The sequence below is a fragment of the Mesorhizobium sp. YR577 genome (assembly GCF_900116595.1).
GTDB lineage: Bacteria > Pseudomonadota > Alphaproteobacteria > Rhizobiales > Rhizobiaceae > Mesorhizobium_M.
This window is the reverse complement of the sequence record NZ_FPBI01000012.1, coordinates 1-57,671: the sequence shown is the minus strand read 5'-3', so window position 1 is coordinate 57,671 and position 57,671 is coordinate 1. Positions and strand designations below refer to the sequence as shown.

50 protein-coding genes (1 of these 50 running past the window's edge) are annotated in these 57,671 nt (G+C 62.9%); 38 read left to right on the top strand and 12 right to left on the bottom strand.

The annotated features are described in order from the left end of the window. From BM413_RS18365 to BM413_RS18310, 12 genes are all read left to right on the top strand, one after another. Positions 1-222: the 3' portion of a sensor histidine kinase gene (locus BM413_RS18365; protein WP_091915667.1), read on the top strand. Its footprint begins 1,563 nt before the window's first position; only the last 222 of its 1,785 coding nucleotides appear in the window; the start codon falls outside the window, past its left edge; the stop codon is at positions 220-222. A gap of 2 nt (positions 223-224) precedes the next feature. Continuing rightward, positions 225-671, top strand: a complete 447-nt coding sequence (locus BM413_RS18360) for an HPr kinase/phosphorylase (RefSeq protein ID WP_091915665.1) — start codon at positions 225-227, stop codon at positions 669-671. 172 nt (positions 672-843) lie between these two features. Then, positions 844-1,245 (top strand): PTS sugar transporter subunit IIA, encoded by a 402-nt coding sequence (locus tag BM413_RS18355; protein ID WP_091915663.1) that lies wholly within the window; start codon positions 844-846, stop codon positions 1,243-1,245. After that, a complete protein-coding gene (locus BM413_RS18350; protein ID WP_091915661.1) occupies positions 1,242-1,544 on the top strand; it encodes an HPr family phosphocarrier protein in 303 nt (100 codons plus the stop codon). Before BM413_RS18355 ends, BM413_RS18350 begins: the two co-directional genes overlap by 4 nt. 152 nt (positions 1,545-1,696) lie before the next feature. Further along, complete coding sequence (gene ahcY, locus BM413_RS18345; RefSeq protein WP_091915659.1) at positions 1,697-3,097, top strand: adenosylhomocysteinase; 1,401 nt, start codon at positions 1,697-1,699, stop codon at positions 3,095-3,097. Between the two features lie 201 nt (positions 3,098-3,298). Next, positions 3,299-5,866, top strand: coding sequence for a sensor histidine kinase (locus BM413_RS18340; RefSeq protein WP_091915950.1), 2,568 nt, complete (start codon positions 3,299-3,301; stop codon positions 5,864-5,866). Between the two features lie 14 nt (positions 5,867-5,880). Further along, on the top strand, positions 5,881-7,380 hold the full coding sequence (gene tsaE, locus BM413_RS18335; protein WP_091915948.1) for a tRNA (adenosine(37)-N6)-threonylcarbamoyltransferase complex ATPase subunit type 1 TsaE: 1,500 nt from the start codon (positions 5,881-5,883) through the stop codon (positions 7,378-7,380). Further along, positions 7,377-8,102 carry a nucleotidyltransferase family protein gene (locus BM413_RS18330; protein ID WP_091915657.1) on the top strand — a complete coding sequence of 242 codons (726 nt, stop codon included), beginning with the start codon at positions 7,377-7,379 and terminating at the stop codon, positions 8,100-8,102. Before tsaE ends, BM413_RS18330 begins: the two co-directional genes overlap by 4 nt. Next, positions 8,099-11,230 carry a double-strand break repair protein AddB gene (gene addB, locus BM413_RS18325; RefSeq protein WP_091915655.1) on the top strand — a complete coding sequence of 1,044 codons (3,132 nt, stop codon included), beginning with the start codon at positions 8,099-8,101 and terminating at the stop codon, positions 11,228-11,230. Before BM413_RS18330 ends, addB begins: the two co-directional genes overlap by 4 nt. Then, positions 11,227-14,751 (top strand): double-strand break repair helicase AddA, encoded by a 3,525-nt coding sequence (gene addA, locus BM413_RS18320; protein ID WP_091915653.1) that lies wholly within the window; start codon positions 11,227-11,229, stop codon positions 14,749-14,751. The genes addB and addA overlap by 4 nt, the downstream gene beginning before the upstream one ends. Positions 14,752-14,825: 74 nt before the next feature. Further along, entirely contained in the window at positions 14,826-15,149 is a 324-nt protein-coding gene (gene trxA / locus BM413_RS18315; protein ID WP_091915651.1) for a thioredoxin, read from the top strand. A gap of 137 nt (positions 15,150-15,286) precedes the next feature. Beyond that, positions 15,287-15,568 (top strand): cupin domain-containing protein, encoded by a 282-nt coding sequence (locus tag BM413_RS18310; RefSeq protein WP_091915649.1) that lies wholly within the window; start codon positions 15,287-15,289, stop codon positions 15,566-15,568. Between the two features lie 905 nt (positions 15,569-16,473). Here the strand turns inward: BM413_RS18310 and BM413_RS18305 are convergent. From BM413_RS18305 to BM413_RS18265, 9 genes are all read right to left on the bottom strand, one after another. Then, entirely contained in the window at positions 16,474-17,805 is a 1,332-nt protein-coding gene (locus BM413_RS18305) for a bifunctional folylpolyglutamate synthase/dihydrofolate synthase (protein ID WP_091915647.1), read from the bottom strand. 62 nt (positions 17,806-17,867) lie between these two features. Beyond that, complete coding sequence (gene accD / locus BM413_RS18300; RefSeq protein ID WP_091915645.1) at positions 17,868-18,794, bottom strand: acetyl-CoA carboxylase, carboxyltransferase subunit beta; 927 nt, start codon at positions 18,792-18,794, stop codon at positions 17,868-17,870. Between the two features lie 36 nt (positions 18,795-18,830). After that, positions 18,831-19,670, bottom strand: a complete 840-nt coding sequence (gene trpA / locus BM413_RS18295) for a tryptophan synthase subunit alpha (protein WP_091915643.1) — start codon at positions 19,668-19,670, stop codon at positions 18,831-18,833. A gap of 2 nt (positions 19,671-19,672) precedes the next feature. Then, positions 19,673-20,893 carry a tryptophan synthase subunit beta gene (gene trpB / locus BM413_RS18290; RefSeq protein WP_091915641.1) on the bottom strand — a complete coding sequence of 407 codons (1,221 nt, stop codon included), beginning with the start codon at positions 20,891-20,893 and terminating at the stop codon, positions 19,673-19,675. Between the two features lie 113 nt (positions 20,894-21,006). Next, entirely contained in the window at positions 21,007-21,666 is a 660-nt protein-coding gene (locus BM413_RS18285; protein WP_091915639.1) for a phosphoribosylanthranilate isomerase, read from the bottom strand. Between the two features lie 74 nt (positions 21,667-21,740). Next, on the bottom strand, positions 21,741-22,499 hold the full coding sequence (locus tag BM413_RS18280) for a M48 family metallopeptidase (RefSeq protein WP_091915637.1): 759 nt from the start codon (positions 22,497-22,499) through the stop codon (positions 21,741-21,743). A 152-nt stretch (positions 22,500-22,651) separates the two neighbouring features. Then, positions 22,652-23,113, bottom strand: a complete 462-nt coding sequence (locus tag BM413_RS18275) for a DUF2852 domain-containing protein (RefSeq protein WP_091915635.1) — start codon at positions 23,111-23,113, stop codon at positions 22,652-22,654. A 220-nt stretch (positions 23,114-23,333) separates the two neighbouring features. Next, complete coding sequence (locus tag BM413_RS18270) at positions 23,334-24,476, bottom strand: benzoate/H(+) symporter BenE family transporter (protein WP_091915633.1); 1,143 nt, start codon at positions 24,474-24,476, stop codon at positions 23,334-23,336. Between the two features lie 3 nt (positions 24,477-24,479). After that, a complete protein-coding gene (locus BM413_RS18265) occupies positions 24,480-25,253 on the bottom strand; it encodes an alpha/beta hydrolase (protein ID WP_091915631.1) in 774 nt (257 codons plus the stop codon). A gap of 205 nt (positions 25,254-25,458) precedes the next feature. Here BM413_RS18265 and infC point away from each other — a divergent pair, with 205 nt between their 5' ends. The 8 genes from infC (at position 25,459) to BM413_RS18225 (ending at position 33,004) form a co-directional block, all read left to right on the top strand. Continuing rightward, entirely contained in the window at positions 25,459-25,995 is a 537-nt protein-coding gene (gene infC, locus BM413_RS18260) for a translation initiation factor IF-3 (protein WP_091915946.1), read from the top strand. A 127-nt stretch (positions 25,996-26,122) separates the two neighbouring features. Continuing rightward, complete coding sequence (locus BM413_RS18255; protein ID WP_091915629.1) at positions 26,123-26,743, top strand: methyltransferase family protein; 621 nt, start codon at positions 26,123-26,125, stop codon at positions 26,741-26,743. Between the two features lie 199 nt (positions 26,744-26,942). Beyond that, complete coding sequence (rpmI, locus tag BM413_RS18250) at positions 26,943-27,146, top strand: 50S ribosomal protein L35 (RefSeq protein ID WP_091915627.1); 204 nt, start codon at positions 26,943-26,945, stop codon at positions 27,144-27,146. 86 nt (positions 27,147-27,232) lie between these two features. Beyond that, positions 27,233-27,634, top strand: a complete 402-nt coding sequence (gene rplT, locus BM413_RS18245; RefSeq protein WP_091915625.1) for a 50S ribosomal protein L20 — start codon at positions 27,233-27,235, stop codon at positions 27,632-27,634. A 124-nt stretch (positions 27,635-27,758) separates the two neighbouring features. Next, positions 27,759-28,862: a phenylalanine--tRNA ligase subunit alpha gene (pheS, locus tag BM413_RS18240; protein ID WP_091915624.1), complete on the top strand. Its 1,104-nt coding sequence runs from the start codon at positions 27,759-27,761 to the stop codon at positions 28,860-28,862. A 21-nt stretch (positions 28,863-28,883) separates the two neighbouring features. Then, positions 28,884-31,289 (top strand): phenylalanine--tRNA ligase subunit beta, encoded by a 2,406-nt coding sequence (pheT, locus tag BM413_RS18235; RefSeq protein ID WP_091915622.1) that lies wholly within the window; start codon positions 28,884-28,886, stop codon positions 31,287-31,289. A gap of 60 nt (positions 31,290-31,349) precedes the next feature. Further along, positions 31,350-31,952 carry a nucleotidyltransferase family protein gene (locus BM413_RS18230; RefSeq protein ID WP_091915620.1) on the top strand — a complete coding sequence of 201 codons (603 nt, stop codon included), beginning with the start codon at positions 31,350-31,352 and terminating at the stop codon, positions 31,950-31,952. 65 nt (positions 31,953-32,017) lie between these two features. After that, on the top strand, positions 32,018-33,004 hold the full coding sequence (locus tag BM413_RS18225) for a Gfo/Idh/MocA family protein (protein WP_091915618.1): 987 nt from the start codon (positions 32,018-32,020) through the stop codon (positions 33,002-33,004). On the opposite strand, the gene BM413_RS18220 is transcribed toward BM413_RS18225, so the two are convergent. Next, positions 33,005-34,126: a zinc metalloprotease HtpX gene (locus tag BM413_RS18220; protein ID WP_091915616.1), complete on the bottom strand. Its 1,122-nt coding sequence runs from the start codon at positions 34,124-34,126 to the stop codon at positions 33,005-33,007. 216 nt (positions 34,127-34,342) lie between these two features. Here BM413_RS18220 and dnaK point away from each other — a divergent pair, with 216 nt between their 5' ends. The 9 genes from dnaK to BM413_RS18175 all read left to right on the top strand — a co-directional run bounded on the left by dnaK (position 34,343) and on the right by BM413_RS18175 (position 43,743). Then, complete coding sequence (dnaK, locus tag BM413_RS18215) at positions 34,343-36,259, top strand: molecular chaperone DnaK (protein WP_091915614.1); 1,917 nt, start codon at positions 34,343-34,345, stop codon at positions 36,257-36,259. 188 nt (positions 36,260-36,447) lie between these two features. Continuing rightward, positions 36,448-37,539, top strand: a complete 1,092-nt coding sequence (locus BM413_RS18210; protein ID WP_139238606.1) for an acyltransferase family protein — start codon at positions 36,448-36,450, stop codon at positions 37,537-37,539. A 174-nt stretch (positions 37,540-37,713) separates the two neighbouring features. Continuing rightward, positions 37,714-38,841: a molecular chaperone DnaJ gene (gene dnaJ / locus BM413_RS18205; RefSeq protein ID WP_091915610.1), complete on the top strand. Its 1,128-nt coding sequence runs from the start codon at positions 37,714-37,716 to the stop codon at positions 38,839-38,841. A gap of 113 nt (positions 38,842-38,954) precedes the next feature. Beyond that, positions 38,955-39,563, top strand: a complete 609-nt coding sequence (gene pmtA / locus BM413_RS18200; RefSeq protein ID WP_091915608.1) for a phospholipid N-methyltransferase PmtA — start codon at positions 38,955-38,957, stop codon at positions 39,561-39,563. A gap of 61 nt (positions 39,564-39,624) precedes the next feature. After that, on the top strand, positions 39,625-40,221 hold the full coding sequence (locus tag BM413_RS18195; RefSeq protein WP_162931535.1) for an NADPH-dependent FMN reductase: 597 nt from the start codon (positions 39,625-39,627) through the stop codon (positions 40,219-40,221). Next, entirely contained in the window at positions 40,218-40,916 is a 699-nt protein-coding gene (gene pyrF / locus BM413_RS18190) for an orotidine-5'-phosphate decarboxylase (RefSeq protein WP_091915606.1), read from the top strand. The genes BM413_RS18195 and pyrF overlap by 4 nt, the downstream gene beginning before the upstream one ends. 168 nt (positions 40,917-41,084) lie before the next feature. After that, positions 41,085-41,375 (top strand): DUF1330 domain-containing protein, encoded by a 291-nt coding sequence (locus BM413_RS18185; RefSeq protein WP_091915604.1) that lies wholly within the window; start codon positions 41,085-41,087, stop codon positions 41,373-41,375. Positions 41,376-41,579: 204 nt separating this feature from the next. Next, the gene (locus BM413_RS18180; protein ID WP_091915603.1) at positions 41,580-42,857 is read left to right on the top strand and encodes a polyhydroxyalkanoate depolymerase; all 1,278 of its coding nucleotides are present in this window, start codon (positions 41,580-41,582) and stop codon (positions 42,855-42,857) included. A 310-nt stretch (positions 42,858-43,167) separates the two neighbouring features. Then, complete coding sequence (locus BM413_RS18175; protein WP_244537912.1) at positions 43,168-43,743, top strand: transglutaminase-like cysteine peptidase; 576 nt, start codon at positions 43,168-43,170, stop codon at positions 43,741-43,743. Positions 43,744-43,788: 45 nt separating this feature from the next. On the opposite strand, the gene BM413_RS18170 is transcribed toward BM413_RS18175, so the two are convergent. Continuing rightward, complete coding sequence (locus tag BM413_RS18170) at positions 43,789-45,324, bottom strand: YifB family Mg chelatase-like AAA ATPase (RefSeq protein WP_091915942.1); 1,536 nt, start codon at positions 45,322-45,324, stop codon at positions 43,789-43,791. 187 nt (positions 45,325-45,511) lie between these two features. After that, a complete protein-coding gene (gene gshB, locus BM413_RS18165; RefSeq protein ID WP_091915599.1) occupies positions 45,512-46,450 on the bottom strand; it encodes a glutathione synthase in 939 nt (312 codons plus the stop codon). Between the two features lie 211 nt (positions 46,451-46,661). On the opposite strand from gshB, the gene BM413_RS18160 reads away from it, so the two are divergent. The 9 genes from BM413_RS18160 to BM413_RS18120 all read left to right on the top strand — a co-directional run bounded on the left by BM413_RS18160 (position 46,662) and on the right by BM413_RS18120 (position 57,019). Then, positions 46,662-47,906, top strand: a complete 1,245-nt coding sequence (locus tag BM413_RS18160) for a glycosyltransferase family 2 protein (protein WP_091915597.1) — start codon at positions 46,662-46,664, stop codon at positions 47,904-47,906. 8 nt (positions 47,907-47,914) lie between these two features. After that, complete coding sequence (locus BM413_RS18155; RefSeq protein WP_244537911.1) at positions 47,915-48,322, top strand: GtrA family protein; 408 nt, start codon at positions 47,915-47,917, stop codon at positions 48,320-48,322. A 63-nt stretch (positions 48,323-48,385) separates the two neighbouring features. Beyond that, the gene (locus BM413_RS18150; protein WP_091915593.1) at positions 48,386-50,209 is read left to right on the top strand and encodes a polysaccharide biosynthesis protein GtrA; all 1,824 of its coding nucleotides are present in this window, start codon (positions 48,386-48,388) and stop codon (positions 50,207-50,209) included. 144 nt (positions 50,210-50,353) lie between these two features. Further along, positions 50,354-51,697, top strand: a complete 1,344-nt coding sequence (locus BM413_RS18145) for a putative bifunctional diguanylate cyclase/phosphodiesterase (RefSeq protein ID WP_091915940.1) — start codon at positions 50,354-50,356, stop codon at positions 51,695-51,697. A gap of 121 nt (positions 51,698-51,818) precedes the next feature. Beyond that, complete coding sequence (locus BM413_RS18140) at positions 51,819-52,586, top strand: SDR family NAD(P)-dependent oxidoreductase (RefSeq protein ID WP_091915590.1); 768 nt, start codon at positions 51,819-51,821, stop codon at positions 52,584-52,586. Next, positions 52,586-53,527: a 2-dehydro-3-deoxygalactonokinase gene (locus tag BM413_RS18135; protein ID WP_091915588.1), complete on the top strand. Its 942-nt coding sequence runs from the start codon at positions 52,586-52,588 to the stop codon at positions 53,525-53,527. The genes BM413_RS18140 and BM413_RS18135 overlap by 1 nt, the downstream gene beginning before the upstream one ends. Then, positions 53,524-54,162, top strand: a complete 639-nt coding sequence (locus BM413_RS18130; protein WP_091915586.1) for a 2-dehydro-3-deoxy-6-phosphogalactonate aldolase — start codon at positions 53,524-53,526, stop codon at positions 54,160-54,162. Before BM413_RS18135 ends, BM413_RS18130 begins: the two co-directional genes overlap by 4 nt. Further along, positions 54,155-55,033 (top strand): SMP-30/gluconolactonase/LRE family protein, encoded by an 879-nt coding sequence (locus tag BM413_RS18125; protein WP_091915584.1) that lies wholly within the window; start codon positions 54,155-54,157, stop codon positions 55,031-55,033. Before BM413_RS18130 ends, BM413_RS18125 begins: the two co-directional genes overlap by 8 nt. Positions 55,034-55,048: 15 nt before the next feature. Next, positions 55,049-57,019 carry a beta-galactosidase gene (locus tag BM413_RS18120; protein ID WP_091915582.1) on the top strand — a complete coding sequence of 657 codons (1,971 nt, stop codon included), beginning with the start codon at positions 55,049-55,051 and terminating at the stop codon, positions 57,017-57,019. The last annotated feature ends 652 nt before the right edge of the window (positions 57,020-57,671 follow it).

Sequence of the window (57,671 nt, the reverse complement as noted above, 5' to 3'; positions counted from 1 at the left end):
CCCGGCATACGCGCTGACAATATCGACCGCATCTTCGAGCGGTTCTATACGGATCGTCCTTCGAGCGAGGCCTTCGGGCAGAACTCCGGCCTCGGCCTGTCGATCAGCCGGCAGATCGTCGAGGCGCATGGCGGCACCTTGAGTGCTGAAAACATTCCGGGTTCCAAGCCGGGCGACACCATGGGCGCGCGCTTCGTGATGACGCTTCCGGTCGAAGGCTGATCGTGGTTGCCACGAACCTTCACGGCACGGCACTTGTGCTTGGCGATCGCGGCGTTCTGATCCTGGGCGCGTCGGGATCGGGCAAGAGCACGTTGGCGCTCACCCTCATTGCGCAGTTTCAGGCAAGAGACCGGCTGGCCCGGCTGCTCAGTGACGACCAGGTGCTGATATCGGCGCGTGGCGGACGCTTGGTGTGCAAGGCGCCGCCGACGATCTGCGGACTCGTGGAGGTTTTCGGGCTGGGACCGAAGCCGATCGGCTTCGAGGAATGCGCTGTCATCGATCTTCTGGTGCGGCTCGTTTCGCCTGCTGAGACCGAGCGTCTTGTGGAAGACAGGTTCGAGGAAATGGCCGGCTGCCGGCTGCCCTGCCTGCTGCTTGCCGCGCGCAACGCCACTGGCGCTGCTCTTGCGGTCTCCGCCCGGCTTTCCTTGCCGCCTTTTTTGTAACTTGAGTGCATGTTCGTGGTGCGATGCGGCAAAATGGCCCAATTCCGAGCGTTTTAGGACTTGTCAACGCCCGCCGCGTCGACAAGATAGCGCTCCGCCGTCCGGCCATGCCGGGACAACCGGCCACAATACAATGCGCTCGTGAACGGGCCATGACGGGAGCCTAAGCAGAATGATCGGACTCGTGCTCGTGACGCACGGTCAACTGGCCGAGGAGTTCCGCAACGCCGTCGAGCACGTCGTCGGGCCGCAGGAACATTTCGAGACAGTTGCCATCGGAGCCGATGACGACATGGAGCAGCGTCGCCGCGACATCGTCGATGCCGTTGCCCGGACCGACACCGGTTCCGGCGTCGTGGTGCTGACCGACATGTTCGGCGGCACACCGTCCAACCTTGCCATTTCGGTGATGGAATCCGGTCGCGTCGAGATCATCGCCGGCATGAACCTGCCGATGCTGATCAAGCTCACCAGCGTGCGCAAGGGCGACAACATGGCGCTCGCCCTCGATGAGGCGCAGATGGCCGGACGCAAATACATCAATGTCGCCAGCCAGCTGTTGAGCAGCAAATGAGCAGTCTGCCCTTCTCTGCCAAGGATGGCCTGATCAGCAGGGAATTCCAGATCGTCAACCAGCGTGGCCTGCATGCCCGTGCCTCGGCGAAGTTCGTTCAGGTCGCCGGAGGCTTTCAGGCTGACGTCCGCGTCGAAAAGGATGGCACTTCCGTCGGCGGCACCTCGATCATGGGTCTGATGATGTTGGCGGCCAGCCCCGGCTGCTCGATCCGTGTCACCGCCAGCGGCCCGGAGGCGCAGCAGGTGATGGATGCGCTCGAAGCGCTGATCTCGGCGCGTTTCGGCGAGGAAATCTGAACGCGGCGTTCGTTGCAGGATATGCACGAATAAAGATTTCTTTATATCCCATTGTCGATTTGACCGTGATCTGATAGTCACGCGGCATAATTGCGCCCGTTGTGAATATGGCTCCGGGTGCGCCTGCAAACCGTATTCACTGGAGCACTGCAATGTCTGGTAGCAAAGACTACATCGTTGCCGACCTTTCGCTTGCCGGCTGGGGCCGCAAGGAAATCGAAATCGCCGAAACCGAAATGCCGGGCCTGATGGCCTGCCGCGAGGAGTTCGGCAAGGAACAGCCGCTCAAGGGAGCCCGTATCACCGGCTCGCTTCATATGACGATCCAGACGGCGGTTCTGATCGAGACGCTGAAGGCGCTCGGCGCCGACATCCGCTGGGCCTCCTGCAACATCTTCTCGACGCAGGATCATGCTGCCGCCGCTATCGCCGAGGCCGGCATCCCGGTTTTCGCCATCAAGGGCGAGACGCTGGAGGAATACTGGCAGTACACCGACAAGATCTTCCAGTGGGCCGATGGCGGCACCTCCAACATGATCCTCGATGATGGCGGCGACGCCACCATGTACATCCTGATCGGCGCACGTGCCGAGGCAGGCGAGGACGTCCTGTCGAACCCCGGCAGCGAAGAAGAAGAAATCCTGTTCGCCCAGATCAAGAAGCGCATGGCACAGTCGCCCGGCTTCTTCACCAAGCAGCGCGAAGCGATCCGCGGCGTTACCGAAGAGACCACCACCGGCGTCAACCGGCTCTATCAGCTGCAGAAGAAGGGTCTGCTGCCCTTCCCGGCAATCAACGTCAATGACTCCGTCACCAAGTCGAAGTTCGACAACAAGTATGGCTGCAAGGAATCGCTGGTCGACGGCATCCGCCGTGGCACCGACGTGATGATGGCCGGCAAGGTCGCCGTCGTCTGCGGTTACGGCGATGTTGGCAAGGGTTCGGCTGCGTCGCTCAGCGGCGCCGGCGCCCGCGTCAAGGTCACGGAAGTCGACCCGATCTGCGCCCTGCAGGCTGCGATGGACGGCTTTGAGGTCGTCACGCTTGAAGATGCGGCCCCCACCGCCGACATCGTCATCACCACCACCGGCAACAAGGATGTCATCACCCTCGACCATATGCGGGCGATGAAGGACATGGTCATCGTCGGCAATATCGGTCACTTCGACAACGAGATTCAGGTCGCCGCACTGCGCAATCTGAAGTGGACCAACGTCAAGCCGCAGGTCGACATGATCTCCTTCCCGGATGGCAAGCGCATGATCCTTCTGTCGGAAGGCCGCCTGCTCAACCTCGGCAACGCCACCGGCCATCCGAGCTTCGTCATGTCGGCGTCCTTCACCAACCAGGTTCTCGCCCAGATCGAGCTCTGGACGAAGCCCGGCACCTACCAGAATCAGGTCTATGTGCTGCCCAAGCATCTCGATGAAAAGGTGGCGCGCCTGCATCTCGACAAGCTTGGCGCGAAACTCACCGAGCTTAGCGGCGAACAGGCCGCCTATATCGGTGTAACCCAGCAAGGACCTTTCAAGCCGGAACACTACAGATACTGATTTGAATTAACCAAACTACTAGATGTTGAAGCCGGGCGATTGACTTTTCGCCCGGCTTTCTTTTTGCCGCATCAGCTTCTTCACGGCGATTCGCCCAGCTTGTATGTTGTTGTGATTCGCGACGTCTTGGGGCCCGGGGGCGGGGATCCGAGGGGCATCATCAAGGCGGTCTTGCATTCAGGCGGCGGAGAGGAACAAGACATGCCGGGGGATAACCCGCTAGACGCGGGACAGGCCGTTACCGGCGGCCACGAGGATTCGAGCAAGGCTGCTTCAGTGGCAGGACTCTGGCCGGCTGGCATGCCGCGGTGGCCGGCGGCCCGTCGCCTTCTGGCTGCTACATCCGTGTTCGGACTGTTCTCGGTTGACGCTGCCCTGGCTCAGGCCGATGTGGTGGCGCGAAAGGCAGGTCTTTCGGTCAGCGCAGTCGAAGTCATGCAGCTCGCCGTCTTTGCCGGCGTCATGGGCGCGGCCCTTGTGTCCGCTATTGTCCTGATCCGCGAGCGTGCCCGGATATCCGCCGAAAATGTCGACCTGCGTGCCCGCGTTGCCGACCTGAATGCGTCGTTGCAGCGCTCCGACGCCTTGCTCAACCTGCGCGACCAGCGCGTCGTGGTATGGGCGAGCGAAAAGCAGAAGCCCGAGCTGATCGGCTCATTGCCTGCGGAAGCCGGCGCGCCGGAAGAGCGCGCCGCGTTTCTGGCCTTCGGCCGCTGGCTGATGCCGCGCTCGGCCGCCGCCCTCGACCACGCAGTTGCAGCCTTGCGCGAAAAAGGTGCCTCCTTCGACCTCGTCGTCGAATCGCAGACCTCCGCGCCGCTGGAAGTCCAGGGCCGCAAGAGCCCGTCGCATTTCCTGGTCCGGTTCGTGGCGCTTTCCGAATCGCAGCGAAACCAGGCACGGCTGAAGCTGGAAAACCAGCGCCTCGCCGCCGACTACGACAACATGCTCGGCCTCATCGACGCCCTGAAGATGCCATTCTGGATACGCGCCGCCGACGGCCGCCTGAAATGGGTCAATCGCGCCTATGCAGAGGCGGTCGAGGCGTTGAATGCGGAAGCCGCGACACGCGAAGGCAAGGAATTCCTTGGCACGCCGGCGCGCGAATCGATCGTGCAGCAGCATCTGGCCCACCCGGTGTTCGAACAGACGCTTTCGACCGTGGTCAAGGGCGATCGCCGGGTGTTTTCGGTGACGGATTTTGCCGGCGGCGAGGGGTCGGCCGGAATTGCGCTCGACATGAGCGGTGTCGAGACCATCCGCGAGGAATATGAGCGCACGGTTCGCAGCCATGCCGACACGCTCGATCAGCTCACCACGGCAGTGGCGATCTTCGACCCGCAGGAAAAACTGCGCTTCTTCAACCAGGCCTTCCAGAAGCTCTGGGACCTGGACGTCGCGTTTCTCGAGAGCGCGCCCGACAATGCCCTGCTGCTCGACAGGCTGCGCAGCGACGGCAAGATTGCCGAGCAGCCGGAATGGCGGCGCTGGAAGGAAAACCTGCTCGGCGCCTATCGTTCCGTCGATTCGCAGGAACATTGGTGGCATCTGCCGGACTCCCGCACCATCCGCGTCATCGCCAATCCGCAACCCAAGGGCGGCGTTACCTGGGTGTTCGAGAACCTGACCGAGCGCATGGACCTCGAAAGCCGCTACCACACCGCCGTGCGGGTGCAGGGCGAAACCCTCGACAATCTTGCCGAAGGTGTTGCGGTGTTCGGGCCTGACGGCCGTATACGCCTGTCCAACCCGGCTTTCGTCAACCTATGGGGCCTGCCTGCCGAAACCGTCGAAGCGAAGACCCATATCTCGGCGATCCGCGCGCAATGCGATGCGCTGGCGGAAAACAGTCCCTGGCCGACTTTCGTCGCAGCCGTCACCGGTTTCGACGACGAGCGCCGCGACGGCAGCGGCCAGACGGAACTGAAGAACGGCACCGTCCTGCGCTACGCCGTCATCCATCTGCCGAACGGCCAAGTGATGATCACCTTTGTCGACGTCACCGACAGCGTCAATGTCGAGCGCGCGCTCAAGGACAAGAACGAGGCGCTGGAAAAGGCCGACCAGCTCAAGAACGATTTCGTCCAGCACGTTTCCTACGAACTGCGCTCACCGCTCACCAACATCATCGGCTTTGCCGAACTGCTGTCCCTGCCGGCCACCGGTCCCCTTGCGCCGCGCCAGCGCGAATATCTCGGCCATATCGGCTCGTCCTCGTCGGTGCTTCTGACCATCGTCAACGACATCCTCGACCTTGCTACCGTCGATGCCGGCATCATGGAGCTGGAGATCGCCGAAGTGCGCGTCGACCAGACAATCGCTGCAGCCGCAGAACTGGTTGCCGAGCGTCTCGACGAACATGCGATCAAGCTGAAGATCGACGCCGCGCAGGCACCAAAGAGCTTCCACGGCGATGAGACCCGCATTCGCCAGATCCTCTATAACCTGCTCAGCAACGCCGCCAACTACGCGCCTGAGGCAAGCACCATTTCGCTCTCCTGCCGGCAGACGGCGAACGGCGTCGAGTTCGCCGTGCACGACGACGGTCCCGGCATGGCGCCGGAGATTCTGGACACGGTGTTCCGGCGCTTCGAGCCGCGGGTGAACGGCGGCCGCCGGCGCGGCGCGGGGCTCGGCCTTTCGATCGTCAAGAGCTTCGTAGAACTTCACGGCGGCTCGGTCCGGATCGATACCGGGAAGGATCGCGGCACCACGGTGATCTGCCTGTTCCCGACCACGCCCACCGGCGTCCGCGAAGCGGCGGAGTAGCGGTCTCCATGGCCATGGAGTTCGAGCGTTTTTTGGCCGACGAGCAGGCGACCGTCCGGCTGGGCGAAGACCTGGCGCTGACGCTGCGCAAGGGCGACATACTCGCACTGCACGGCGATCTCGGCGCCGGCAAGACGACGCTGGCGCGCAGCCTGATCCGCGCGCTCGCCGGTGATGCCGAGCTCGAAGTCCCAAGCCCGACCTTCACGCTCGTCCAGTCCTACGATAAGCGCGTGCCGGTCCATCATTTCGACCTTTACCGGCTGTCCTCCGCCGACGAGCTGGATGAGCTCGGCTTTGAAGATGCGTTGGAACAGGGCGCGGCACTGGTCGAATGGCCCGAAAAGGCGGGTGATAGATTGCCGCCTTCCGCAGCCCGGGTCGAACTGGTCGAGGAAGGCGAAGGACGCACAGTCAGGATTTCAGCGTCCGGCGCGCTCGGCGAGCGCATCGCACGTTCCTTCGCCACGCGTGATTTTTTACACGCCGCCGGTTGGGGCGAGGCTCACCGCAGCCATTTCGTCGGCGATGCCTCCGCGCGGTCCTACGAGATCGTCACGCTTGGCGATCAGCCCGCACGTGTGCTGATGAACTCGCCTCGGCTGGTGCTCGGGCCTCCGGTGCGCGACGGAAAACCCTATGCCGAGATCGCCCACACGGCGCAGTCTGTTTCGGCCTTCGTCGCCATAGACCGCGCCCTGCGGGATGGCGAAGTCACGGTCCCGAAAATCCACGCCCAGGACCTCGAAGCCGGTTTCCTGCTGATCGAACATCTCGGCGCGGAAGGATTTCTGGAGGCGGGCAAGCCGGTGGCCGGGCGCTATGCCGCCGCCGCAGAACTGCTCGCCATGATGCACGGCAAGACCTGGCCGGATCGCATCGACATCGAACCCGGCGTGGTGCACACCGTGCCGCCCTTCGACCGCGACGCGATGATGATCGAAGTCGAGCTCCTGCTCGACTGGTATTTCGCTGCGGTTGCCGCCAAGCAGCCCGACGATGCGCTCCGTGCCGGCTTCCGGCAGGTCTGGAACAATCTTTTCGACCGCGTCGACAAGGAGGAAAAAACCTTGATGCTGCGCGATTTTCATTCGCCCAACATCATCTGGCGCGGCGATCGAACCGGCCATGACCGGCTCGGCATTATCGATTTCCAGGATGCGCTGATCGGTCCCGCCGCTTATGACATTGCCTCGCTCGCCATGGATGCCCGCGTGACGGTGCCGGTAGAAATCGAGGCAAGCACGGTCGAAGCCTATATCGCCGCGCGCTCGAAAGCAGGTGGTTTCGACGCCGAGGCCTTTACCGAAGCCTATGCCATCATGGCGGCGCAGCGGAATTCAAAAATCCTCGGCATTTTCGTGCGCCTCGATCGCCGCGACGGCAAGCCGGACTATCTGAAGCATCTGCCGCGCATTCGCGACTATCTGCGCCGCGCGCTTGCGCATCCTGCACTTGCCGAACTGCGCGATTTCTATCACCGTCACGGCCTCACTGAGGACGCATCGATTTGACCGCTCCAAAAATTGCCATGGTGCTGGCTGCCGGCCTCGGCAAGCGCATGCTGCCGATCACCGAAACGTTGCCCAAGCCGCTGGTTCGCATCGCCGGAAAGACCCTGCTCGACTGGGGCCTGGACAGCCTTGCCGCCGCCGGCGTCACCAGGGCGGTGGTCAATGTCCACTATCTGCCCGAGCAGATCGTCGCCCATGTCGCGGGCCGCAAGCAGCCGGCGATCATCATCTCCGACGAAAGCGAAAGCCTGCTCAACTCGGCCGGCGGCATCGTCAAGGCGCTGCCGGAACTCGGCGCAAAACCCTTCTACATCCTGAACGCCGACACCTTCTGGATCGATCGCGACGAGCCGAACCTGAAACGGCTTGCCCTTGCCTGGGATGCATCGAGAATGGATATTCTTCTGATGCTTGCAGATCTCGACTCGGCGACTGGACACAGTGGCGGCACGGATTTCCTTGCCGCGCCCGACGGCACTTTGGCGCGCGCCGCCGGCGACCCGACGGGTATGATCTATGCCGGCGCGGCAGTCATAAATCCGCGCATTTTCGACGGTGCCGAACCAACACCGCATTCGCTCAACCTCTATTTCGATCGCGCCATCGCGGACGGCCGCCTGTTCGGCATGAAGATGGAAGGCCAGTGGATCACGGTCGGCACGCCGGATGCCATCGCACCGGCCGAAGCGGTGGTTGCCGCCGCGCTGGCGCAGGACGCATGAGTGCACGCTCGACGCCGCGGGTCTTGTCGATCCCGCCCGGTGCCGCTTTTCTGCCGACGCTTGCCGATGAACTGCTTGCCGGCCGGCTGATCCCTGGGTTTCGTTTCGACGGCGATCCGCTGGCGCTTGCCGATGTCACGATCTATGTGCCGACGCGGCGTGCCGCGCGCGAGCTGCGCGGCGTTTTCGTCGACAGCTCCGGCGGTCGCGCGGCCATCCTGCCGACCATTCGCCCGCTTGGCGAATTCGACGAGGATGAGGCGCTGTTCAATCCGGAAGGCTCTGCCAGCCTTGATCTGGCGCCGCCGATCGCGTCGATCGATCGCCTGCTTCTGCTGGCGCCATTGGTCCGCAGCTGGAAGCGGCGCCTGCCGGCCCATGTCGCCAGCCTTTTCGAGGAAGAGATCGTCGTGCCTGCTTCCTCGGCGGACGCCGTCTGGCTGGCGCGCGATCTGGCCGGCCTGATGGACGAGATCGAAACCGAGGGCTCCGAGTGGTCGCGGCTGCGCGACCTGGTTTCAGGCGACCTCGCCAATTGGTGGCAGGTAACGCTGGATTTCCTCGAAATCGTCATGACCAGCTGGCCGGCCGTGCTGGCGGAGCGCGATCTGTCAAATCCTGCCGCCCATCGCAGCGCCCTGATCCGGCTAGAAGCCGAGCGGCTTAGGCTCGACCCGCCACAGGGGCCGATCATCGCCGCCGGCTCCACCGGCTCCATTCCGGCCACCGCCGAACTGCTGTCGGCCATTGCTCGCCTGCCGCGCGGAGCGGTTGTCCTGCCGGGGCTCGACAAGCGCATGGATGAGCGCTCCTGGTCGGTTATTGCGGGCGATGCGCCGCAACCGTCCGTGCTCGGCCATCCGCAATACGGCGTGGCCAAGCTGTTGCGAAAACTCGGCGTTCTGCGCGCCGATGTCGACGAGATCGGCATTGTTGGACCCGACCTTGCACATCGCGCCGCGTTCGTCGGGCAAGCTTTGCTGCCGGCCGAAACCACCGATGATTGGGCGGACCATCGGCAAAGAATATCGGAGGAAAGCCTGACGGGCGCATTCGCCGATGTGACGCTGCTGGAAGCCGCCAGCGAGCGCGACGAAGCCGTCGCGATCGCCATCGCATTGCGCCGCGCGATCGAGGCGCCGGACAGCACCGCCGCCTTGGTGACAGGCGACCGCAATCTGGCGCGCCGCGTCTCGGCCGAGCTGCTGCGTTTCGGCATCCAGGCCGACGATTCCGGCGGCACGCCGCTTTCCAATACGCCGCCCGGCGCTTTCCTGCGTCTCATGTTGCAGGCGGCGTTCAATCCCGGCGATCCGGTGGCGGTCCTGTCGCTGCTCAAGCACCCCTTGCTCTCGCTCGGCATCGAGCGTTCCACGGTGCGCCATGCTGCGGAGACGATCGAGCTGGTGGCGCTGCGCGGCGGTACCGGCCGGCCGGATGTCGCCAGCCTCGGCGCGCTTTTCGAAAAGCGGCTTGAAGCGCTGGCCGACGAGGGCCGCAAACCGTTCTGGTTTTCGCGCATGACGGTCAGACGCATCGATGAAGCGCGGGCGATGCTTGCACGCCTTCACGATGCGCTGGCGCCTCTGGTTGCCTTCCGCAACGACCAGACGGTCGAACTTGCCGCCATCATCCGCGCGACGGTCACGGCTATGGAAGCCCTCGGGCGAGGCGCAGACGGTAGCCTCACCGAGCTCTATGCCGGCGACGCCGGCGAAAAGCTGGCCGAACTCCTGCGCGGCCTCGTGGCGGCGAGTGCGCCCTTCTCCTTCCCGGCTGAGGAATGGCCCGACATCATGGACGCGCTGGTCGCGCCGGAAGTGGTCAAGCCGGCCTATGGCAGCGACAGCCGCGTCTCGATCTGGGGCGCGCTGGAAGCCCGCCTCCTGTCCGTCGATACGCTGGTGGTCGGCGGCCTGAACGAAGGCGTGTGGCCGCGCAAGGCCCAGGCCGACCGTTTCATGTCGCGCATCATGAAGACCGGCATCGACCTCGAGCCGCCGGAACGCCGGATCGGCCAGTCGGCGCATGATTTCGAGATGGCGATGGGTGCCGGCAAGGTCATCCTCGCCCGCTCTGCCCGCTCGGGCGACGCACCCGCCGTTCCGTCGCGCTGGCTTCAGCGCATCCTGACCTTTGCCGGGGCTGAGCAGGCGCAAGCCATGCGCGCGCGCGGCAACGAACTGCTCGGCTGGGCAAGGGCGCTGGATGGCGGGCCGCAAATTCCTTTCGCCGAGCGCCCGCAGCCCAAGCCGCCGCTCGAGGCGCGGCCGCACCATTTCTCCGTCACTGAGATCGAGACGCTGCGCCGCGATCCCTATGCGATCTACGCCCGCCGCATTCTCGGCCTGCTGCCGCTCGATCCGCTGGTGCGTGATCCCGGTGCGGCCGAGCGCGGCACCCTGTTCCACGCCATCATGCATCGCTTTTCGGCATCTAGCGTCGATCCGCGCGATGGTTCGGCGCTCGACGTCCTGCTCGACGCCGGCCGCACCTGTTTCACAGAGGCTCTTTTGCCGGCTGACGTTCATGCGATCTGGTGGCCGCGCTTCGAAAAGCTGGCCGAAAACATCATCGCCTGGGAGCGCACCCGCGCGCCCTCGGTGAACACCCGCCACGCCGAGGAGCGCGCCGAAAAGACCGTCGTCGGCGCTTCGGGCGTAACTCTCTCGGGCTATGCCGACCGCGTCGATGTACTGCCGGCCGGCATGGCCGACATTCTCGACTACAAGACCGGCTCGTCGCCGTCCAAGGCGCAGGCGCACACGCTGCTTGCGCCGCAGCTGGCGCTGGAAGGCGCGCTGCTGAAGCGCGGCGCATTCCGCGAACTCGGTCGGCTGGAGCCTTCGCAACTGGCCTTCGTCCGCTTCAAGCCCAATGGCGAGGTGTTTGAGGAATCGATCCTCGAATACAACCGCAAGCCGCGCACGGCCGGCGATCTCTCCGAGGAAGCCTGGCACCGCCTTGAGGAACTGCTCAAGCATTATGGCCGGCCCGAGACGGGATATTTGTCGCGCGCGCTGCCGTTCCGCGAAGGCGAGACGGACGGCGACTACGACCATCTCGCCCGCGTCCTCGAATGGTCAGCCGGCGGTGACGGCGCCGACAGCGGCGGCGACGACGCATGAAAAAGACCTATCCCGTCCCCGCCGAGACCTCCGACCGGCAGGCGCGAGCCTCCGACCCGCAGAATTCCGCCTGGGTGTCGGCCAATGCCGGCTCGGGCAAGACGCATGTGCTCTCCCAGCGCGTCATCCGCCTTCTGCTGGAAGGCACCGATCCTTCGAAAATCCTCTGCCTGACCTATACGCGCGCCGCCGCCGCCAACATGTCGAACCGCGTCTTCGGCAATCTGTCGAAATGGACCATGCTCGGCGACGCGGCCTTGCGGGCGGAAATCGAGAAGATCGACAACAAGGCGCCCAACGCCGAAAAGCTGCGCCGGGCGCGACGGCTTTTCGCGCAGGCGCTGGAAACGCCGGGCGGCCTGAAGATCCAGACCATCCACGCCTTCTGTGAATCCGTGCTGCATCAGTTTCCGCTGGAAGCCAACATCGCCGCACATTTCCAGATGCTCGACCCGCTGATGGAAGAAACGCTGTTTGCCACCGCGCGGCGCGAAATGGTGACGGGCGCGGTCGCATCCGACAATCCCGAACTCGGCGAGGCCTTCGCCATGGTGCTGGAGCGTGGCGGCGAAGCCGGGCTCGACGCGCTGCTCGGCGAAATCGTGCGCAAGCGCGACGGCTTGCGCGACTTCATCGATGCCGCCGCACACGACACCGTGCCCTATGCCATGCTGTTTGCCGAGTTCGGCTTCTCCCCGGATGACACGGCGGAAGACATTGCCGCTTCGATCTGGCCGCTGCCGGGCTTTTCAGCCGATTATTTTACCGAGTTTGCCAATCAAGCCGCCGCCGTCGATGCCCGCCGCGCGCTGGACAGCATCATTCCGGATGTGATCCTGGCCTTTGCCGAACCCGACCCGGTCGCCCGGCTGAAACTGCTGGCGAAAGGCTTTTTGAAGTCGGATGGCGATTCCTACGACCCGGTCAAGACGTTCAAGAAGGCGCTGCACGACCGCATGCCCGACCTTGCGGAGCGCTATGCCGCCGCTGCCGGCGCGATCATCGAGACGTCCGACCGCCTTGCCACCTTCCGCATGCTGGAAGGCACGCGCGCAGCCCTCACCATCGCCGACTGGCTGATCGCCCGCTACGAGCGGCTGAAGACCGGGCGCGGCTTTCTCGATTTCAACGATCTCATCACCCGCACCGTGCGCCTGCTGGCAAGGCAGGATGCCGGCCCATGGGTCCAATACAAGCTCGACAAGGGCATCGACCACATCCTGCTCGACGAGGCGCAGGACACCAGTCCCGACCAGTGGGAAGTGGTGAAGCGGCTGGCCGAGGAATTCTTTGCCGGCTTCGGCGCGCGCGACAACGTCCACCGCACGGTCTTTGCCGTCGGCGACGAAAAGCAGTCGATCTATTCCTTCCAGGGCGCAGCGCCCGAATCCTTTGCCCGCAGCGGCCAGGAATTTTCGCAGAAGATCCGCGCCGCCAACCGCAGCTTCGAGCCGGTCAAGCTGACGCTGTCCTTCCGCTCCACCGACGACGTGCTGCAGGCCGTCGACCGGGTCTTTGCCAGCGACGAGGCGAAGCGCGGCATCACGCTCGATCCCGGCCCGGTCCAGCACAACGCCATCCGCGCCGGCGCGCCCGGCTATGTCGAGGTCTGGCCTTCGGTCGGGGCCGATGCGGCGGAAGAACCGGACGACTGGACGCAGGCCGTCGACCATGCCCATGCGCCTGCCGTGCGCGTTGCCGAAAATGTCGCCGCGACCATCCAGAACTGGATACGCTCGGGCGAGATCATCGAAGGCACCGGAAAAAAACTCAGCGCCGGCGATGTCATCGTGCTGGTGCGCAAGCGCGACCGTTTCGTCCATGCGCTGGCCCGCAGCCTGAAGAACCGCAACATTTCGGTCGCCGGCGCCGACCGCCTGAGCCTGCCCGGCCATATCGCGGTCAAGGATCTGATGGCGCTTGGCCGTTTCATGATCCAGCCGGAGGATGACCTGTCGCTGGCGGCGGTGCTGAAAAGCCCGATCTTCCAGCTCGGCGAAGACACGCTTTTCGATCTTGCCGCCGGTCGCGCCGGCGGGCTGTCCCTATATGCATCGCTCCGGCAACTGGCCGAAAATTCTCAGCAATTGGCCGAGACCGTAAAACGCCTCACCGAATGGTCGACGCAATCGGCCTTCAGGCCGGTGTTCGAGTTCTATTCCGGCATTCTCGGCCGCGACGGCGTGCGCAGGAAGATGGTCGCGCGCCTCGGCCAGGACGCCGGCGATATCCTCGACGAATTCCTGAATTTCTGTCTTGCTGAGGAACGCACGGGCCTTCCCGGCCTCGAATCCTTCCTCGCAACGCTCGAAAGCGCCGGTCCTGAGATCAAGCGCGAGATGGACCAGACGCGCGACGAAGTCCGCATCATGACCGTCCACGCAGCCAAGGGGCTCGAAGCGCCGGTCGTGTTCCTTGTCGATGGCGGGGCCGCCCCCTTCAGCGACCAGCATTTGCCGCGGCTGATGCCGTTCCAGCCGAAGGGCGAGGAATTGCGGCACGTCAAAGCTTTCCTCTGGCGCTCGGGCAGCGACGTCGCCAACCTGTTCTCGCAGGCTGCGGGCGGCGAGGCGAAGGAGCGCGCCGACGACGAATATCGCCGGTTGCTCTATGTCGGCATGACGCGCGCCGAGGACCGCCTGATCGTCTGTGGCTATCACGGCAAGCGCGCGCAGAACGCCGCGACATGGCATGCTCTCGTGACCCGGGCGCTGGTCGGCATCGAGCACAGCGAGGAACGCAAGCACCCGGTCATCGACGATACGGTGCACCGTTTTCGCGTCACGCCATTCACGACAGCGCAGGCCGCCGCCGAGACGCCCGAAACGCCGGTGCTGTCATCCTCGCCGATGCCGCCGCATCTGCTGAAGCCGCTGCCGCCCGTGGAACGGCTGCCGCGCCCTCTGTCGCCGTCCGGCGCCTCGGCGCTGATCGAGGAAACGAAGGAACCGGTCGTGTCGGACCGCTCGCCGGTGCTCGATCCCGAGATCGAGCCGGGTTTCGCCATTGCCCGTGGCCTGGCGCTGCACAAGCTGCTCCAGATGCTGCCGGATATTCCCCTGACGGAAAGGAACGCCGCAGCATTGCGCTATCTCGAGCGCATCGCCGCAGGCTGGCCGGAGCAGGAGCGTCACGCCGCACTCGCCTCGGTGCAGGACATTCTGGCATCTCCGGATTTCGCGCCCTTGTTCGGGGCGGGCTCGCGCGCGGAAGTGTCGATCATGGGCAGCGTCACGGTTCGCGGCAAGCCACGCTCGGTTTCGGGCAAGATCGACCGGCTGGCCGTCACCGCCGACGAGGTCTTCATCGTCGACTACAAGACCAACCGGCCGGCCCCCGCGTTGTTCAGTGATGTTCCGCTGTCCTATGTCACGCAGCTCGCACTCTACCGTGCATTGCTCCAGCCGCTTTATCCGCGCCACAAGGTTTCGGCGGCCCTTCTGTTTACGGAGGCGCCCAACCTGATGCGGATTCCCGAAACCGCGATGGACGATGCCCTTGTCCGACTCACACAGGCGTGACACAAGGTCTGCTTGAACGCCTGCAAGGCCGACACCACATATAGCGCGACATCGAACCCGGAAAGGATTTCATCATGGCCACAGTCAAGGTCGACAAGAGCAATTTTCAGTCTGACGTGCTGGACGCTTCGGGTCCCGTCGTCGTCGATTTCTGGGCGGAATGGTGCGGCCCCTGCAAGATGATCGGCCCGTCGCTCGAGGAAATTTCGACCGAATTGGCCGGCAAGGTGAAGATCACCAAACTCAATATCGACGAGAATCCGGAAATCGCTGCTCAGTTCGGCGTGCGCTCGATCCCGACCCTGATGATTTTCAAGGGCGGTGAAGTGGCCGACATCAAGGTCGGCGCGCTGCCCAAGACGGCACTTTCGCACTGGATCGGCGGCAACGTCGCCTGATCGTTCGGAACCACGGAATTCGAGAAGCCCGGCTATCGTGCCGGGCTTTTTGTTGGCTGTCGGAATTTTCCAGCTGGCTCTTCTCGCAAGGCGCTTTTCATTCCTTGATCGCTTGGGCGAACAGAGGAGCAGAAAAAATGTCCGGAACAGCCAAGCCAACCGTCTTCGTCGACAATGAACGCGTCATCGTTACCGAATGGCGCTTTGCGCCGGGCGCCAATACCGGCTGGCACCGTCATGGCCACGACTACGTCGTCGTGCCGCTGATGGACGGCAAGGTGAAACTGCTCACCAGGGACGGAGAGTCTTTCGCCGAGATGAAACAGGGCGTCCCCTATTTCCGCTCCGAAGGCGTCGAGCACGACGTCATCAACGCCAATGACGGCGAATATGCCTTCATCGAGATCGAGCTGAAATAGCCTTCATGCTGACGTCGTCCGCTCGTTCACGAGCTCGAGAATGACGAAGGGAAGAGGCCAACAGTAAGCGATTGGCTATCGCAGTCGTGAAGTAGTCATCCCGGAAACCGGAGCGAAGCGGAGGTTATCCGGGATCTATTGGCCGCGGCATCATCAGGCGCGGCCCGGTCCTTGCCTTGGCGCTGGTCAACACCAATGTGCGAACTCAGTACCCGGCCGTGCTGGTCAATGGGTCCCGGCTCTGCCCTCGCTTCGCTCGGTTGGCCGGGATGACGACGGAGAGGGTTTTGCTCAGCTCAAGGCTGCGAAGGTGTGGAAAGATTCTTAGCCAATTTCCAACTAACCCATTGTTTCCATTCACGCCGAACATTTTTTCACGCCTGATTTATCCCCACCCTTTCCGCCTCCCGCATAATCCCTCCATCGTCCTCACCGGGAACACGGGTCATGAACCGGATGAGCGTGGGGGACGGCGGTGTCCGGGCTGGTGGTGCTGCGGTAGCGCTGCTGGGTGATGAGCCCCTAAGCCCGGGTCTTGGCGGCGGCTGGCCACGCGAATGTGGAGGCGACTGAGCGGGACAAGAGCACTGAACGGGCGGTCGAAGGACCGCAGATAAATACAATAAACGAGCGATCCAACGACCGCCCGTCTTCCCAGTTCTTTGACAATGGCCAGATGCGAAAGCAGGCGTGGCGATGATGAAGTGCGTCCTTCGAGGCTCGCTACGCTCGCACCTCAGGATGAGGGAGGGTAGCGATGAAATGCGCCGGCGTTTTCTCCCCCCTTGAGGGGGGTGAGGAGCGGTTCGCGAAGCGAACGAAAAGCCAACGATTTGGCTTTTCGAGTGACGAACGCCCGGAGCCCTAGCGTAGGGCCGGAGCGCGCAGCGGCCCCACCCAGGCACTCACACCGGCGGCGTGCCGTTTTCTGCAAGCACCGCTCCCGCCAGATAAAGCGAACCGCCGATCAGGATGCGAGGTGGTGCTTCCTTTTCGCCCCAGGTGTCGCGCAGCAGCATCAGCGCGTTGGCAACGGAGCTGACTGGCTCCGCTGAAAGCCCGGCCTCGTTGGCGCGGGCGGCGAGTTCGCCATTCGGCACGCCCGCCTCGCTGAGGCTCACCGGCACCGTGTAGACATGACGGGCGATGCCGTGGAAGGCGCGGAAATAGCCGGTCTGGTCCTTGGTGTTGATCATGCCGCAGATGAGGAACAGCGGCCGCGCAAGCTTCTCTTCCTGCTCGGCCAGCGCTTCGGCGATGACCACGCCCGCACCCGGATTATGGCCGCCGTCGAGCCAGATATCGGCACCGGGTGGAGCCAGGTCGACAAGCGCGCCCTGCGTCAGCCGCTGCATGCGGCCGGGCCAGGACACGGTGGTCATCGCCTTGTTGGCCGCTGCTTCGCTGATCTCGAAACCGGCCGTCTTGACCGCAGCGATTGCGGCTGCCGCGTTGGCGTATTGATGGCGGCCCGGCAGGCGCGGCGGCGAAAGATCCATCAGGCCGGTCTGGTCCTGGTAGATCAGGCGGCCATGCTCTTCGGCGGCGAGGAACTCCTGGCCGTAGACTTGCACCGGACAGCCCAGGCGATCCGCCGTCTCCACGATCACGTCCTGCGCGGTGCCGTTCTCCTGCGCACCGACAACCACCGGGCAGCCCGGCTTGATGATGCCGGCCTTTTCGGCGGCGATGAGCTCCACCCGGTCGCCGAGATAGGCTTCGTGATCGAGCGACACGGGCATTATCAGGGAGACCGCCGGCTTGCGGATGACATTCGTCGCGTCGAAGCGGCCACCAAGCCCGACCTCGATGATCGCGGCGTCGGCCGGGTGCTCGGCAAACAGCAGGAAGGTGACTGCCGTCAGGATCTCGAAGACGGTGATGGTCTCGCCGCGATTGGCCTCGGCAACGCGCGTGATGGTGTCGGCCAGCACATCGTCGGAGACGAATTTGCCGCCGCCGTCTGCCGCCAGCCGGTAGCGCTCGTGCCAGTGAACCAGATGCGGCGAAGTATGGACATGCACGCGATAGCCCGCCGCCTCGAGCAGGGCGCGCGAGAATGCTGCCGCCGAGCCCTTGCCGTTGGTGCCGGCGATATGGATCACCGGCGGCAGCCTGTCCTGCGGGTTGCCGAGACGGCCGAGCAGGCGCGAAACCCGGTCCAGCGAAAGGTCGAAACCTTTCGGGTGCAGCGTCATCAGGCGCTCGATTTCGCGATCGGCGAGCAGAGTGGACATGAAGGCTCCTCCGGGAGCAGAAGTCGTGGGCGGGAATTTTTTGGACCCCGCCTTCGACTCTATCAGGCCTGAGGACGCGCCTCAGTCGTCACGACGACGGGTGCCGGCACGATTTCCGACTTTTCCGGCTTGGATGCCTCCGGCGTCTTCATCAGGATTTTGAGCAGGCGGGCGATGGTCGACTTCAGCTCCAGCCGCGAGACGACCATGTCGACCATGCCGTGATCCATCAGATACTCGGCGCGCTGGAAGCCGTCCGGCAGCTTTTCGCGGATGGTCTGCTCGATGACGCGCGGGCCGGCAAAGCCGATCAGCGCGCCCGGCTCTGCAATGTGAACGTCGCCCAGCATCGCATAAGAGGCGGTGACGCCGCCGGTCGTCGGGTTGGTCAGCACGACGATATAGGGCAGGCCCGCTTCCTTCAGCCGGTCGAGCGCGACGGTCGTGCGCGGCAATTGCATCAGCGACAGGATGCCTTCCTGCATGCGCGCGCCACCCGAAGCGGCAAACAGGATCATCGGGCGGCGCTTTTCGACTGCCGTCTCGAAGGCATGGATGATCGCATCGCCGGCAGCCATGCCGAGCGAGCCGCCCATGAAGGCGAAATCCTGCACCGTGGCGACCACGGGCAATCCCTCGATCGTGCCGAGCGCATTCAGGATCGCGTCTTCCAGGCCGGTCTTGGCCTTGGCGTCCTTGAGCCGGTCGACATAGCGCTTTTCGTCGCGGAACTTCAGCGGGTCGGTGGCGACCTTCGGGTTTTCCAGCGTCTCGAAGGCACCATTGTCAAAGAAGAATTTCAGCCGCTCGCGCGCCGAAATCTTCATGTGATGGCCGGAGGACGGGATGACGAACTGGTTGCTCTCGAGGTCCTTGTGAAAGACCATCTCGCCGCTCTCGGGATCCTTGATCCAGAGATTTTCCGGCATTTCGCGCCGGCCGAGCATCGAGTTGATCTTCGGGCGGACGTAATTGGTTATCCAGTTCATGGCATCCATTCCTGTGATGTCAAAGACATGGGTACTTTATTGGGCAGCAGCAAGGCGGGCGGAACGAACGCCCTGCGCCAGGCCGTTGACCAGCGTGGCAACCGCCTCGGCCGGGTTGGCTGTCATCTCGCCCTTGGGGCCGATGACATTGGCGACCGCATTGACGATCGCGGTGCCGACCACCACGCCGTCGGCCGACGCGCCGATCACCCGTGCCTGTTCGGCGGTCTTCACGCCGAAGCCGACGCAGACCGGCAGGCCGGTATGGCTCTTGATGCGGGTAACGGCCTCGGCGACCTTGGACGTGTCGGCCAGCGCCGAGCCGGTGATGCCGGTCATCGACACGTAATAGACGAAGCCGGAGGTGTTTTCCAAAACCTTGGGCAGGCGCTTGTCGTCGGTGGTGGGCGTCGCCAGCCGGATGAAGTTGATGCCGGCCTTGAGCGCCGGAACGCAAAGCTCTTCATCCATTTCCGGCGGCAGGTCGACCACGATCAGCCCGTCTATCCCGGCGTCGATGGCGTCGGCAAGGAAACGGTCGACGCCGTGGATATAGATCGGGTTGTAATAACCCATCAGCACGATCGGCGTTTCATTGTCGGTGGCGCGGAATTCGCGCGCCATCTGCAGCGTCTTGTTCAGCGTCTGGCCAGCCTTCAGCGCGCGCAGTCCGGCGGCCTGGATCGCCGGGCCATCGGCCATCGGGTCGGAAAAAGGCATGCCAAGCTCGATCACGTCGCTGCCGGCCTTGGGCAGCGCTTTCATGATGGAGAGCGACGTTTCGTAGTCGGGGTCGCCTCCCATGAAATAGGTAACGAGCGCGGGGCGGCCTTCGGCCTTGAGCTTGTCGAAGCGGCGTTCGATGCGGGTGCTCATGGTCAGATCTCCATTCCGAGCATCTTGGCGACGGTGTGGACGTCCTTGTCGCCACGGCCCGAAAGATTGACGATCATGACCTGGTCCTTGCCCATCGTCGGCGCGACCTTCACCGCATGGGCAATCGCATGCGCCGATTCCAACGCCGGGATGATGCCTTCGACGCGCGTGGTCAGATGGAAGGCCTCCAGCGCCTCATTGTCGAGGATCGGCACGTAGTCGACACGACCGCTGTCGCGCAGCCAGCTATGCTCTGGACCGACGCCGGGATAGTCGAGGCCAGCGGAGATCGAGTGGCCGTCGAGTATCTGGCCGTCATCGTTCTGCAGGAGATAGGTGCGGTTGCCATGCAGCACGCCCGGCTTGCCGGCATTCATCGAGGCGCAATGTTCGATGCCGTCGAGGCCACGGCCGCCGGCCTCGATGCCGACGATCTTGACGTTGCGGTCGTCGAGGAACGGATGGAACAGGCCGATGGCGTTGGAACCGCCGCCGACGGCCGCAACGATAACGTCGGGCAGGCGGCCTTCCTGTTCGAGGATCTGGGCGCGTGCTTCGGTGCCGATCACCGACTGGAAGTCGCGCACCAGTTCCGGATAGGGATGCGGGCCGGCTGCCGTGCCGATCAGGTAATAGGTGTCGTGGACATTGGTGACCCAGTCGCGCAGCGCCTCGTTCATGGCGTCCTTCAGCGTGCCGTGGCCGGCGCTGACGCTCCGCACTTCGGCGCCGAGCAGCTTCATGCGGAACACGTTGGGGCTTTGCCGCTCGACGTCGGTGGCGCCCATATAGACGATGCAGGGAAAGCCGAAGCGCGCCGCCACGGTCGCCGAGGCAACGCCATGCTGGCCGGCGCCGGTTTCGGCGATGATGCGCGTCTTGCCCATGCGCTTGGCAAGCAGGATCTGGCCGAGGCAGTTGTTGATCTTGTGGCTGCCGGTGTGGTTCAGGTCCTCGCGCTTGAAATAGATTTTCGCGCCACCGAGATGTTTTGTCAGGCCTTCGGCGAAATAGAGTTTTGACGGCCGGCCGGCATAATGGGTCGAAAGATCCTGCAGTTCCGCCTTGAAGGCCGGATCGTTCTTGGCCTCGTTCCAGTGGCGCTCCAGGTCAAGGATGAGCGGCATCAGCGTCTCGGCGACGAAGCGGCCGCCGAAAATGCCGAACATGCCCTGTTCGTCGGGTCCGGTGCGGAAGGAATTGGGCTCTGCCGGCTTGTTCATCGCAGTATCCTGTTGGTCCGGGCGGCGGCAGGGCAGCCTGCTACTGCCCTTGCACGATCTTGCCGAGCCTTAAGCCTTTCGGGGGTTAAATGTAAACTGCTCTCTGCACATCGTCAGGCGGCGCGATTATCTGTCGCCGACCGCACGGCCCGGAAGAAACCGTCGATCAGCGCCACGTCCTTGACGCCGGGAGCGCTTTCCACGCCCGACGATATGTCGATGCCGGGCGGGTTCGTAAGACGCAAGGCCTCGCCGATATTGGCGGCGTTGAGGCCGCCTGAAAGCATGTAGTCGACCCGGCCCTCAAGGCCCGCAAGCAGGCGCCAGTCGAAGGAAACCCCGTTGCCGCCCGGCAGCTCCGATCCCACCGGGGGCTTGGCATCGAACAGGAAGCGGTCGGCAACGCCGACGTAAGGTGCAATTGCATCGATATCGGCAGCTTCGCGAACGGCAAAGGCCTTCATGACCGGCAGGCCGTAGCGCGCCTTGACCCCGGCCACGCGCTCGACCGTCTCATGGCCGTGAAGCTGCAGCATGTCGGGCGTCATCGAAGCGACGATATGGTCCAGCGTCTGATCGTCGGCATCGACGGTCACCGCAACAGCCTTGGCACGCCCGCGCGCGATTTCGCGCAGCCTTCCGGCTTCGATCGGATCGATGTTTCTCGGGCTCTTCTGGAAGAAAATAAACCCGACATGGCTCGCGCCACCGGCGAGGGCGGCTGCAAGGGCCTCATCGTTTTTCAAGCCACAGATTTTGATGTCGAGTGCCATGGCGCGGGAATTGCCATGAAAAGGCGGCGAAGTCGAGGAAAAGAGCGCGTGAAGACCTTATTCAGGGCACCGGCTCACTCGAACACGATCGCCTGCAGCGCCCCACCATTGCGCTTCAGCCAGGCCTTGCAGCGTTCGGTGTCGGGGCAAAGCTCCTCGCAGAGCTTCCAGAATTTCGGGCCGTGGTTCATCTCGCGCAGATGCGCCACTTCATGCGCGACGAGATAATTTATCACCGGCGCAGGCGCCATCATGATGCGCCACGAGAAGGAAAGCGTGCCGTCGGACGTGCAGGAGCCCCAGCGGCTCGACGTGTCGCGAAAGCGGATCGCCTTGGCCTTTCGGCCTGCCGCCGCAGCGTGCTTCGCCACCAGTTGTTCGATATCGCGCTTGGCCTCGCGCTTGAGGAAATCGGCAATGCGGCGGGGCAGATGAAGCCGGTCGCCATGCACGATCAGCGTCGGGCCGCTGTCGTCATGCGAAACCGTCACCGTGCCGCGCTTGCCGGGCTCATGCACGATCATATGCGGCACGCCGCGAACGGGTATTTTTATGCCTGGCCGCACCTGCGGGCGATCAGGCACCTTGGCCAGGCGCTGTTCCAGCCAGCCCTGATGCCGGTGCAGGAAGCGGTCGACCTCGCCGCGCGCCAGGCCCGGCGGCACGGTGATGCGCAGGCCGCGGCCGCCTGAATCGATGCGCAGGGTCAGCCGCCGCGCGCGATCGTTCTCGACGATGCGCAGCGGCAGCGTGCGGCCGGCGACGACATGCTCCCGCTCAAGCACCGGAGCTACGGGGCGGGCCTGCAATTTTTTCAGAAAACCGAAGGGCATCAGGTGACGGTACGTGATTCGCGCTGGAAGGAATTCTACCTGAAAAGCGCAGGTCTTTCGGGCGGAATTTTGATGGAGAGGAACGGCGTAGGCATAAAGGAAAACGGCGCCGCGAATGCGACGCCGTTCGAACTTCTTGTCAGGACAAAGCCTTATGCTTCATCAAGCAGGCCGGACTTGCCGCCACGCTTGGTGGTCGTCGGCGCGGTCGACTTGTTGCGGTTGGCCATGAAGCGGTCGAATTCTTCCTGGTCCTTGGCGCGGCGCAGTTCGCGGGCATAGTCGTCGAACTGGGCCAGCGTCTCGTCGAGTTTGCGGCGCTCTTCGGCAAGGCGCTCGAGTTCCTTCTCGCGCCAGTCGTCGAAGGCGACGTTGCCGGTGGGCGTGTAGGAGCCCTTGCCCCAGCGGGCAGCCTTGTCGGAGCCGCGGCGGCAGCCGGCGAAGATGCCGTCGGTTGCGCGGTTTACGTCGCGCTTGAAGCCTTCAAGCCGATCGCCCCAGATGATGTAGGCAAGCATGGCGAGGCCAAGCGGCCAGAACACCATGAAGCCGATCACCATCAACGCGATGGTTGCCGGCGTCCATGCCGGACGGATCAGTGCAGTCGTGTTCATGTTTCTCCGGTTCCTTCAGTTGGAGGCAGCCAATCCGGCTGCTTCAATTCGAAATGGGAACGGAAAAATGGCTATTCAAGACGGTTTTGTTGAAAACCGGACAAGCTTTTGGAAAATTTACAGCGCCGAAGGGGAGTTGAACGCCCAACGGATGCTGTAATACTTTGAATCTACGAATAATTCTTTCCGAGGAATTGTTTCGGCTTTTTTGAATTATGCGTCAGCGTTTTTTGAGAAAATCGAGCGCAAGGACAACCATTCCGGCAACCAGACCCCAGAATGCGGCGCCGATGCCGAACAGCGTCAGGCTAGACGCGGTCACCGCAAAGGCGGTCGTTGCCGCCATGCGTTCGCTCTCGTCTTTGAGCGCGATCGACAGCGCATTGGCGAGCGGCGCCATCAGCGCGAGGCCGGCAACCAGCACTATCAGGCTCTGCGGCAGCACGGCGAAAATCGCCACCAGCGATGCGCCGAAAATGGCGAAGACGAGATAGGCGAGCGCGTAGAACGGTCCGGTCTTCCAACGCTCGGCCGGATCGGGGTGAACGTCTGGCCCGGTGCAGATCGCTGCCGATATTGCCGCCAGATTGGTGGTCAGCGCGCCGAAAGGGGCCGTCAGCAGCGAGAACAATCCCGTCACCGAGATCAGCGGCCCGGGGTTCGGATCGTAGCCGGCAGCGCGCAGCACGGCGAGGCCGGAGAGGTTCTGCGAGGCCATGGTCACGAGATAGAGCGGTATCGCCAGACCGACGATGACGGCGGGCGAAAAGGACGGGCTTATCAGCGTCAGCGTCGAAAGTTCGGGCGTGGGCAACCCGCCGACACGGCCGGTCAGGAATGCGATCGCGCCGCCGCCGACCAGCACCGCCAGCACCGAAAGCGCCGGATTGAACACGCGAATGACAAAGAAGGCCGCGATCAGCGGCAGGATGAGGACAGGATCTACCGGAACCGTCTTCACCGCATTGATGGCGAAGGTGACGACGATGCCGCCGAGCATTCCCGAGGCGACCGAGGCGGGGATTTTCGCGATCAGCCGCGTCAGCGGCTTGAACAGGCCGGTGATGATCAAAAGCACCGCCGTGATGATGAAAGCGCCGACCGCGTCATTCATGTTGAAGCCGGAGCTGGCAGCAATCAGCGCCGCTCCCGGCGTCGACCATGCGGTGATGACCGGCATTCTCGTTCGCCAGCTCAGCCAGGCCGTTTCGAACGCCATGGCCAGGCAGATCGCGGTGACCCAGCTTGCCGTCTGCTCGCGCGACGCGCCGACCGCGTCGGCGGCAGCGATGATCAGCGCCAGCGTGCCGCCAAAACCGACGATTGCCGCGACGAAGGCGGAGACAGGAATGGAAAGCCGCATGCGTCAGCCCGCCTGCGCACTGATGGCTTCGACTGCGCGCAAAAGCATGTCCAGATCCTGCGGCCGCGACAGGCGGTGGTCGCCCTCCGGTATGAGAGACAGCGTGACGTCGTCGGCAGGCAGGCAGGAGACGAGCTTCAAGGCGTGGCTGTGCGGGACATCGGGGTCGGCGAGCCCTTGCAGGATATGGATCGGGCAATGCGTATCGATCGGCCCGATCATCACCCGATTTTTTCTCCCATCCTCGAAAAGCGCGCGGGTGTAGACATTGGGTTCCGGCGAATATTCGGAGGGCTCCTCGAAAAACCCTTTTTCCCTGAGATCGCGCCGCTGGGCTTCGTTCAACTGCGGCTCCATCAGTTCGGTGACAAAGTCAGGCGCCGGCGCCAGCAGCACCAGGCCGCCGATGCGTTCGCCTTCACCGGACTTGCGCAGCTCCTCGACCATCCGCAGCGCGATCCACGCGCCCATGGACGAACCGACGAGGATTTGCCGGCCGTGGGTAAACTTCCGGAACACGGCGAGGCTCTGGGCGAGCCATTTGGAGATCGTGCCGTCGGCGAATGCACCGCCGGACTCGCCATGACCTGAATAATCATGCCGCAGGAAGGCGCGGCCGTGACGTTCGGCCCACTCGCTCAGCTTCTCGGCCTTGGTGCCGAGCATGTCGGAGCGAAAGCCGCCGAGCCAGACGATTCCCGGCTCCTTGCCATTGATATGACGGAAGGCGACCGCGGTGCCGTCTACGTCAAGAAAGTCCGGTGGCGTTTCGGTCATGTCTTCTTTCCTGTCGGGTGACGCTCTTTTGACACAGCTCGAATCCGGCGGAAAGGCCCACAAGACAGCGAATGTAACGGGCTTGGTGGGCCAATATCGAGTCAGGTGATTTATTCTGTTTGCTGTGCTATTGACTTGCTCCGCGCCGTACCGACATAGGCGCAACCCACGAAATGAACGTCAACGGTTCGAGGAGACAACGACCATTCGCAGACCCTTCAAAGCAGCGGCGCCCACCAAGGATGGCCCGCGCTCCAATCGCGATATCCGGGTTCCCCGGGTTCAGCTCATCGATGTAGATGGCAGCAATCGCGGCGAAGTTTCAATCAACGATGCTCTGCTGGCTGCCGAAGAGGCGGGCCTGGACCTCGTCGAGATATCCCCCAACGCACAGCCGCCGGTCGTCAAGATTCTCGACCTCGGCAAACTGAAATACGCCAACCAGAAGAAGGCGGCAGAGGCGCGCAAGCATCAGAAGATCATCGAGATCAAGGAGATCAAGATGCGCCCCAACATCGACACCCATGACTATGAGGTGAAGATGCGGGCGGTTCGCCGCTTCTTCGAGGAAGGCGACAAGGTCAAGCTGACGCTGCGTTTCCGTGGCCGCGAAATGGCCCATATGGAACTCGGCATGCAGCTTCTGAACAAGGTTCGGGAAGAGGTCGCCACGATCGCCAAGGTCGAGGCCGAGCCGAAGCTCGAAGGCCGTCAGATGATGATGGTTCTGGCGCCGCGCTGAGTTTGCGCGCTGCCTGCCACGGATGAACCCAGTCCTTTTCAGGGTTCATTGAGCAAAATTTTTGAATGGGCGCGGCGTTCGTCGAAACTTCGGATGCCGCAGCCCTTCTTTGTTTTCGAGAACCGAGATGTCTCCATCCGCCGAATTGAGCCGTTACCAGCAGCGCCGACGTATCGTGCTTGCGATACTCGTCGTGGTGATTTTCGCTGCTCTGCTGTTCGTCCAGTCGGCCATGGTGTCCGATGACGACCTGCACGAATATGTCGAGATGTTCGGCGGCGCTGCGATCCTGGCGGCCATCCTCGGCCGCACCTGGTGCACGATGTATATCGGCGGGCGCAAGGGCTCGGAGATCGTCAGGGGCGGGCCTTATTCAGTCACCCGCAACCCGCTTTATGTCTTCAGCACGATCGGCGCAGCCGGCATCGGCGCCATGACCGGCAGCATCACGGTGGCGGTGGCCTTCGCGGTCATCACCTACGTGGCGTTTCATTCGGTCACCCTCGTCGAGGAGGCCTACCTGAAGCAGGCCTTCGGCGAGCCTTACGAGCGCTATATGCGCGAGGTGCCGCGGTTCTTCCCACGCTTCAGCCTCTTTAAGGAAAGCGAACTGCTTTCGGTGCGGCCGCAGATACTCTACCGGACCTTTACGGACGGCCTGCTGTTTCTGGCCGCCTATCCGTTCTTCGAGTTCGTGGAATATCTCCAGAATGCCGGTTATTTGCCGGTCTTCCTGCGGCTTTATTGACCTGACGCTGCCCGCAGCGATTCACCGGTTGCGCTTTTGATGGCGCATCGCTATAAGGCCGCGTCCAAGAACCGTCCGGCAGGGCATGCCGTGGCGGTTTCTAATGCTTTTCGGGCATTGGTCTGCCCGAAGCAAACAACAAGAGGCGCGGAGTGCCGTAGGCACCACGGGGATCTCTTAAAGAACACGGAGTAGCAAAATGCCCAAGATGAAGACCAAATCAGCCGCCAAGAAGCGGTTCAAGATCACTGCGACCGGTAAAGTTCTGTCGGCTGCCGCCGGCAAGCGCCACGGCATGATCAAGCGCAGCAACAAGTTCATTCGCGATGCCCGCGGCACCATGGTTCTCGCCGAGCCCGATGCCAAGAAGGTCATCAAGAATTTTCTGCCGAACGGCCTCTGAGCCCGGCACAACATGGCCCCAAAAAGTTGCAGGCTTTTTGGATAAGGACCATGCGAACAGACAAAGCGTTTTAAGGAGATCATGAAATGGCACGTGTAAAGAGAGGCGTCACCTCGCACGCCAAGCATAAGAAGGTCCTGAAAGCCGCCAAGGGTTTCTACGGCCGTCGCAAGAACACCATCCGCATCGCCAAGCAGGCAGTCGAGAAGTCGCTGCAGTACGCTTATCGCGATCGCAAGAACCGCAAGCGCAATTTCCGCGCCCTGTGGGTCCAGCGCATCAACGCCGCCGTTCGCGAGCATGGCCTGACCTATGGCCGTTTCATCGACGGTCTCAACAAGGCCGGCATCGAGATCGACCGCAAGGTCCTGTCCGACATGGCTATCCACGAGCCGCAGGCATTCGTCGTGCTCGTCGGCAAGGCCAAGGTCGCGCTTGAATATCTGAAGAACACCACCCCGAACGCTTTTGAAAGCGCAGTCGCCTAAGGCCGCCGCGCTTCCCAAGCTTTCGATTTTATGATTTGGGAAACCCGCGCCGGCAGGGCTGGCGCGGGTTTTTCTTTGGCCACAGCTTAAGTCAGCACTGACTTATTTTTGAATTGGTTCTGCGATGAACGTCACTTTGAACGACCGGAATATTGATGCGCTCGAAGACGCATTGATGGCCGAAATTGCGGCGGCGGCGGACGAGCAAGGGATCGAAGCCGTACGTATCTCAGCACTTGGCAAGAAAGGCTCAGTTTCTGAGCTGCTGAAGTCGCTAGGAGGAATGTCGCAGGAACAGCGGCAAATCTTTGGACCAGAGATCAACGGTCTCAAGAACCGGGTGACCGAAGCGCTCGCCGCGCGCAAGGGCGAGCTGAAGGACGTCGCCATCACCGCGCGCCTCGTCGCCGAAAAGCTCGACGTGACGCTGCCGGTGCGCCAATCGCCGGCAGAACGCGGCCGCATCCATCCGATCAGCCAGGTCATCGACGAGATCGCGGCAATCTTCGGTGATCTCGGCTTCGCCATCGCCGAAGGCCCGGATGTCGAGACCGATTACTACAATTTTACCGCGCTGAATTTCCCTGAAGGCCATCCGGCGCGCGAGATGCACGACACCTTCTTCTTCAACCCGGACGAGAAGGGCGAGCGCAAGGTGCTGCGCACGCACACCTCGCCAGTGCAGATACGCACCATGGAAACGCAGAAGCCGCCGATCCGCATCGTCATTCCCGGCAAGACCTACCGGCAGGATTCGGACGCCACCCACTCGCCGATGTTCCATCAGGTCGAGGGACTGGTGATCGACAAGACGGCCAACGTCGCCAACATGAAGTGGGTGCTGGAAGAGTTCTGCAAGGCCTTCTTCGAAGTGCCGTCGCTGAACATGCGCTTCCGCCCGAGCTTCTTCCCCTTCACCGAGCCGAGCCTGGAAGTCGACATCCAGTGCGACCGCTCGCGGCCGGGCGAAGTGCGCTTTGGCGAGGGCAGCGACTGGATGGAAATCCTCGGCTGCGGCATGGTTCACCCGAACGTGCTGCGCGCCGGCGGGCTCGATCCCGACGAGTATCAGGGCTTTGCCTGGGGCATGGGCATCGACCGCATCGCCATGCTGAAATATGGCATGCCGGACCTGCGCGCCTTCTTCGACGCCGATGTCCGCTGGCTCCAGCACTACGGTTTCCGCCCGCTCGACATGCCGACTTTGTTCGGCGGGTTGAGCAACTGATCGCGCGGCAAGGACAGAAAAATGAAATTCACCCTATCCTGGCTCAAGGACCATCTCGAGACGGACGCTTCGCTTGACGAAATCGTCGAGCGTCTGACCTCGATCGGCCTCGAAGTCGAAGCCGTCGATGACAAGGCAGCGCTCAAGCCGTTCGTCATCGCCAAGGTGCTGACGGCGGAAAAACATCCCGACGCCGACAAGCTGCGCGTGCTGTCCGTCGATATCGGCGACGGCAAGCCGGTGCAGGTCGTCTGCGGCGCACCGAATGCGCGCGCCGGCCTAATCGGTGCTTTTGCTGCGCCCGGCACCTATGTGCCCGGCATCGATGTCACGCTTTCCGTCGGCAAGATTCGTGGCGTCGAGAGCCATGGCATGATGTGCTCGGAGCGCGAGCTGGAGCTTTCCGACGAACACAACGGCATCATCGACCTGCCGGCTGACGCCCCGGTCGGTACGTCCTTCGCCACCTACGCTAAGCTGGACGACCCGGTCATTGAAATCAACCTGACGCCGAACCACCCGGATGCGACCGGCGTTTACGGCATCGCCCGCGATCTTGCGGCCAGCGGCCTCGGCACGTTGAAGACCGGCGCAGTCGAGCCGGTCGCCGGCAAGGGCGCATGCCCGGTCAAGGTGACGATCGAGGCACCGGAGCTCTGCCCCGGTTTTGCCTTGCGCCTCGTGCGCGGCGTGAAGAACGGCCCGTCGCCGAAATGGCTGCAGCAGCGGCTGATCGCCATTGGACTGCGCCCCATCAATGCGCTGGTCGACGTCACCAATTATCTCACCTTCGACCGCGGCCGGCCGCTGCATGTCTATGACTTGAAGAAGGTGGCCGGCAATCTGGTCGTGCGCCGGGCTCTGGAAGGCGAGAAGGTGCTGGCGCTGAACGAGCGCGAATACACGCTGACGCCAGAAATGTGCGTCATCGCCGACGACAATGGTGCCGACTCCATCGCCGGCGTCATGGGCGGCGAGCACACCGGCAGCGACGAGAACACCACCGACGTGCTGATCGAATCGGCCCTGTGGGATCCGATCACGACCGCCCGCACCGGCCGCACGCTCGGCATCATCACCGATGCGCGCTACCGCTTCGAGCGTGGCGTCGACCCGGAATTCATGGTTCCGGGCCTGGAGCTCGCAACCCGCATGGTGCTCGATTTCTGCGGTGGCGAACCGACAGAGATCGACGTGACCGGCTATGCCGGCCACACGCCCAAGATCGTTTCCTTCCCTGTTTCGGAAGTGAAGCGGCTGACCGGTATCGAGGTTCCGAAGCAGGAAGCGCTCGACATTCTCACCCGGCTTGGCTTCAAGCCGCTGGGCAATGGCGACGTGATCGATGTCGAGGTCCCCTCCTGGCGGCCGGATGTCGACGGCAAGGCTGATCTGGTCGAAGAGGTCATGCGCATTCACGGCGTCGACAACATCCTGCCCCAGCCGCTGGGCGCGCATGATGCCGTCAATGGCAAGATCCTGACCACGCTCCAATTACGCACGCGCGCCGCCCGTCGTGCGCTGGCCGTGCGTGGCATGATGGAAGCCGTCACCTGGTCGTTCATCCCGGCAAAGCACGCCGAGCTTTTCGGTGGCGGCCAGAACCAGTTGAAGCTTGCCAATCCGATCGCCGCCGATATGTCCGATATGCGGCCTTCGCTGCTGCCGGGCCTGCTCGCGGCTGCCCAGCGCAACGCCGATCGCGGGCTTGGTGATGTCGCCCTGTTCGAAGTGTCGGGCACCTATGAGGGCGACACGCCGGAAAAACAGCGCCGCGTGGCTGCCGGCATCCGCCGTGGCACCGCCAAGCTCGAAGGCTCAGGCCGCAGCTGGAGCGGCAATGCCGGTCCGGTCGGCGTGTTCGACGCCAAGGCCGACGCGCTTGCCGCGCTCGAAGCCTGCGGTGCGCCGGTCGACAAGCTGCAGATCGAGACGGGCGCGCCTTCCTGGTACCATCCGGGCCGCTCCGGCGTGATAAAACTCGGCCCCAAGACCGTGCTTGGCACATTCGGCGAATTCCACCCGAAGACGCTCGAAGTGCTCGACGTGTCAGGCCCGCTCTGCGGCTTCGAAGTGTTCGTCGATGCCATTCCCGAGCCAAAGGCCAAGCCGACCCGCACCAAGCCGAAGCTGGAGCTTTCAGCCTTCCAGGCGGTGAAGCGCGATTTTGCCTTCGTCGTCGACAAGGCGGTGGAAGCCGGAACGCTGACGCGTGCAGCGCTCTCGGCAGACAAGAAGCTGATCACCGGCGTCTCCGTCTTCGATATCTTCGAAGGCGCATCCCTGGGCGAAGGCAAGAAGTCGATAGCGATCGAGGTTTCGATCCAGCCGGTCGAAAAGACGCTGACCGACGAGGATTTCGAGGCGCTCGCCGGCCGTATCGTCGATAATGTGAAGAAGCAGACCGGCGGCGCACTGCGGGGATAAGACGAAGGGGCGCTCGGCGCCCCTTCTTTTCATCTATCGTCCTGTTTGAACGAGCAGCCCATGTCGCATCTGCGTTTCTCCGGCCTCTCCGATGTCGCACAGAAGCAGGCGTTTCTGGACATCATCTGGCGGGACGAGTTGGTGTGTGAGGCCCTGAAACGGGCTCGCGATCTTGCGCTGCCGCAGTGGCGCGTTGTGTCCGGCGCTCTCTACAACACCGTCTGGAACAGACTGACCGGCAAGCCGTCGGGCTATGGCATCAAGGATGTCGACCTGTTCTACTTCGATGCATCCGACCTCTCCTACGAGGCCGAAGACAGGGCGATCCAGCGAGGGCATGAAGTCTTCAAGGGGCTGCCGCGCTCGGTCGAAATCCGCAATCAGGCGCGTGTGCATCTCTGGTTCGAGAAACATTTCGGCCAGCCATATCCGCCACTTTCCTCCAGCGAAGAGGGGATCGACCGCTTCGCCTCGAAAACCCATGCGGTCGGCGTCAGGCTGATGCATGACGGCTCGCTCGATCTCTACGCACCATTCGGGCTCGATGACATTTTCTCGTTCCGCATCACGCCCAACCGCGTCATCGACAACAGCCAGACGCATATGGCGAAGGCTGCGCGGGCGATTGCGAACTGGCCCGAAGTCAGCGTCGTTCCTTGGTAGCCGCCGCACTTCCCTTGTGGCGACACGGCAGCTAGGCTCGACGCAAATTCAGGAAGGAGCCAAAAATGTTTCGATGGGGAGTTCTGTCGACCGCCAAGATCGCGCGCGAGCAGCTTTTGCCGGCAATCGCCGACGCGCAGAATGGCGTGATTTCCGCCATCGCCAGCCGCGACGCGCAGAAGGCACGAGCACTTGCAGATCGCTTCGGTGCGCCGCATGCCTTCGGCTCTTACGACGAGCTGCTGGCCTCCGATACGGTCGACGGCGTCTATATTCCGCTGCCGACCTCGCAGCATGTCGAATGGGCGGCAAAGGCCGCCGAGGTCGGAAAACACGTGCTGGTCGAAAAGCCGCTGGCGCTCGACGCCAAGGATATCGTCCCGCTCATCGCCATTCGCGACCGCAAAAAGGTTCTGGTCTGCGAAGCCTTCATGGTCGTCTACCACCCGCAGTGGATCAAGGTGCGCGACCTCATTGCCGAGGGCGCCATCGGGCGCTTGCGGCATGTCCAGGGCGCGTTTTCCTATTACAACGTCGATCCGAACAACATGCGCAACAATCTCGATCTCGGCGGCGGCGCGTTGCCCGACATCGGCGTCTATCCGACCGTTGCGACACGTTTTTCGACCGGCAAGGAGCCGAACCGCGTCCAGGCGACCATCGAGCGCGACAAGAATTTCGGCACGGATATCTACTCATCGATCCGCGCCGATTTCGGCGATTTCGAGCTGTCCTTCTATCTCTCGACGCAGATGGCTGCGCGGCAGAGCATGGTGTTCCACGGCGACAAGGGTTTTATCGAAGTCGCCTCACCCTTCAATGCCGGGCTTTACGATCATCATCGCATCGAATTGCACAACCAGAATCACTCCGAAGCGCAGGTCTTCCGCTTTCCCGGAACGCAGCAGTATCGGCTGGAGGTCGAAGCCTTCGCTCGCGCCGCACAGGGCGGCAAGGACGAAGTGTTCACGCTGGAAAACTCCATTCTCAACCAGAAGGTCATCGACGCCATTTTCCGCGCCGGCGAGCATGACGGCTGGGAAAAGGTCTGATTACCAATAGACGCCGCCGCGCCTGAACCTGACGCGCGGCGCGCTTTGCGGCGGATTGAGCGAGGCGATGGAGGCCGGCAGCTCGATATCCGCGCCATCGGCAATCGGTGCTTCCGACATTGCCAGTAACGCGTGGATGTTGCTTGCCGGCTCAAATGGCGAGCCTGCCGACGGCCTGATCTTCGGAACGATCGAAGGCCGCGCCTGTATCGGCGCCCCCACCGGCAGAACAATCCCGTCTTCCGCCGCCTGTGCCGCTTTCAGCGCCATCAGCCGCGCGACGCGATCTTCGGTTCTGGGATGGGTGCGCAGGATCGACGGGTCGGGAATGCGACCGCCCGGCAACAAAATGTTCTCCCAGCGCCGGCCTTGCGCCTTTTCGAGCTTGGCGAGTGCCGAAGCCAGTCCATCCGGGTCGCCGGTCAGAATGGCGGCGCCCAGATCGGCGTCGAATTCGCGGGTGCGCGACAGCGCCATCTGCAACAGGCCGCCGATCGTCGGCGCGGCAAGCAGCACCAGCACGCCGAGCCAGGGTATCTGCTGGCCCATGCCGCCGAAAAACCCGCCGATGTTGAGGAAAAGCGAAAACAGCCCGACGGTCGACATGATCGAGGTGAAGCGCGAGACCATGTCGGCAAAGGCCATCACCTTCACGTCCTCATGCGCGATATGGCTCATTTCATGGGCTAGGACGCCGGCCAGTTCGCGCGTCGAAAGGTTGCGGGCCAGTGCGTCGGTGATGGCAATGGCCGAATCCTCGCGCCGGCCGACGGCGAAGGCATTCATCATCTTCGAAGGAATGACGTGAAGTTTCGGCGTCGAAGGCAAGCCGGCCCGGCGTGCGAGGTCCGAAACGATGCGAAAGCCGGTGGGAAACATCTCGGGCGATACCGGCTTGGCCTTGTACATGCCCAGCACCATCTGCGGGCTGACGCGGCGTATAGCCGCCATCGAAACCGCGCCGAAAATGACGGCGAAGATCACGCCCGTCACACCGCCGAAGGCCCAGGCGGTGATGGCGAGCAGAAAAAGGCTGGCCGCGCCCAGCAGCCACGTATGCAGAGTGTTGACGACGCGATTGCGGCGTTGGGCGAAGAGATTGATCGTTCGGTTCGGGCTCATCCAATGAAATATGGTATGGATGTATCGATTTGCCTATTCCCGGCATCAGCATAGTTGTCAGGACGCTTGCGCGCCGTGGCGCCTGTTCTTATATACGCCCAACAATCGCTGGAACTGCCGCAGATACGGTCAAGCCAGCGAAATTTCTTGTGAACAGGGGCTGCCGTCGGAACGCCTCATGGGTCCTGGCAGCCTGCTTAGCGGAGAGTAGAAAAAATGGCTAAAGTAATCGGTATCGATTTGGGAACGACCAATTCCTGCGTCGCCGTCATGGACGGCAAGGACGCGAAGGTCATCGAGAATGCGGAAGGCGCGCGCACGACCCCTTCCATCGTCGCTTTCAGCGATGGTGACGAGCGCCTCGTCGGCCAGCCGGCCAAACGCCAGGCGGTGACGAATCCTGAAAACACGATTTTTGCGGTGAAGCGCCTGATCGGCCGTCGCTATGACGACCCGGTTACCGAAAAGGACAAGAAGCTTGTCCCTTACCACATCGTCAAGGGCGACAATGGCGACGCCTGGGTCGAAGCAGTCGGCCGCAAGCAGTCGCCGAGCCAGATTTCGGCGATGATCCTTCAGAAGATGAAGGAAACGGCGGAAGCCTATCTCGGCGAGAAGGTCGAGAAGGCCGTCATCACCGTTCCGGCCTATTTCAACGACGCCCAGCGCCAGGCAACCAAGGATGCAGGCAAGATCGCCGGCCTTGAAGTCCTGCGCATCATCAACGAGCCGACTGCGGCGGCCCTTGCCTATGGCCTCGACAAGAAGGAAGGCAAGACGATTGCCGTCTACGATCTTGGCGGCGGCACCTTCGACATTTCCGTGCTGGAAATCGGCGACGGCGTCTTCGAGGTCAAGTCGACCAATGGCGACACCTTCCTCGGCGGTGAAGATTTCGACATGCGTCTGGTCGAATATCTGGCAGCCGAGTTCAAGAAGGAACAGGGCATCGACCTGAAGAACGACAAGCTCGCCCTGCAGCGCCTCAAGGAAGCTGCGGAAAAGGCCAAGATCGAGCTTTCCTCGTCGGCCCAGACCGAAATCAACCTGCCCTTCATCACCGCCGATGCTTCCGGTCCGAAGCACCTGACGATGAAGCTCACCCGCGCCAAGTTCGAGCAGCTGGTCGACGATCTCGTCCAGCGCACGGTCGAGCCCTGCAAGGCAGCCCTCAAGGATGCCGGCCTCAAGGCTGGTGAAATCGATGAGGTCGTTCTGGTCGGCGGCATGACCCGCATGCCCAAGATCCAGGAGATCGTGAAGCAGTTCTTCGGCAAGGAGCCGCACAAGGGCGTCAATCCTGACGAAGTCGTCGCAATGGGCGCCGCCATTCAGGCCGGCGTGCTGCAGGGCGACGTCAAGGACGTGCTGCTGCTCGACGTGACCCCGCTGTCGCTCGGCATCGAGACGCTTGGCGGCGTGTTCACGCGCCTCATCGAGCGCAACACCACGATCCCGACCAAGAAGAGCCAGGTCTTCTCGACCGCCGAGGATTCGCAGTCGGCCGTGACGATCCGCGTCTTCCAGGGCGAGCGTGAAATGGCTGCCGACAACAAGATGCTCGGCCAGTTCGATCTCGTCGGCATTCCGCCGGCACCGCGCGGCGTGCCGCAGATCGAAGTGACCTTCGACATCGACGCCAACGGCATCGTCAACGTCTCGGCCAAGGACAAGGGCACCGGCAAGGAGCACCAGATCCGCATCCAGGCGTCTGGCGGCCTTTCCGACGCCGACATCGAGAAGATGGTCAAGGATGCCGAGTCCAATGCCGAGGCCGACAAGAAGCGTCGTGCTCTCGTCGAGGCTCGCAACCAGGCCGAGGCTCTGGTGCATTCGTCCGAGAAGTCGCTCAAGGACTATGGCGACAAGGTTACGGAAGCCGATCGCACCGCGATCTCCGACGCCATCGCTGCCTTGAAGACGGCTGCCGAGGGTGATGATGTCGATGACATCGGCGCCAAGACGCAGACGCTTGCCGAAGTTTCCATGAAGCTCGGCCAGGCCATGTACGAGGCTTCGCAGAAGGAAGCAGCCGAGGCTGATGCCGCCGCCGACGCCGCCAAGGACTCTGACGTGGTCGACGCTGATTTCGAAGAAATCAACGAAGACGACGACAAGAAGAAATCTGCCTGATCCGACTAGCAGGTAGACACGAAAGCCCGGCCATCGCGCCGGGCTTTTTGTTTGTGCGGATTTGCAACTTCAGCGCGTATTAAGCTTGCCTAAAGGAAACCGGGCCAACCTAGCCTCATGGTGGTAGAAATATCGCCAGGGGACCGCACGGCAGTTCCGCCGTCGGTGATGGGCTGGGATAGGGACGCGTGCATTTCAGGACACTCGAAGTCTGGCGGCTTTCTGCAGCACTAGCTGTGATGATGTGGCATTTCCTGCGCTATGCGCCGGCCGGGCACGAGGCGGCCAGTGCTGCACTCTACCGCCTGCTGCCGCTGATGGAGATGTTCTTCATGATCTCCGGCTTCCTGATCACTCTGCGCTATGCCGATACCCTGCTGACCGAGCCGGGCTCCTTCCGGCGCTTCATCGTGCGGCGCCTCGCGCGGCTTTATCCGCTCTATCTGGTAACAGTGCTGTTCTTCTGCCTGGTGGCACTGGCGCTGCATTTTGGCTTGGTCCAGTCCGACCAGCCCGAGCGCTACGCATGGTCGGCGCTGCCGGCCAACATTGCGCTGGTACAGGCCTGGGGCCTGACTGACAGTCTCACCTTCAACTATGTCGGCTGGACGCTGTCTGCCGAGTGGTTCTGTTACCTGACATTGCCTGTCATCGTGCTGGCATATCGTTGGCAGGGAATATGGGGCGTGGCGGGGGTGGCGGCGTCCACCATCACCATGCTGGAGTTTGCCGTCGCCTGGGGCTGGATGCCGTTTCCGAGCTGGCTTGAGGCCAACACCTGGGGCGCCTACCGCGCCTTTGCCGATTTCGCCCTTGGCGCCATGGTCGCCATAGCCGTCCGCGACAGCCGGTTGAAACTTTCGAGCATGCTGCCGGGATGGCTGTTCTTCATTGCCGCGATCATCGCCATGGCGACGCTGCAGAACGCCTATGTCATCGTGCTTCTGCTGGCAGCGGCAACCTTCTTTGCCGCCGTGGCCGAGCGCAACGATCCCGAAGCTGCGCATTACCTGAAGCCGCTTCATCCGATCGGCCGCGTCTCCTTCGGCATCTACATGCTCCATCCGGTCGTTGAGACGGTTCTTTTCGCCGTCCTCTGGCGCAAGGTCGTCGAGCCAACGGGCATGGTCTCCTTTTATGCCTATTGGTTTCTGCCAGCAGCGACGGTTCTGGCGGTTGCCCTGCTTTCCGACCGCTATTTCGAAGGACCGGTGAGCCGTTATCTCAACGCTCGTTTCGGCGAAGCGGCGACGTCTGCTGCCGGGAGAAGTGCTGCCTAAGGGCCACAAACCCGTTTTACTTGCCGCAAGCACTGATTTTCTGGCGAAAACTACGCCTTTGACTGCCCTGCCCTATGGCATATGGGCTCGCGGTTTACTAAATCGGTGCCAGTTGCCGCAAGCAGACGGACGAAACGATGCGCAAAGACATTGCTCTCCGGTTCATGGGATAAGATGAAAGCTGATTTCTACGAAACCTTGGGCGTCCAGAAGGGCGCGGACGAGAAGGAACTGAAGAGCGCCTTTCGCAAGCTCGCAATGCAGTTCCACCCGGACCGTAATCCGGGCGATCATGCCTGCGAGCACAAGTTCAAGGAAATCAACGAAGCCTATGAGACGCTGAAGGACCCGCAGAAGCGCGCGGCCTATGATCGTTTCGGCCACGCCGCCTTCGAGAACGGCGGCATGAATGGCGGCGGACAGGGTTTCGGCGGCGGCGGTTTCTCCGACATATTCGAAGATATCTTCGGCGAGATGATGGGTGGCCGCCAGCGCCGTTCCTCCGGCGGCCGCGAACGCGGCGCCGATCTCCGCTACAATATGGAAATCACGCTTGAGGAGGCATTTGCCGGCAAGACCGCGCAGATCCATGTGCCGGCCTCCATCTCCTGCACCGATTGTTCCGGTTCGGGCGCCAAGCCCGGCACGCAGCCGGTCACCTGCACCATGTGCTCCGGCTCGGGCCGCGTTCGCGCCAGCCAGGGCTTCTTCTCCATCGAGCGCACCTGCCCGCAATGTCAGGGCCGCGGCCAGATGATCAAGGACCCGTGCGCAAAATGCTCGGGCCAGGGCCGCGTCACCGAAGAGCGCTCGCTGTCGGTCAACATTCCGGCCGGCATCGAGGACGGCACGCGCATCAGGCTCGCCAGTGAAGGCGAGGCCGGCCTGCGCGGTGGACCTTCGGGCGATCTCTACATCTTCCTCTCGGTCAAACCGCACGAGTTCTTCCAGCGCGACGGCGCAGACCTCTACTGCAAAGTGCCGATCTCGATGACGACCGCCGCCCTCGGCGGTTCTTTCGAGGTGGCGACCCTCGACGGCACCCAGACCCGCGTGAAGGTGCCGGAAGGCACGCAGAACGGCCGTCAGTTCCGCCTCAAGGGCAAGGGCATGCCCATTCTGCGCCAGCCCAATATCGGCGACCTCTATATCCAGACGGCGGTCGAGACGCCGCAGAACCTGACCAAGCGTCAGCGCGAGCTTCTGGAGGAGTTCGAGCAGCTTTCATCCAAGGACAACAGTCCGCAGTCGAGCGGATTCTTCTCGCGCATGAAGGACTTTTTCGAGTCTTTCGGAGAGTAGAGCAGCAACCGCAAGCTGTTGGTTTTGCGAAAGTCGGCCCCATTTTGTCTTGCGTCACAGATTACGTGACGTAAAGATCACACCGGGGCACACGAAAGCAGGAGAGTATGCCGATGGCACGTGGGTCTGGTTTGCGCAAGTCGCTCGCGACAAAGTTCGACGACGAGTTGCGCTTCTTCAAGGGCTGGATCGACAAGCCCAAGGCTGTCGGCTCCATCGTTCCGACCAGCTCCATCACCGCCCGCCGCATGGCCTCCATAATCAACCCGGCCTCGGGCCTGCCCGTTCTGGAACTCGGACCCGGCACCGGCGTCATCACCAAGGCGATCCTGGCCCGGGGCATCAAGCCGCAGAACCTTTACGCCGTCGAATATTCGGAAGAATTCGTCGACCATGTGCGCAGGGGTTATCCCGGCGTCAACGTCATCCAGGGCGATGCCTTCAACCTTGACGAGACGCTCGGCCCCAAGGATCGGATTCAGTTCGACTGCGCGATTTCCGGCGTGCCACTGCTCAACTTCCCGGTCTCGAAGCGGGTCGACTACATCAACGGCATTCTCGATCGGCTGCCGCATGGTCGGCCGGTCGTCCAGATCACCTATGGGCCGCTGTCACCGGTTCCGGCCGGGCGGGGCGAATATACGGTCGAGCATTTCGACTTCGTTATCCGCAACATTCCCCCGGCGCAGCTCTGGATCTATCGCCGCGGCGCAAACGGTTGACGCTGCAATCTTGACGGTTGATTAGAACGCCAGTTCGCCTATACCCGGGTGAACAGGAGCTATGCCGATGACTGCCCGAATTCTCGTCTTTGCCGGGTCGATCCGCACCGGGGCATTTAGCGGCAGGACCGCTGATGCCGCGGTCAAGGAATTGGCCCTCCAGGGCGCCGAAGTGACCCGCATTTCGCTTGGCGACTATCCGCTGCCGATCATGGACGAGGATCTCGAGGCGGAAAAAGGCGTCCCCGAAAACGCCGTCAGGCTTGGCCGCCAGATCGCCGCGCATGACGGCTTCCTGATCGCCAGCCCGGAATACAATTCGTCGATCCCGCCGCTGTTGAAGAATGCGATCGACTGGGTCAGTCGCGTCCGCAAGGATGGCGGCCACCCCTTCAAGCCATATGCCGGCAAGGTTGCGGCACTGTGCTCGTCGTCGGACGGTAATTTCGCCGGCCTCCGCGGCCTCTATCATCTGCGCTCGGTGCTGATGAACTGTCAGGTCGAAATCATCACGCCGCAATGTTCCGTCGCCCATGCAAGCCAAGCCTTTGACGAGAACGGCGACTTCAGGGAAGAGCGTCTTCGCCACGCCATGGAAAATGTCGCGCGCACGCTGATCGAGCGCGCTCGCATGCTTTCGACAAGGATCGACGCATGACGGTTGAAACGATGCGCGACCGCCTGATCGTCGGCCTGGATGTGCCGACGCTGAAGGAAGCGGAAGCTGCGGTTCGCGAGCTCGAAGGCACCGTCACTTTCTACAAGATCGGCTACCAGCTCGCCTTTGCCGGAGGCCTCGATTTCGCCCGCGAACTGGCAAGCGGCGGCACGAAAGTCTTCCTCGACATGAAGCTGCTGGACATCGACAACACCGTGGCCAAGGCCGTGGAGAACATCGTCAAGATGGGAGTGTCGATGCTGACGCTGCACGCCTACCCCAAGGCGATGAAGGCTGCAGTCGCGGCTGCCCGGGGTAGCGATCTCTGCCTGCTCGCCGTGACCGTGCTGACCTCCATGGACCAGCAGGACGTGATCGACGCGGGCTATGAATATGATCCGCACACGCTGGTGCTGCGACGTTCCGAACAGGCATTGCAGGCAGGCATGGGCGGCATCGTCTGCTCGGCCGATGAAGCATCCGCCGTGCGCAAGATCGTCGGTCCCGACATGGCCGTCGTTACGCCGGGCATTCGCCCCGCCGGCAGCGAGCATGGCGATCAGAAACGCGTCGTGACGCCGGCCCAGGCCATTCGCAACGGCTCCAGCCACCTCGTCGTCGCACGGCCGATCGTCTCTGCGGTTGACAGACGAGCAGCGGCGGAAGCTATCTTGCAGGAAATGAGTGCGGCATAGGCTTGCCGTGCGTCCTTCGAGGCCCGCTTCGCTCGCACCTCAGGATGAGGGAGGATTGCGTACTTGTCTCCCTCATCCTGAGGTGCGAGCCGGCAGGACGTAGCCGGGTTCCCTCTTCTTTGAAGGGCGAGCCTCGAAGGACGCACAAGACCAAAGGAGAAGAAAATAATGGCCAAGGGATATTGGATCGCTCGCGTCGATGTTCGCGACCCCGAGGGCTACAAGGACTATGTTTCAACTGCCAAGCCGGCTTTCGAGCGCTTTGGCGCCAATTTCCTGGTTCGTGGCGGTGCGCATGAGGTCGTTGAAGGCCCCGGCCGCGCGCGCAATGTGGTGATCGAGTTTCCGTCGCTGGCGGCCGCGCGCGATTGCTACAACTCACCCGAATACCAGGCGGCCAAGGCTATCCGGCAGAAATTTGCCGATGGCGAGATCGTACTGGTGGAAGGTCCAGCCTGACGCTAGGTCAGGCTGCCTATTGCAATGCAAAATGACGGTTTGTGAGCCGGCAAGCACCGGCTGCAACGGTTTTTCAACACCTTGGACCAAAGTATGAGTATAATTCACGCAGCGTGACGTATTGCGCTGCAACAATTTCGCGCTACCTTGTCAGCAGGGCGAAACAGGCTCCCGGACGGCTGTCTGGCCGGAGAAGGTTCTCGAATGTTCTATCAGTTTTATGAAATGAACCACGCGGCGCTTCAGCCGGCGAGAGCCTATGCCGATGCGGTGAGGCTGTTCTACTCCAACCCGCTCAACCCCTTCTCCCACACTCAATGGGGCCGTTCGATAGCAGCGACGGCAGAACTGTTCGAGCGCACGACGCGGCGCTATGGCAAGCCGCGTTTCGACCTGCCGCAGACGGTGGTCGACTGGAAGACGGTGCCGGTGACCGAAAAAACGGTATGGTCGCGACCGTTCTGCAATCTCTTGCATTTCGAGCGCGCTTTGCCCGCAGCGCGCCGGCCGGATCCGAAGCTTTTGATCGTCGCTCCGATGTCAGGTCACTACGCAACGCTGCTGCGCGGCACCGTTGAAGCGATGATGCCGCATGCCGACGTTTACATCACCGACTGGACCGACGCACGCATGGTGCCGGTTTCGGAAGGCAGGTTCGACCTCGACGACTATATCGACTACGTCATCGACATGCTGCATGCGCTGGGTCCCGACACCCATGTCATGGCCGTTTGCCAGCCGTCGGTTCCGGTTCTGGCGGCAGCTGCGATCATGGAAGCGCGGGGCGATCGTTTCGCGCCGTCAACGATGACGCTGATGGGCGGACCGATCGATACGCGCCGCAACCCCACCGCGGTCAATCTGCTGGCCGAGGAAAAGGGCATCGACTGGTTCCGCGACAATGTCATCATGCAGGTGCCGTGGCCGGTGCCCGGCTTCACCCGCGATGTCTATCCCGGTTTCCTGCAGCTTTCCGGCTTCATGAGCATGAATCTCGACCGGCACATCATCGCCCACAAGGACTTCTTCATGCACCTTGTGAAGCACGATGGCGATGGCGCCGAAAAGCACCGCGACTTCTATGACGAATATCTGGCGGTGATGGACCTGACCGCCGAATTCTACCTGCAGACGGTGGATACGGTGTTCGTCCGTCATTCCTTGCCGAAGGGCGAGATGACCCATCGCGGCGTTCCGGTCGATCCGACTGCCATCCGCAATGTGGCGCTGCTGACGATCGAAGGCGAGAACGACGATATTTCAGGCCTTGGGCAGACCCAGGCGGCCCATGATCTCTGTGTCAACATCCCTGACGAGATGCGCGCGCACTACATGCAGCCGGCCGTCGGTCACTATGGCGTGTTCAACGGTTCGCGCTTCCGGTCGGAGATCGTGCCGCGCATTGCCGATTTCATCAACAGCTATGGCCGGCAAAGCCGCGTGCAGCAGAAGCCGCGACTGGTGCGCTCCGGCAAGTCCTGACCGCCGTTGAGTGTAGGACGCGGATAACACCCTGTCCTTTTGATCAGGACAGGGATGCTTGTGGGTTCCGATACCCTGCGCTCGACCTATACGTGTAGACCGATCCACCAATTTGCCTGAGGGCCGGGCCTTCTGTTGCAAAATCGTCGCTGTCCGGCCTCGTCGGTAACCATGAAGTCAATCATCCCTTCGCTGTAATTGACATTGACCCATCACGGACCTTAACGTTTTGTTAACAAACAGGGCGAACGGGACCGGGGCAATGAACTCCTCACCGAAAGCATGGCGCGCATCCAGGCGCGTGGCATTGATGATCGGCTTGACGGCGACTGCGTGGTCGATCTCGCCTGCTCTCGCGTCGTCGCCGATGGTCACGGGTGGCCTGACCTCGCAGCCGATCGGTCACTACGAATTCTGCAAGATCAATCCCTCTGAATGTTCCATACGCTCGCGCAACTCGGTTCCGGAACATGTCACCGGATCTCTCTGGAAGACGCTTGTTGCCGTCAACCTCGAGGTCAACCGTGCCGTCACGCCGATGAACGATTTCGATATCTACGGCAAGGACGAGGTCTGGGCCTATCCCGACAACGGCGTCGGCGATTGCGAAGACTATGTGCTCGAAAAGCGCCGGCAGCTGATCCACAAGGGTCTGTCGGTATCCAACCTGCTGATAACCGTCGTACGCAAGCCGGATGGCGAAGGCCATGCCGTTTTGACCGTGCGAACCGACAAGGGCGACTTCATCCTCGACAATCTGACGGATGCCGTGCGCCAGTGGGACGAAACCGGCTATCGCTTCCTCAAGCGTCAGGCCAGCGATCACACCGGCCATTGGGTCACGATCCGCGAAGGCCAGGCACCGCTCGTCGGCGCGGTTCAGTAGGTACGTTATATCCTGCCGTGCTTTTCGCAGCAGGCACCGTCTCCTTCACGCGGCTGCCTGTGCGAGCCGCTCACCAGTCATCCTGTAGGAAATAGCCTCCGCGAGATGAATGCGGCCGACGGTTTCGCTGCCGTCGAGATCGGCCAAAGTGCGCGCCACTTTCAGCACGCGGTGATAGGCGCGCGCCGAAAAGCCGAGCTTTTCGCTCGCATCATGCAACAGCGACAGCCCGGCGGCATCAGGCTTGGCGATCTCTTCGATGAGCGCGGTTGCGCAATGCGCATTGGTGAGCGACGCCGATGCGCCGATGCGCTCGAAACGGTCCCGCTGAATGGCGCGGGCGGCCGACACGCGTGCCGCCACCACGGCGCTCTTTTCTGCGGCACCGGGCCGGATCAGATCGCTCGCCGAAACCGCCGGCACCTCGATGCGCAGGTCTATGCGGTCCAGCAACGGTCCCGAAATCCGCGCCTGATAGTCCGACTGGCAGCGCGGACCGCGCGCGCAGCGGTAACCGGGCTCGCCGGCCATGCCGCAGCGGCACGGGTTCATCGCCGCGATCAGCTGGATGCGCGCCGGATAGGTGACGCGGTGATTAGCGCGCGCGATCATGCACTCGCCGGTTTCGAGCGGCTGGCGCAGCGCGTCGAGCGTCTGAGGCGAGAACTCCGGAAATTCGTCGAGGAACAGAACGCCATTGTGGGCGAGGGAAACCTCTCCCGGACGCACGCGAAGGCCGCCACCGACCATCGCCGCCATCGATGCCGAATGATGCGGTGCGCGAAAGGGCCGCCGGTCGGTCAGCCTGCCGCCGGCGAGCTCGCCGGCAACCGAGGCGATCATCGAGACTTCGAGCAGTTCCTTGGGCGCCAGCGGCGGCAGAATGGAGGGCAGGCGCTGGGCGAGCATGGATTTTCCCGATCCGGGCGGCCCGACCATCATCAGATTGTGACCGCCGGCAGCGGCCACCTCCAGCGCGCGCTTGGCGCTCTCCTGCCCCTTGATATCGGCAAGATCCGGCAGGTCCGAAGCTGGTGCGTGGATGCTTGCCTCCGGCCGCGACAGAACCTGCGTGCCGCGGAAATGGTTGGCAATGCCGATCAGGCTTCGCGGCGCCAGTATGTCGATCTCCGAGCCTGCCCATGCCGCTTCCGGTCCGGACGCCGCCGGACAGATCAGGCCCTTGCCTTCGGCATTGGCGGCCATAGCTGCCGGCAGCGCGCCGGACACTGCGGCGATCGTGCCGTCGAGCGACAATTCGCCAAGCACGACATAGCCGGAAAGAGCATCGCCCGGCACGGCGCCAAGTGCCGCCATCAGGCCGAGCGCGATCGGCAGGTCGTAGTGGCTGCCTTCCTTCGGCAGGTCTGCCGGTGCGAGATTAACGGTGACCTTCTTGGACGGCATCGACAGACCGGATGCGTGAAGCGCCGCCTGCACCCGCTCGCGGCTCTCGGCCACTGCCTTGTCGCCAAGGCCGACGATATGCATGCCGACTTTACCGGGCGCGACCATCACCTGCACGTCGACGGGAACCGCCTCGATGCCCTGAAATGCAACCGTGCGTACGCGCGATACCATGCCGTCCCCCGACGTGCCGCCGGACATCAGCGAGATGTCCAACCCAGTGATAACCCCAGGCCAGACAAGCATAGATTGTAGAGCAAATCAAGAACAAGACGGGAACAAAATTGCCGTCCAGATTGCAACCGGGTTGATGCCGGTTGCAACGCTGGAACATTCCATGGCGTTTGTTGGGCGCTGCGCCTCAGCGCTTCGCTTCCACCGCATCCCAGAACAGCGCGGCGATGTCGGCCCCGCCGAATTTCTTGACCTCGCGCACGCCGGTCGGTGAAGTCACGTTGATCTCGGTCATGTAGTTGCCGATCACGTCGATGCCGACGAGGATGAAACCGCGTTCCTTGAGCGAGGGGCCGATGCGCGCGCAGATTTCACGCTCGCGTTCGGTCAGTTCCGTCTTTTCGGCGCGGCCGCCGACATGCATGTTGGAGCGGGAATCGTGCTCGGCAGGCACGCGGTTGATGGCGCCGACGGGCTCGCCGTCGATCAGGATGATGCGCTTGTCGCCCTTGCGCACATCCTTGAGATAGCGCTGGACGATGAAGGGTTCGCGGAACATCTGGCCGAACATTTCCAGCAGCGAGGCGAGGTTGCGGTCTGCCTCAAGCATATGGAAGATGCCCGCGCCGCCATTGCCGTAAAGCGGCTTGACGATGATGTCGCCGAACTCCTTGCGGAAGGCCGCCACCTCCAGAGGATCCTTGGTGATCAGCGTTTCCGGCATCAGGTCGGGAAACTCGGTGACGAAGATCTTTTCCGGGCTATTGCGCACCCAGGCCGGGTCGTTGACCACCAGCGTCTTCGGGTGAATGCGCTCCAGTATATGCGTGGTGGTGATGTAGTTCATGTCGAAGGGTGGGTCCTGCCGCAGCAGCACCACGTCCATTTCCGAGAGATCGGTGCGCACGGGCTCGCCGAGCGTGAAATGGTTGCCCTTCTCGTCGCGCACCTCGAGCGTTTCCAGCCGCGCGAACACCTTGCCGCCGATCATCGACAGCCGGTCAGGCGTATAATGGAACAGCTTGTGCCCGCGCCGTTGCGCCTCGAGCGAGAGCGCGAAACTGGTGTCGCCGGCAATGTTGACGGTGGAGATGTGGTCCATCTGGACGGCGATGTTGAGCGGCATGAAGGCTTCTCCGGCGCTGCGGGCTTTTATCGTCGAGAGGATGTATAGCTTTGCCCGGCATCTGCCAATGGCGACCTTGCATCCGCCGGGGTGCCCAGACTTCACCTCACGCAAATGTCTCGGAATGTCATGACCGCGTTAACAGGACGCCAATCATTCTCGGCTAAGAAGCTGGCAGACGTGCCGAAGAGCACGCTTGTCGAGGGTGGTCATGAACGCAGTCACGCCAATCCGGGCAGTCTCTGAAGATCAGATCGAACTGACCATTCTCATGCCCTGCCTCAACGAGGCTGAAACGCTTGCGACCTGCATCGGCAAGGCGCAGCACTTTTTGCAGCAAGCCGGCGTCTCTGGCGAAGTTCTCATAGCCGACAATGGCAGCACCGACGGTTCGCAGCTCATCGCCACCAGCCTTGGCGCCCGGGTCGTGCCCGTTCAGGCGCGGGGCTATGGCGCAGCCCTTCAGGGCGGGATAGCGGCTGCGCGCGGACGCTTCATCATCATGGGCGACGCCGACGATTCCTACGATTTCTGCGCGCTGGATGCCTTCGTGTCGCGCCTTCGTGAGGGTGCGGACCTGGTTATGGGCAACCGTTTTCAGGGCGGCGTCGAAGCCGGCGCCATGCCGGTCCTGCACCGTTATCTCGGCAATCCCGTGCTGAGCTTCCTTGGCCGGCTGTTTTTCCGCATCAAGGCGGGAGACTTTCACTGCGGCCTGCGCGGCTTTAATGCCGAGCGCATCCGGGATCTGGACCTCAAGACGGCGGGCATGGAATTCGCCAGCGAAATGGTCGTGCGCAGCGCGCTCGCCGGTCTGCGCATCGAGGAAGTGCCGACCACGCTGAAGCCGGACGGCCGCAGCCGCCCGCCGCATCTCAAGACGTGGCGCGATGGCTGGCGTCATCTCAAATTCCTGCTGATGTACAATCCGCGCTGGCTGTTCTTCATTCCAGGCATGAGCCTTTGCGCGCTCGGCCTCCTGCTTTCGACGCTGCTCTTCTTCGGTCCGCTGCAGGTCGTCGACAACCTTTCGCTCGACCTCAACACATTCGTCGCGGCCTGTTTCATGATCGTCGCCGGCGTGCAGCTCACCACCTTCGGTGTCCTGTCGCGATATTACGCCGACATCACCGGCATCCTGCCGGGCAATGCCCGTTCGGACTGGCTCACGCGCCATATCAGCACCGACCGGTTGGCGCTCGGCGCAGGCGTCTGCCTGCTGGCTGGCCTTTCGTTCTTCGGCTACGCGACCCTGTCCTGGGCCAGCCTGAGTTTTGGGCCGCTCAACGACCCGGAAATCCCGCGCGTGGTCGTATTCGGGCTGACGCTGATCGTGATCGCGATGCAGGTGTTTTTCTCGGCCTTCCTGCTCGGCGTCCTTGAAATCCCGGTCATGCGCCGCAAATCCGGCGAAACCATCGTCGCCGAGGCAGCAGCACGCGCCCAAGCTTCCTGATGACGGCGATGCTGCAAACGGCCTTTCGCCTGCGGTTCGTTCGTTTCGTGACGGTCGGCGTCGGCGCGGCTGCGCTCCTGCTTGTTCTATCTTATGTGCTGGCTTCCATCGGCCTGCCGCCTTTCGCGGCGGGCCTCATCGCCTATGCCGTGGCCTTCGTGGTGGCCTATTCGGCGCAGCGCGGCTGGACGTTCGGCGCAGCACACGGTCATGGCCACGCTTTGCCGCGCTATTTCGTCTTGCAGGCCGGCTGCGCGTTGCTGTCGGGCGTGCTCGCCCATATCGCCGTCGATCGCTTCCAGATGTCACCGCTGGCGATGTCGGTCCTCATCACGGCCGTTGCAAGCACGGTCAGCTATGTCGTCTCCTCGCTCTGGGTTTTTCCGGACAAGCCGGGACATGGCGGCGGACGCTAGCTTTACCGTTTGTTGAACTGCGCGGATTAGGGTCACGTCGGGTTATGGGCGGGCTGTGAGCGAATGAGCGGATTGCATTCAACGATCGCAAGACGGGCGGCGGGCCTTTCGCCGGCGAGCAGGGATATTGCCCTTGCGCTGGGCGCGACGCTGGTCGTTTTGGCCATCAATGCTGCGACCGGTTTCAGGACATTGTCCAACCTCGGCGGCGACAATGACAGCCTGCTTCGACTGGTCGAAGTCCGCGACCTGCTCGGCGGCCAAGGCTGGTTCGATCTGCATCAATACCGCATGGGGCCTGAGGGCGGTTTCGTCATGCATTGGTCCAGGCTGGTCGACGCGCCGATCGCCGCGATCATCCTTGCCGTTTCGGCGCTGACGGGCAGTGTTGGCCTTGGCGAAACCGTCGCGCGCATCCTTTGGCCGGCACTGCTCTATTGCGGCACGCTGTTTTTCATCCTGCGCGCCGCGCGTATTTTCGGCGGGGAAAGCGCTGTCCTGCCATCTGTCATCATCGGTGCTGCGGCCCTTCATTTTCTAGGCATCTATCAGCCCGCCGCACTCGATCATCACAACATCCAGCTCATGCTCGCCGCTGGCAGCCTGTGCCTGCTTCTCGAGGCGCCGGACAACCGGCTGGCCGCCGTAATGTCGGGTGTATGTGCAGCGCTGATGCTGGCGGTCGGCATGGAGACCGCGCCCTATGTGGCGGTGATCGGCCTCTGCGTTGCAGGTCTGTTTCTCTTCGACGGTACCGGCGAAAGGCATATTGCCCGCGATTTCGGGCTCGGCTTTGCCGTGGTGTCGGCTGCCGTCTTCTTCGTCACGGTTTCGGCCTCTGGCTGGGGCGAAGCCCAGTGTGACGCCTTTTCGGTCGTTCAATTCGCGCTGGCGGCCATTGCCGGCGTGGGTCTTGCGGCCGTCGCATCCCTCGATGGTTTCACGCGCACGCGCGGCCGCCGCCTGCTTGGCCTTGCCTTGCTCGGCGCATGCGTCGGCGCGACTTTGGTCCTTGCCTTTCCGCAATGTATCTCCGCACCATATTCGGGTCTCGATGCGCGACTTAAGGCGGACTGGCTCGACCATGTCTCCGAGGCGCAGTCGCTGTTCGAGCTCATTGTCCAGGATCCCGCCTCCCTCTTCGCCCGCTACATCACGCCGTTGCTGGCGATCGGCTGGATGCTGCTGCGTCTTCGCCGTCAAGGCTGGCAGCGGCAGGACATCCTTGTCGCTGCTGTGCTGATCGCGGCCTTCATGGTCAGCGTGTGGCAGGTGCGCGGGTCGACCTTCTCGATCGCCTTCGCCGTTATCCCGCTTTCGGCGTGGGTCGGAAACTGGCGTGCGCGGGCGGAAAAAAGCCCGTCTACGTCTGCGTCTCTCAGGATGGCCGCGGTATGGCTGATCTCGCTCAATGCGAGCTGGACGACCGCCGCCGCCGCCGCTTCGGCCGTTCTCGAAGGCGAGTCGCAGAAGCCCGAGGCGCAGGCCGCGTCGGTTGCCGCCTGCCAGCGGGAAACAGACTTTGCCGTGCTCGCCGGCTTGCCGGCAGCGACCGTTCTGGCGATCTCCAATCTGGGTTCGCCTATCCTTGCCTACAGCGGGCACCGCGTTTTCTCCGGCCCCTATCACCGCAATATCGAGGGAAACCTTCTGGCGCTGGACGCCCTGATGGGATCGCCAGATGAAGCCCGGCAAATTGTCGAAGCGCGTCATGTCGGTCTTGTCGCGCTTTGCCGAGGCAACGACGAGAACAGGATTCTGACGGACCGTGCTCCCGATGGGTTGCTTGCGGGCATGATGAAGGGGGCAGTGCCGGATTGGCTTGAACCCGTCTCCGAAAGCACGGGGAAGCCGCTGGAACTCTACCGGGTCGTCCTGGATCGGTAATTGCAGGGCATGGTCTTCGGCCTTGTCACGCACCCAATTCTGATGCCTCTTTTGCCGGCGAAAAACGGTGAATCGCGATACGTTTCCTAAACGGTTTGCTGGCATTGTTGCGCGCAAATCACGAAAAAAACTGCGGGGACCATGATGCAGCCGTCGTTCGGCTTTGACGAGACCAGGGAGAACACCGATCTTGCCTTTACCGACCCTTTGACCGGGCTCGGCAATCACCGGCGCTTTTTCGACAAGGTCGACAGGCTCATCAGCGACCGCGCTGACGACCCCGCGCCTTTCACCGTAGGCATCATCGATCTGGACGGGTTCAAGCCGATCAACGATCTTTTCGGCCACAAGGCCGGCGACGATATCCTCATCCAGGTAGCCATGCGCCTGCGTGCCGCCATGGACGGGCATTCGGCGGTCACGCGCATCGGCGCCGACGAGTTCGCGTTCCTCTATCCCATGGTGTTTTCGGAGGACGCCGCCGCCGAAAGGGCGAGGATGCTGATCGAGGTTCTTTCGGCGCCCTACGATGTCGGGGAGCGAACCGCCAGGCTGTCGGCCTCGGTCGGCTGCTCGCTTTTCTATTCGGGTGACGAGACGACCGAGATACTGGTCAACAAGGCCGAGACTGCGCTCTATCACGCCAAGCGCTCGGGCCGGGGCCGCGTCGTCGTCTATACGCGCGAAATGGAGGAGGCGGCCAAGCGCGTCACCCGCATCGAGCAGGCCTTGCGCCGCGCCGTTTCGGCCGGCGAGGTCGAGCCGCATTTCCAGCCGATCGTCGACCTGAAGACACGGCGCGTCGTCGGTTTCGAAACGCTTGCCCGCTGGACCGACCGCGATCTCGGTTTCGTCTCGCCGGTCGTCTTCATCCCGATCGCCGAGGAACGCGGCATCATCGGCCCGCTGTCGCAGCTTGTCCTGCGCAAGGCGACCGAAGCCGCCCGCAACTGGCCCGAAGACCTGTTCCTGTCGTTCAACCTGTCGCCGTCGCAGCTTGTCGACCAGAACACCGGCCTTCACATACTGGCCATTCTGGAGCGAACCGGCTTCGATCCGCGCCGCCTCGAGATCGAGATCACCGAGACTGGCCTGATGACGGACCCGGCCTCCGCCGAGAAGATCGTCAACGATCTGCGCCGCTGCGGCATCCGCGTCTCGCTTGACGATTTCGGCACCGGCCAGTCCTCGCTCGGCCGCCTGCGCGAGTTCCAGTTCGACAAGCTCAAGATCGATCGCGCCTTCGTGTCCTCGATACTGGAGGACAGGCCGTCCGAACACATCATCCGCGCCATCCTCGCCATGTGCGAGGGGCTGGGCATGGATGTGGTAGCCGAAGGCATCGAGCAGGAGGCGCAGGCCAGCCGTCTCATCGAATTCGGCTGCGGCGGCGGGCAGGGCTATCTCTTCGGCAAGCCGGCAGATGCCGACGCCACGCTCGGCTATCTGCGCGATGCCTTTCGCGGTGCGCGGCGGGTCGGTGCTTAAACGTCACAGCTGTCGCTCCCAAGCCCGTAGCGTCCTGCAGGCATAGAATTCTCCTCTTGGCCTTCGTCGCCTCTTGGTGCATTCCATACGCGGACCAGGAGAGGTCGAGGGGGAAGATGCCATGATGCCGTCCGCGCAGTTTACCGATCTTCAGGGAACGTCTGTCCTGATCACCGGCGGCGGTTCCGGCATAGGTGCGGCCCTAACCGAGGGATTTGCGCGTCAGGGCGCTAAGGTGACCTTTGTCGATATCGCTCAAGCAGCGAGCGAGGCGCTGTGCGAGCACGTCGAAAAGAGTGCCGGCGTCCGCCCTCTGTTCATCAAGGCGGATCTCCGTGACATCGATGCCCTGCGCGCCGCCGTCGCCCAGGCAATCGAGGCGCATGGGCCGGTTACGACACTGATCAACAATGCCGCCTTCGACGAGCGTCACGCCGTCGAGGATGTCACGGTCGACTATTGGGACAACAACCAGTCGATCAATCTGCGCCCGCATTTCTTCAGCGCGCAGGCCGTCGTGCCGGGCATGAAGGCGGCGGGCGGTGGCTCCATAATCAATTTCACCTCGACCTCATTCCTGATCAACCATCCCGACATGCCGTCCTACACGGCGGCCAAGGCCGGCATTATCGGCCTGACCAAGGGACTTGCCGGCCATCTCGGCCCGCACAACATTCGCGTCAACGCGGTGGCTCCCGGCTGGGTCATCACCGAGCGGCAGCGCGAATTATGGGTGACCGACGAGACGCTTGCCGCTCATGTCGCCAAGCAGAGCATCAAGCAGGTGATGCTGCCCGAGGATATGGTCGGCACCTGCCTGTTTCTGGCTTCGGATGCATCGCGCATGCTGACGGCGCAAACATTGATCGTCGACGGAGGTTATCTCTAATGCCAAACCCGGCAATCGCCGCAGCCGATTGGGGCACCTCGCATCTGCGCGTCTGGCTTTTGGATGCGGACGGCAACGCTCTGGCCGAGCGGCGCAGCGCCGAGGGACTGCTTTCGGTGAAGCCGGGCGGCTTCTCCGACGTGCTCGAGAGCCATCTCGACGCCATGGGTGCGCCGGCAACGCTCCCGGTGATCATCTGCGGCATGGCCGGCTCGCGCCAGGGCTGGATCGAGGCGCCCTATGTCTTCGTCCCGGCATCCATTGGCGACATCCTTGCCGGCGCCGTAGCCGCGCCCGGCACGCGCCGCGACGTGCGCATCATTCCGGGCATCGCCCAGCGCGATCAGACTGCGCCGGATGTCATGCGCGGCGAGGAGACCCAGCTTGCCGGCATCGCAGAGCTGTCGTCGGGAAGTCATCTCGTCTGCATGCCGGGCACGCATTCGAAATGGGTCGAGACGAATAACGGCGCAGTCTCCGGTTTCGGCAGCTGGCTGACCGGCGAGCTGTTTTCGCTGCTGTCGCGCCAGTCCATTCTCCGGCATTCGCTTGGCGAGAGCCCGGTTTCCGTCTCGCCGGACAACGCGACCTTCCGCCACTGGTGCGCGAATGCGCTGTCGGAGGGCGGCGACATCGGCGCGCATCTGTTTCGCATCCGCGCCTCGAGTTTGCTTCTCGATCTGTCGCCGCCCGATGCGGCGGCCGCCCTTTCCGGCCTGCTCATCGGCGCCGAGATCGCCTCGGCGGCAAGGCGCTTTGCCGAGACGAGCGGCCCGGTTACGCTGGTTGCGTCGAGCAGCCTGGCGAAGCTCTATGAATCTGCCCTGCACATGGCCGGCCGCGAGGTCCGCGTCGTCGACGGCGATGCGGTGGTACGCGCCGGCCTGTTTGCGGCGGCAAGACACAATGGCATGATTGGCAGCATCGGAACGCAGGCATGACGACACCCTTTCCAGAACTCCGCCGCGGCCTTGTAGCCATCCTCCGTGGCTTGAAGCCGCAAGAGGCGGTCGACATCGGCAGCGCGATTTTCGAAGCCGGCATCGAGGCCATCGAAGTGCCGCTCAATTCGCCGGAGCCTTTCACCTCCATCGAAAGCCTGGTCGCGAAACTCCCCAAGGCGTTGATCGGCGCGGGCACGGTGCTAACGCCGCGGGATGTCGACCGGCTGCATGATGCCGGCGGGCGGCTTCTGGTCAGCCCCAACATCGATGCCGGCGTCATGAACCGCGCCAACCACCACGGCATGGTCACCATGCCCGGCATCTTCACCCCGACGGAAGCCTTCCAGGCGATCGGCCTTGGCGCATCGGCGCTGAAATTCTTCCCGGCAAACGTGCTCGGACCCGGCGGTATTGCCGCGATCAAGGCCGTCCTCCCGGCCGAGACCATTGTCGGTGTGGTCGGCGGCGTGTCGGAAACCGATTTCGCCGGCTACGCCAAGGTCGGCGTCCGAACCTTCGGGCTCGGCTCAAGCCTGTTCAAGCCGGGCATGAGCGTGGCCGAGGTTCGCGACCGTGCGCATGCGGCCGTCAGCGCCTATGATGCCGTTTTCGGAGGAAAGCTCGATGGATAAAACCGGCGTCTCGATCCTGTCCGAACATGTCTGCCATCTCGGCGAGGGCCCGACTTACGATCCGGCCACCGACACGCTGTTCTGGTTCGATATTCTGGGCAAAAAGCTGCTCGAAAAGCGCGTCGCCGGCGGGGAGACGATTGTCCATGACCTGCCCGAAATGACGAGCGCGCTGGCTGTCATCAATGACGGTCATCAACTGCTGATGACCGAAAGCGGCCTGAACATCCGCGATGTCAGGACCGGTGCGGTCACGCCGCATTTCGCCATCGAGGCGGACGATCCATCGACCCGCTCCAATGATTCGCGCGTGCACCCCTGCGGCGCGTTCTGGGTCGGTACGATGGGCAAAAAAGCCGAGCGCAAGGCCGGCTCGATCTACTGGTTCTTCAAGGGCGAGTTCCGTAAACTGTTTCCCGACATTTCGATCCCGAATTCGATCTGCTTTTCGCCTGACGGCGCGACCGCCTATTACACCGACACCAGGGAAAACATCCTCTACCGCGTCGGCTGCGATCCCGAGACCGGGCTGCCGGTCGGCGAGCCGAAAGTGTTCTTCGATCACAGTGGCAAGAAGGGTGGCCTCGACGGCTCTGTGGTCGACGCCGACGGCGTGTTGTGGAATGCGCGCTGGGGCGCGTCCTGCGTCGATGCCTATTCGCCCGACGGCAAGCGCATCCGCACCATCGAAGTCGGTACGCTGCAGCCGTCCTGCCCGGCTTTTGTCGGCGCGAATGCCGATCGCCTTGCCGTCACCACCGCTCAGGAAGGCATGGATGCGGCAGCGCGAAAGGCCGACCCGACGGCCGGCAAGACCTTGCTGCTGGACCTGCCGGTGAAAGGCCGTTTCGAGCCGCGCGTCCTGATCTGATCCGGGGTTGCGCCGATGACCGTCCAGAAACTCGGCGTCTGCTACTATCCCGAACATTGGCCGGAGGAGCGGTGGGCGATCGACGCGCGCATGATGCGCGAAGCCGGCATCGGCCTTGTGCGCATCGGCGAATTCGCCTGGTCGCGGCTCGAACCGGAACCCGGCCGCTACGATTTCGACTGGCTCCAGCGCGCCATCGAGACATTGCACGGCGAGGGCCTGGACATCGTGCTCGGCACGCCGACGGCGACGCCGCCCAAATGGCTGGTCGATTCCATGCCCGATATGCTGGCGGTCGATGCCGAAGGCCGCACACGCGGTTTCGGCTCGCGCCGGCACTACTGCTTCAGCCATCTTCCCTATCGCGCCGAATGCGCCCGCATCGTCACCACGCTTGCCGAGCGCTTCGGCGCCCATCCCGGCATCGTCGCCTGGCAGACCGACAATGAATATGGCTGCCACGATACGGTGCTGAGCTATTCCAAGGCCGCTCTTGCCGGCTTTCGCGACTGGCTGTCGCGAAAATACCAGTCGCCGCAGGCGCTGAACCGGGCATGGGGCACCGTGTTCTGGTCGATGGAGTATCGTTCCTTCGACGAGATCGAACTGCCCAATCTCACCGTCACCGAAGCCGCTCCCGCACACCGGCTGGATTTTCGGCGCTATGCGTCGGAACAGGTGGTGGCCTTCAACCGGCTCCAGACCGACATCATCAGAAAGTACTCGCCCGGCCGCACGATCCTGCACAATTTCATGGGCGGCTTCACCGGCTTCGATCATTTCGCGCTCTCCGCCGATCTCGATGCCGCTTCGTGGGATTCCTATCCGCTCGGCTTTCTCGAAAACAGTTCCGATCCAGAGCGCCGGCAGCGTTACATGCGCGTCGGCGATCCCGATTTCCAGGCCTTCAACCACGATCTCTATCGCGCCTGCGGGCGCGGTCGCTGGTGGGTCATGGAGCAGCAACCCGGCCCGGTGAACTGGGCCGCCCACAATCCCGCGCCCGCGCCGGGAGCCATCCGCCTGTGGGCGTGGGAGGCCTTTGCGGCGGGTGCGGAGGTGGTCAGCTATTTCCGCTGGCGCCAGGCGCCCTTCGGACAGGAGCAGATGCATGAGGGCCTGTTGCTGCCGAATGCTGCGCCCAACGAAGCCTTTCATGTCGTGCGCGCGGTTTCGCGCGAGCTGGAAAATCTGGGCGCCAGGGTCGAGACGACGCCGGCACGGGTCGCCATCGTCTTCGACTATGAAAGCGCCTGGGCGTGGTCGATCCAGCCGCAGGGAAGGTCCTTTTCCTATGCGCGCCTGATCCTGATTTTCTACCGCGCCCTGCGCGCGCTCGGCATCTCGGTCGACATCGTGCCGGCCAGGCCGGAGGCGGTGCAAGGCTACAGGCTCGTTCTCCTGCCCGGCCTGTTCTCGGTGCCGGAAGAGCTTGCCGCAGCCCTCGGAGGCGACGGCCAGATCGTGCTTGCCGGCCCGCGAACCGGGTCACGCACGCCGGACTTCCGCGTTCCCGATGCACTGCCGCCGGGCGAGGGCTTGCAGGGCCGCATTCCGGTGAAGGTCAGGCGCTCGGAAACGTTCGAACCGCCCTTCGCGATTCCCATCGAAGAACCTGCCAATGTCTCGGCCTTCGAGACCTGGCGCGAGTTCCTCGTCGCCGGCGAGGGTGTTCGCGTCATCGACCGGTCGCAGGACCACGAGGTCGCCTTCTGCTGTGACGCTGGCGGTGCCTTCCACTATCTCGCCGGCCAGCCCAACGCCGCTTACGCCGCGCGCGTGGTCGAATATCTCTGCGGCAAGGCCGGCATCGCCATCCAGCGCCTGCCGCGCGACATCCGCATCCGCGACAACGGCCCGATGCGCTACATCTTCAACTACGGCCCGGAGCCGATCGATATAGGCCAGTGGACGGAAGGAAAATCGCTGCTGCTCGGCAATGAGTTGCTGGAGCCATGCGGCGTGGCGGTGTTCAGGCGGGGCTGAGGCTGCGCCCTTCCTTCTCCCCTTGTGGGAGAAGGTGGATTGGCGCGCAGCGCCAAGACGGATGGGGGGTGCTGGACGGAGTGCCGTCTGTTCCGAACAGCCGTAGCAGGCATAGCTACCCGTCCCTCGTCGCATTTCTTCCAACACCCCTCATCCGACCTCCCCTTCGGGTCGGCCACCTTCTCCCACAAGGGGAGAAGGAGAGGCGCACTTCATCATCGCCACGCCCCGTCCCTGGGTGCATTCCGGTGCGTCCTTCGAGGCTCGCTACGCTCGCACCTCAGGATGAGGGAGGTTGGCGCTATTCCTGATCCGGAGACGTTCCTACCCTTCATGAAAAGGGACTTCTGCCGGCACACCCTCCCTCATCCTGAGGTGCGATCCTGAGCTTGTCGAAGGGGAGCCTCGAAGGACGCACCTGTTCATCGCCACGCCTGCTTTCGCATCTGGCTATTGTCAAAGATCGGGAAAGACGGGCGGCCGAAATCTCGCTCATCTTTTGTATTTTTCTGCGATCTTTCGACCGCCCGTCTCGGTGTCTGTCCCGAAGTCGGCCGGTCACAACGCCCGCTCCATGTACATTCCATGGACAAGACGCCGCGGGTTCTCCGCATGGTTTTGGGCAGTGGCATTTGCGCCGTGCTCGTTCCAC

Excerpts from the sequence above, each read along its gene's own strand:
- BM413_RS18355 (WP_091915663.1), top strand. The coding sequence starts at position 844 with ATGATCGGACTCGTGCTCGTGACGCACGGTCAACTGGCCGAGGAGTTC.
- BM413_RS18350 (WP_091915661.1), top strand. The coding sequence starts at position 1,242 with ATGAGCAGTCTGCCCTTCTCTGCCAAGGATGGCCTGATCAGCAGGGAA.
- ahcY (WP_091915659.1), top strand. The coding sequence starts at position 1,697 with ATGTCTGGTAGCAAAGACTACATCGTTGCCGACCTTTCGCTTGCCGGC.
- BM413_RS18340 (WP_091915950.1), top strand. The coding sequence starts at position 3,299 with ATGCCGGGGGATAACCCGCTAGACGCGGGACAGGCCGTTACCGGCGGC.
- tsaE (WP_091915948.1), top strand. The coding sequence starts at position 5,881 with ATGGAGTTCGAGCGTTTTTTGGCCGACGAGCAGGCGACCGTCCGGCTG.
- addB (WP_091915655.1), top strand. The coding sequence starts at position 8,099 with ATGAGTGCACGCTCGACGCCGCGGGTCTTGTCGATCCCGCCCGGTGCC.
- addA (WP_091915653.1), top strand. The coding sequence starts at position 11,227 with ATGAAAAAGACCTATCCCGTCCCCGCCGAGACCTCCGACCGGCAGGCG.
- trxA (WP_091915651.1), top strand. The coding sequence starts at position 14,826 with ATGGCCACAGTCAAGGTCGACAAGAGCAATTTTCAGTCTGACGTGCTG.
- BM413_RS18310 (WP_091915649.1), top strand. The coding sequence starts at position 15,287 with ATGTCCGGAACAGCCAAGCCAACCGTCTTCGTCGACAATGAACGCGTC.
- BM413_RS18305 (WP_091915647.1), bottom strand. The coding sequence starts at position 17,805 with ATGTCCACTCTGCTCGCCGATCGCGAAATCGAGCGCCTGATGACGCTG.
- accD (WP_091915645.1), bottom strand. The coding sequence starts at position 18,794 with ATGAACTGGATAACCAATTACGTCCGCCCGAAGATCAACTCGATGCTC.
- trpA (WP_091915643.1), bottom strand. The coding sequence starts at position 19,670 with ATGAGCACCCGCATCGAACGCCGCTTCGACAAGCTCAAGGCCGAAGGC.
- trpB (WP_091915641.1), bottom strand. The coding sequence starts at position 20,893 with ATGAACAAGCCGGCAGAGCCCAATTCCTTCCGCACCGGACCCGACGAA.
- BM413_RS18285 (WP_091915639.1), bottom strand. The coding sequence starts at position 21,666 with ATGGCACTCGACATCAAAATCTGTGGCTTGAAAAACGATGAGGCCCTT.
- BM413_RS18280 (WP_091915637.1), bottom strand. The coding sequence starts at position 22,499 with ATGCCCTTCGGTTTTCTGAAAAAATTGCAGGCCCGCCCCGTAGCTCCG.
- BM413_RS18275 (WP_091915635.1), bottom strand. The coding sequence starts at position 23,113 with ATGAACACGACTGCACTGATCCGTCCGGCATGGACGCCGGCAACCATC.
- BM413_RS18270 (WP_091915633.1), bottom strand. The coding sequence starts at position 24,476 with ATGCGGCTTTCCATTCCTGTCTCCGCCTTCGTCGCGGCAATCGTCGGT.
- BM413_RS18265 (WP_091915631.1), bottom strand. The coding sequence starts at position 25,253 with ATGACCGAAACGCCACCGGACTTTCTTGACGTAGACGGCACCGCGGTC.
- BM413_RS18255 (WP_091915629.1), top strand. The coding sequence starts at position 26,123 with ATGTCTCCATCCGCCGAATTGAGCCGTTACCAGCAGCGCCGACGTATC.
- rpmI (WP_091915627.1), top strand. The coding sequence starts at position 26,943 with ATGCCCAAGATGAAGACCAAATCAGCCGCCAAGAAGCGGTTCAAGATC.
- rplT (WP_091915625.1), top strand. The coding sequence starts at position 27,233 with ATGGCACGTGTAAAGAGAGGCGTCACCTCGCACGCCAAGCATAAGAAG.
- pheS (WP_091915624.1), top strand. The coding sequence starts at position 27,759 with ATGAACGTCACTTTGAACGACCGGAATATTGATGCGCTCGAAGACGCA.
- pheT (WP_091915622.1), top strand. The coding sequence starts at position 28,884 with ATGAAATTCACCCTATCCTGGCTCAAGGACCATCTCGAGACGGACGCT.
- BM413_RS18230 (WP_091915620.1), top strand. The coding sequence starts at position 31,350 with ATGTCGCATCTGCGTTTCTCCGGCCTCTCCGATGTCGCACAGAAGCAG.
- BM413_RS18225 (WP_091915618.1), top strand. The coding sequence starts at position 32,018 with ATGTTTCGATGGGGAGTTCTGTCGACCGCCAAGATCGCGCGCGAGCAG.
- BM413_RS18220 (WP_091915616.1), bottom strand. The coding sequence starts at position 34,126 with ATGAGCCCGAACCGAACGATCAATCTCTTCGCCCAACGCCGCAATCGC.
- dnaK (WP_091915614.1), top strand. The coding sequence starts at position 34,343 with ATGGCTAAAGTAATCGGTATCGATTTGGGAACGACCAATTCCTGCGTC.
- dnaJ (WP_091915610.1), top strand. The coding sequence starts at position 37,714 with ATGAAAGCTGATTTCTACGAAACCTTGGGCGTCCAGAAGGGCGCGGAC.
- pmtA (WP_091915608.1), top strand. The coding sequence starts at position 38,955 with ATGGCACGTGGGTCTGGTTTGCGCAAGTCGCTCGCGACAAAGTTCGAC.
- BM413_RS18195 (WP_162931535.1), top strand. The coding sequence starts at position 39,625 with ATGCCGATGACTGCCCGAATTCTCGTCTTTGCCGGGTCGATCCGCACC.
- pyrF (WP_091915606.1), top strand. The coding sequence starts at position 40,218 with ATGACGGTTGAAACGATGCGCGACCGCCTGATCGTCGGCCTGGATGTG.
- BM413_RS18185 (WP_091915604.1), top strand. The coding sequence starts at position 41,085 with ATGGCCAAGGGATATTGGATCGCTCGCGTCGATGTTCGCGACCCCGAG.
- BM413_RS18180 (WP_091915603.1), top strand. The coding sequence starts at position 41,580 with ATGTTCTATCAGTTTTATGAAATGAACCACGCGGCGCTTCAGCCGGCG.
- BM413_RS18175 (WP_244537912.1), top strand. The coding sequence starts at position 43,168 with ATGATCGGCTTGACGGCGACTGCGTGGTCGATCTCGCCTGCTCTCGCG.
- BM413_RS18170 (WP_091915942.1), bottom strand. The coding sequence starts at position 45,324 with ATGGTATCGCGCGTACGCACGGTTGCATTTCAGGGCATCGAGGCGGTT.
- gshB (WP_091915599.1), bottom strand. The coding sequence starts at position 46,450 with ATGCCGCTCAACATCGCCGTCCAGATGGACCACATCTCCACCGTCAAC.
- BM413_RS18160 (WP_091915597.1), top strand. The coding sequence starts at position 46,662 with ATGAACGCAGTCACGCCAATCCGGGCAGTCTCTGAAGATCAGATCGAA.
- BM413_RS18155 (WP_244537911.1), top strand. The coding sequence starts at position 47,915 with ATGCTGCAAACGGCCTTTCGCCTGCGGTTCGTTCGTTTCGTGACGGTC.
- BM413_RS18150 (WP_091915593.1), top strand. The coding sequence starts at position 48,386 with ATGAGCGGATTGCATTCAACGATCGCAAGACGGGCGGCGGGCCTTTCG.
- BM413_RS18145 (WP_091915940.1), top strand. The coding sequence starts at position 50,354 with ATGCAGCCGTCGTTCGGCTTTGACGAGACCAGGGAGAACACCGATCTT.
- BM413_RS18140 (WP_091915590.1), top strand. The coding sequence starts at position 51,819 with ATGATGCCGTCCGCGCAGTTTACCGATCTTCAGGGAACGTCTGTCCTG.
- BM413_RS18135 (WP_091915588.1), top strand. The coding sequence starts at position 52,586 with ATGCCAAACCCGGCAATCGCCGCAGCCGATTGGGGCACCTCGCATCTG.
- BM413_RS18130 (WP_091915586.1), top strand. The coding sequence starts at position 53,524 with ATGACGACACCCTTTCCAGAACTCCGCCGCGGCCTTGTAGCCATCCTC.
- BM413_RS18125 (WP_091915584.1), top strand. The coding sequence starts at position 54,155 with ATGGATAAAACCGGCGTCTCGATCCTGTCCGAACATGTCTGCCATCTC.
- BM413_RS18120 (WP_091915582.1), top strand. The coding sequence starts at position 55,049 with ATGACCGTCCAGAAACTCGGCGTCTGCTACTATCCCGAACATTGGCCG.